The sequence below is a fragment of the Arthrobacter sp. ISL-85 genome (genome assembly GCF_018613675.1).
Lineage (GTDB): Bacteria > Actinomycetota > Actinomycetes > Actinomycetales > Micrococcaceae > Arthrobacter.
Window position 1 is genome coordinate 1 of the sequence record NZ_JAGGPQ010000010.1, and the last position, 57671, is coordinate 57671.

The 57671-nt window shown below is 65.4% G+C and carries 50 protein-coding genes and 1 pseudogene; 31 read left to right on the forward strand and 20 right to left on the reverse strand.

Annotation, left to right across the window (positions count from 1 at the left end):
- Positions 1-125 precede the first annotated feature (125 nt).
- Together J7I84_RS07825 and J7I84_RS07830 are read right to left on the reverse strand one after the other, a co-directional pair.
- Positions 126-389 carry a hypothetical protein gene (locus tag J7I84_RS07825; RefSeq protein WP_214942993.1) on the reverse strand — a complete coding sequence of 88 codons (264 nt, stop codon included), beginning with the start codon at positions 387-389 and terminating at the stop codon, positions 126-128.
- Between the two features lie 194 nt (positions 390-583).
- Positions 584-1459 (reverse strand): hypothetical protein, encoded by an 876-nt coding sequence (locus J7I84_RS07830; protein WP_251046306.1) that lies wholly within the window; start codon positions 1457-1459, stop codon positions 584-586.
- Positions 1460-1629: 170 nt separating this feature from the next.
- Here J7I84_RS07830 and J7I84_RS07835 point away from each other — a divergent pair, with 170 nt between their 5' ends.
- Both J7I84_RS07835 and J7I84_RS07840 read left to right on the forward strand, forming a co-directional pair.
- Positions 1630-2829, forward strand: a complete 1200-nt coding sequence (locus tag J7I84_RS07835; RefSeq protein WP_214942996.1) for an N-acetylglucosamine-6-phosphate deacetylase — start codon at positions 1630-1632, stop codon at positions 2827-2829.
- Between the two features lie 82 nt (positions 2830-2911).
- Positions 2912-4477 (forward strand): HNH endonuclease signature motif containing protein, encoded by a 1566-nt coding sequence (locus tag J7I84_RS07840; protein ID WP_214942999.1) that lies wholly within the window; start codon positions 2912-2914, stop codon positions 4475-4477.
- Positions 4478-4574: 97 nt separating this feature from the next.
- On the opposite strand, the gene J7I84_RS07845 is transcribed toward J7I84_RS07840, so the two are convergent.
- The 3 genes from J7I84_RS07845 to J7I84_RS07855 all read right to left on the reverse strand — a co-directional run bounded on the left by J7I84_RS07845 (position 4575) and on the right by J7I84_RS07855 (position 6878).
- On the reverse strand, positions 4575-5402 hold the full coding sequence (locus J7I84_RS07845) for an MBL fold metallo-hydrolase (protein WP_214943002.1): 828 nt from the start codon (positions 5400-5402) through the stop codon (positions 4575-4577).
- 185 nt (positions 5403-5587) lie between these two features.
- Entirely contained in the window at positions 5588-6466 is an 879-nt protein-coding gene (locus J7I84_RS07850) for a Rieske 2Fe-2S domain-containing protein (protein WP_214943005.1), read from the reverse strand.
- A 112-nt stretch (positions 6467-6578) separates the two neighbouring features.
- Positions 6579-6878 (reverse strand): putative quinol monooxygenase, encoded by a 300-nt coding sequence (locus tag J7I84_RS07855; protein ID WP_214943008.1) that lies wholly within the window; start codon positions 6876-6878, stop codon positions 6579-6581.
- A 357-nt stretch (positions 6879-7235) separates the two neighbouring features.
- Between J7I84_RS07855 and J7I84_RS07860 the strand changes: the two genes are divergently transcribed.
- Entirely contained in the window at positions 7236-7664 is a 429-nt protein-coding gene (locus J7I84_RS07860; protein WP_214943011.1) for a hypothetical protein, read from the forward strand.
- Between the two features lie 67 nt (positions 7665-7731).
- Here the strand turns inward: J7I84_RS07860 and J7I84_RS07865 are convergent, their stop codons facing one another.
- Positions 7732-8754 carry an Lrp/AsnC family transcriptional regulator gene (locus tag J7I84_RS07865; protein WP_214943014.1) on the reverse strand — a complete coding sequence of 341 codons (1023 nt, stop codon included), beginning with the start codon at positions 8752-8754 and terminating at the stop codon, positions 7732-7734.
- Positions 8755-8890: 136 nt separating this feature from the next.
- Between J7I84_RS07865 and J7I84_RS07870 the strand changes: the two genes are divergently transcribed.
- Entirely contained in the window at positions 8891-10159 is a 1269-nt protein-coding gene (locus tag J7I84_RS07870; RefSeq protein ID WP_214943017.1) for a M20 family metallopeptidase, read from the forward strand.
- Positions 10160-10247: 88 nt separating this feature from the next.
- The gene (locus tag J7I84_RS07875; protein WP_214943019.1) at positions 10248-11537 is read left to right on the forward strand and encodes an MFS transporter; all 1290 of its coding nucleotides are present in this window, start codon (positions 10248-10250) and stop codon (positions 11535-11537) included.
- A gap of 64 nt (positions 11538-11601) precedes the next feature.
- Here J7I84_RS07875 and J7I84_RS07880 read toward each other — a convergent pair whose 3' ends face one another.
- Together J7I84_RS07880 and J7I84_RS07885 are read right to left on the reverse strand one after the other, a co-directional pair.
- Positions 11602-12345, reverse strand: a complete 744-nt coding sequence (locus J7I84_RS07880) for an MBL fold metallo-hydrolase (protein WP_214943022.1) — start codon at positions 12343-12345, stop codon at positions 11602-11604.
- A gap of 130 nt (positions 12346-12475) precedes the next feature.
- On the reverse strand, positions 12476-13351 hold the full coding sequence (locus J7I84_RS07885; RefSeq protein WP_214943025.1) for a hypothetical protein: 876 nt from the start codon (positions 13349-13351) through the stop codon (positions 12476-12478).
- A 192-nt stretch (positions 13352-13543) separates the two neighbouring features.
- Here J7I84_RS07885 and J7I84_RS07890 point away from each other — a divergent pair, with 192 nt between their 5' ends.
- The 7 genes from J7I84_RS07890 (at position 13544) to bcp (ending at position 21035) form a co-directional block, all read left to right on the forward strand.
- Complete coding sequence (locus J7I84_RS07890) at positions 13544-14344, forward strand: hydroxypyruvate isomerase family protein (protein ID WP_214943028.1); 801 nt, start codon at positions 13544-13546, stop codon at positions 14342-14344.
- A gap of 88 nt (positions 14345-14432) precedes the next feature.
- The gene (locus J7I84_RS07895) at positions 14433-15311 is read left to right on the forward strand and encodes a 2-hydroxy-3-oxopropionate reductase (protein ID WP_214943031.1); all 879 of its coding nucleotides are present in this window, start codon (positions 14433-14435) and stop codon (positions 15309-15311) included.
- 163 nt (positions 15312-15474) lie between these two features.
- Positions 15475-17265: a glyoxylate carboligase gene (gene gcl / locus J7I84_RS07900; protein ID WP_214943033.1), complete on the forward strand. Its 1791-nt coding sequence runs from the start codon at positions 15475-15477 to the stop codon at positions 17263-17265.
- Positions 17266-17267: 2 nt separating this feature from the next.
- Positions 17268-18461, forward strand: coding sequence for a glycerate kinase (locus tag J7I84_RS07905; protein ID WP_214943037.1), 1194 nt, complete (start codon positions 17268-17270; stop codon positions 18459-18461).
- Positions 18454-19797, forward strand: a complete 1344-nt coding sequence (allB, locus tag J7I84_RS07910) for an allantoinase AllB (RefSeq protein ID WP_214943040.1) — start codon at positions 18454-18456, stop codon at positions 19795-19797. Before J7I84_RS07905 ends, allB begins: the two co-directional genes overlap by 8 nt.
- A 9-nt stretch (positions 19798-19806) precedes the next feature.
- Positions 19807-20475, forward strand: a complete 669-nt coding sequence (locus J7I84_RS07915; protein WP_214943044.1) for a winged helix-turn-helix domain-containing protein — start codon at positions 19807-19809, stop codon at positions 20473-20475.
- 80 nt (positions 20476-20555) lie between these two features.
- On the forward strand, positions 20556-21035 hold the full coding sequence (gene bcp, locus J7I84_RS07920; RefSeq protein WP_214943047.1) for a thioredoxin-dependent thiol peroxidase: 480 nt from the start codon (positions 20556-20558) through the stop codon (positions 21033-21035).
- A gap of 130 nt (positions 21036-21165) precedes the next feature.
- Here bcp and J7I84_RS07925 read toward each other — a convergent pair.
- The 3 genes and pseudogenes from J7I84_RS07925 to J7I84_RS07935 all read right to left on the reverse strand — a co-directional run.
- Positions 21166-21432: pseudogene (locus J7I84_RS07925) on the reverse strand (MFS transporter); the annotation flags it as partial.
- Positions 21433-21585: 153 nt separating this feature from the next.
- On the reverse strand, positions 21586-21789 hold the full coding sequence (locus J7I84_RS07930) for a hypothetical protein (protein WP_214943049.1): 204 nt from the start codon (positions 21787-21789) through the stop codon (positions 21586-21588).
- A 366-nt stretch (positions 21790-22155) separates the two neighbouring features.
- Positions 22156-22437, reverse strand: coding sequence for a hypothetical protein (locus tag J7I84_RS07935; protein ID WP_251046310.1), 282 nt, complete (start codon positions 22435-22437; stop codon positions 22156-22158).
- Positions 22438-22681: 244 nt separating this feature from the next.
- Between J7I84_RS07935 and J7I84_RS07940 the strand changes: the two genes are divergently transcribed.
- The 10 genes from J7I84_RS07940 (at position 22682) to J7I84_RS07985 (ending at position 33341) form a co-directional block, all read left to right on the forward strand.
- Positions 22682-23794 carry a PP2C family protein-serine/threonine phosphatase gene (locus tag J7I84_RS07940; RefSeq protein ID WP_214943055.1) on the forward strand — a complete coding sequence of 371 codons (1113 nt, stop codon included), beginning with the start codon at positions 22682-22684 and terminating at the stop codon, positions 23792-23794.
- On the forward strand, positions 23791-25749 hold the full coding sequence (locus J7I84_RS07945) for a glycosyltransferase family 2 protein (protein ID WP_214943058.1): 1959 nt from the start codon (positions 23791-23793) through the stop codon (positions 25747-25749). Before J7I84_RS07940 ends, J7I84_RS07945 begins: the two co-directional genes overlap by 4 nt.
- On the forward strand, positions 25749-26081 hold the full coding sequence (locus J7I84_RS07950) for an STAS domain-containing protein (protein ID WP_214943061.1): 333 nt from the start codon (positions 25749-25751) through the stop codon (positions 26079-26081). The genes J7I84_RS07945 and J7I84_RS07950 overlap by 1 nt, the downstream gene beginning before the upstream one ends.
- Positions 26074-26499, forward strand: a complete 426-nt coding sequence (locus tag J7I84_RS07955) for an ATP-binding protein (protein ID WP_214943064.1) — start codon at positions 26074-26076, stop codon at positions 26497-26499. The genes J7I84_RS07950 and J7I84_RS07955 overlap by 8 nt, the downstream gene beginning before the upstream one ends.
- 173 nt (positions 26500-26672) lie before the next feature.
- Complete coding sequence (gene uraD / locus J7I84_RS07960) at positions 26673-27170, forward strand: 2-oxo-4-hydroxy-4-carboxy-5-ureidoimidazoline decarboxylase (protein ID WP_214943153.1); 498 nt, start codon at positions 26673-26675, stop codon at positions 27168-27170.
- A complete protein-coding gene (uraH, locus tag J7I84_RS07965; protein ID WP_214943066.1) occupies positions 27167-27505 on the forward strand; it encodes a hydroxyisourate hydrolase in 339 nt (112 codons plus the stop codon). The genes uraD and uraH overlap by 4 nt, the downstream gene beginning before the upstream one ends.
- A gap of 81 nt (positions 27506-27586) precedes the next feature.
- Positions 27587-28396 (forward strand): IclR family transcriptional regulator, encoded by an 810-nt coding sequence (locus J7I84_RS07970; protein ID WP_214943069.1) that lies wholly within the window; start codon positions 27587-27589, stop codon positions 28394-28396.
- Positions 28397-29224: 828 nt separating this feature from the next.
- Entirely contained in the window at positions 29225-30259 is a 1035-nt protein-coding gene (locus J7I84_RS07975) for a glycine betaine/L-proline ABC transporter ATP-binding protein (protein ID WP_214943072.1), read from the forward strand.
- On the forward strand, positions 30259-32286 hold the full coding sequence (locus tag J7I84_RS07980; RefSeq protein ID WP_214943075.1) for a proline/glycine betaine ABC transporter permease: 2028 nt from the start codon (positions 30259-30261) through the stop codon (positions 32284-32286). Before J7I84_RS07975 ends, J7I84_RS07980 begins: the two co-directional genes overlap by 1 nt.
- Before the next feature lie 77 nt (positions 32287-32363).
- Positions 32364-33341 carry an ABC transporter substrate-binding protein gene (locus tag J7I84_RS07985; protein WP_214943078.1) on the forward strand — a complete coding sequence of 326 codons (978 nt, stop codon included), beginning with the start codon at positions 32364-32366 and terminating at the stop codon, positions 33339-33341.
- Between the two features lie 125 nt (positions 33342-33466).
- Here the strand turns inward: J7I84_RS07985 and J7I84_RS07990 are convergent, their stop codons facing one another.
- The gene (locus J7I84_RS07990; RefSeq protein WP_214943081.1) at positions 33467-34147 is read right to left on the reverse strand and encodes a GntR family transcriptional regulator; all 681 of its coding nucleotides are present in this window, start codon (positions 34145-34147) and stop codon (positions 33467-33469) included.
- A 123-nt stretch (positions 34148-34270) separates the two neighbouring features.
- Between J7I84_RS07990 and purU the strand changes: the two genes are divergently transcribed.
- The 6 genes from purU to J7I84_RS08020 all read left to right on the forward strand — a co-directional run bounded on the left by purU (position 34271) and on the right by J7I84_RS08020 (position 43999).
- On the forward strand, positions 34271-35176 hold the full coding sequence (gene purU / locus J7I84_RS07995) for a formyltetrahydrofolate deformylase (RefSeq protein WP_214943084.1): 906 nt from the start codon (positions 34271-34273) through the stop codon (positions 35174-35176).
- 61 nt (positions 35177-35237) lie between these two features.
- Positions 35238-37730: an FAD-dependent oxidoreductase gene (locus J7I84_RS08000; protein ID WP_214943088.1), complete on the forward strand. Its 2493-nt coding sequence runs from the start codon at positions 35238-35240 to the stop codon at positions 37728-37730.
- 4 nt (positions 37731-37734) lie between these two features.
- Positions 37735-38361 carry a cyclodeaminase/cyclohydrolase family protein gene (locus J7I84_RS08005; protein ID WP_214943091.1) on the forward strand — a complete coding sequence of 209 codons (627 nt, stop codon included), beginning with the start codon at positions 37735-37737 and terminating at the stop codon, positions 38359-38361.
- On the forward strand, positions 38358-39263 hold the full coding sequence (locus tag J7I84_RS08010; RefSeq protein ID WP_214943094.1) for a bifunctional 5,10-methylenetetrahydrofolate dehydrogenase/5,10-methenyltetrahydrofolate cyclohydrolase: 906 nt from the start codon (positions 38358-38360) through the stop codon (positions 39261-39263). The genes J7I84_RS08005 and J7I84_RS08010 overlap by 4 nt, the downstream gene beginning before the upstream one ends.
- A 561-nt stretch (positions 39264-39824) precedes the next feature.
- Positions 39825-41237 carry an MFS transporter gene (locus tag J7I84_RS08015; RefSeq protein WP_214943097.1) on the forward strand — a complete coding sequence of 471 codons (1413 nt, stop codon included), beginning with the start codon at positions 39825-39827 and terminating at the stop codon, positions 41235-41237.
- Between the two features lie 254 nt (positions 41238-41491).
- Positions 41492-43999 (forward strand): FAD-dependent oxidoreductase, encoded by a 2508-nt coding sequence (locus tag J7I84_RS08020; protein ID WP_214943100.1) that lies wholly within the window; start codon positions 41492-41494, stop codon positions 43997-43999.
- A 184-nt stretch (positions 44000-44183) separates the two neighbouring features.
- Here J7I84_RS08020 and fdhA read toward each other — a convergent pair whose 3' ends face one another.
- The 6 genes from fdhA to J7I84_RS08050 all read right to left on the reverse strand — a co-directional run bounded on the left by fdhA (position 44184) and on the right by J7I84_RS08050 (position 52788).
- On the reverse strand, positions 44184-45401 hold the full coding sequence (gene fdhA / locus J7I84_RS08025) for a formaldehyde dehydrogenase, glutathione-independent (RefSeq protein WP_214943103.1): 1218 nt from the start codon (positions 45399-45401) through the stop codon (positions 44184-44186).
- A 136-nt stretch (positions 45402-45537) separates the two neighbouring features.
- Positions 45538-46938, reverse strand: a complete 1401-nt coding sequence (locus tag J7I84_RS08030; protein ID WP_214943107.1) for a ferredoxin reductase — start codon at positions 46936-46938, stop codon at positions 45538-45540.
- Entirely contained in the window at positions 46935-48239 is a 1305-nt protein-coding gene (locus J7I84_RS08035) for an SRPBCC family protein (RefSeq protein WP_214943110.1), read from the reverse strand. Before J7I84_RS08035 ends, J7I84_RS08030 begins: the two co-directional genes overlap by 4 nt.
- A 354-nt stretch (positions 48240-48593) precedes the next feature.
- A complete protein-coding gene (locus J7I84_RS08040; protein ID WP_214943112.1) occupies positions 48594-50948 on the reverse strand; it encodes an FdhF/YdeP family oxidoreductase in 2355 nt (784 codons plus the stop codon).
- Positions 50949-51067: 119 nt separating this feature from the next.
- A complete protein-coding gene (locus J7I84_RS08045; protein WP_214943115.1) occupies positions 51068-51688 on the reverse strand; it encodes an MBL fold metallo-hydrolase in 621 nt (206 codons plus the stop codon).
- Positions 51688-52788 (reverse strand): S-(hydroxymethyl)mycothiol dehydrogenase, encoded by a 1101-nt coding sequence (locus J7I84_RS08050; RefSeq protein WP_214943118.1) that lies wholly within the window; start codon positions 52786-52788, stop codon positions 51688-51690. Before J7I84_RS08050 ends, J7I84_RS08045 begins: the two co-directional genes overlap by 1 nt.
- A 312-nt stretch (positions 52789-53100) precedes the next feature.
- Here J7I84_RS08050 and J7I84_RS08055 point away from each other — a divergent pair, with 312 nt between their 5' ends.
- From J7I84_RS08055 to purM, 3 genes are read left to right on the forward strand one after another with little or no spacing between them, the layout of a single operon-like run.
- The gene (locus tag J7I84_RS08055) at positions 53101-53415 is read left to right on the forward strand and encodes a hypothetical protein (RefSeq protein WP_214943121.1); all 315 of its coding nucleotides are present in this window, start codon (positions 53101-53103) and stop codon (positions 53413-53415) included.
- Positions 53416-53472: 57 nt separating this feature from the next.
- Positions 53473-55143, forward strand: a complete 1671-nt coding sequence (gene purF, locus J7I84_RS08060) for an amidophosphoribosyltransferase (RefSeq protein ID WP_214943124.1) — start codon at positions 53473-53475, stop codon at positions 55141-55143.
- Complete coding sequence (gene purM / locus J7I84_RS08065) at positions 55140-56285, forward strand: phosphoribosylformylglycinamidine cyclo-ligase (protein WP_214943127.1); 1146 nt, start codon at positions 55140-55142, stop codon at positions 56283-56285. Before purF ends, purM begins: the two co-directional genes overlap by 4 nt.
- A gap of 53 nt (positions 56286-56338) precedes the next feature.
- Here purM and J7I84_RS08070 read toward each other — a convergent pair whose 3' ends face one another.
- A complete protein-coding gene (locus tag J7I84_RS08070; protein ID WP_214943130.1) occupies positions 56339-57127 on the reverse strand; it encodes a VOC family protein in 789 nt (262 codons plus the stop codon).
- 164 nt (positions 57128-57291) lie between these two features.
- On the reverse strand, positions 57292-57525 hold the full coding sequence (locus J7I84_RS08075) for a DUF3073 domain-containing protein (protein WP_159635036.1): 234 nt from the start codon (positions 57523-57525) through the stop codon (positions 57292-57294).
- Positions 57526-57671 lie beyond the last annotated feature (146 nt).

The window sequence follows — 57671 nt, forward strand, 5'->3', positions numbered from 1 at the left end:
CGTTAGCATGGGACATTGAAGACCTCCTTGTGGATCGGACTCTTAGACAAGCCCCACTCCACTCGGAGGTCTTCTTTTTGTCACCTATCCACGCCGAGCATTCCTAACGTCCGTGGGTAATACAGCTAGGCGTCGCCGTCCCAGGTGCCCGGCTCCTCCAGCGCCTCTTCGGGCTTGTGCTCCCGCGCCGCTTCCTCGCCGCCAACGTACGACGCGGGCACGCTCCCGGCGGCATGGGCCTGCTGTTCCTCCCGGATGTTCGCCGCGCCCGGCTGTTCCGGATGCTGGCCGGACTGGGGTGCCTTTTTGACTCCCTTCCGGGCCTCGTCCGGGTCGCCCGGACCGCGGAGGTCTGCGGTGTTCTGGGGATCGTCGCTCGAAACGGTCATGGTCCTGCCTTTCACCTGGGAACTGCTGAGTCGGAAAATGCGCCTGTTCATAAACGGTCTTGCCCAGCCGGATAGCCCCGGCCCGGCCTCCAGCCTACGGTCTCGAGCCGGCCCGCGACGGAAACACGGAAAGGGACGGGCCGGGACTGCGAAGTCCCGGCCCGTCCCTTTCCGATCCCGCAGGGCAGTAGCTGCTACCGCGAGGTGGTCGGGGAGGCCGACGACGACGCCCCACTACCCGAGGACATCGTCGCTGAGGCGGTGGACAACGCCGTGGACGAGGCCGAGCTGCTCGGCGAGGACGAGCTCGTGGAACCGGACGAACTGGTGGAGGAAGGGCTGGACGTTGCGCCCCCGCCGTCGGCCTTCTTCAACACATCGTTGATAAGGCCCTCAAGTTCCTTCTGGTCCTTGTCACCCAGGTCGGTGCCGCTCTTGGTGGCGACCACCAGCAGGCGCCCCTGCGCGGCGGAGACCTGCATCAGCTTCTGCTGGTTGTCGCCGCTGCGTGTGCTGACGGTGGCGAAGGTCTTGTCCGCGTTGGTATCCGCCTGCAGCTTCTGGCTGGAGACGTCATATTTCTGCCCCAGCGCGGAGACTGAGAACTTGGCGCACTGGTCCATCTTGCCGCTGATGTCGCTCAGGGTCTTTACGGCGTCCGGGCCGCCGCTGCCGGACTGGGCAGAGAGGCTGCGCGGCTGGTTACCGTCGGAAAGCGCCACGGCCACGTCACCGTTTTCCACCTTGTCCAGCAGGCCGGCGGTGGCAATGTCCTTGCAGTCCTTAGGGTCGATGGTTGCCGTGCTCATAAGCAGTTTGGCGAGGTTTCCGCCCTGGTCAACCTGGTCCTTTGAGTAGAGCTTGAGCTCGTTGCCGTCGGCATCCTTCATACCCGAGATGAGGTCGCGGAGCTGGTCCTCCGAATACACCTTGGCCTCAGCGGTCTGGCTGGCGGAAGCCGACGCAGTCGCCGAACTGGACGGGCTTGCCGTACCGCTTCCCCCTCCCGAGCAGCTGGCCAATGCCAGCATCGCCGCAGCAACCACTCCAAGCGCAGAAACTTTTCGCATCAGGTTAACCTCCGAAATAGACAGCATGCTTAGTACTTTCACTGTAAAGGTTCCCATTCGAAGTGTGAAATAACGGCACGGGGGAAACTTCGACGGGAGCCCGCGCCGGAGTATTCCGGGCCTCCCGTGGGGCGGCCGTGGAATAATTCGTGGCGGGAGGCGAGTGAACCGTGAGCAGCGAGGTGGTCCTCCGCGGACGAATTGTCTCCGCCACGATGGACGTTCCCGACGCAGTTGTAGCGGTCGACGGCGGCCTGGTCACCTTTGCCGGGCCAGCGTCCGGATTCCCGGGGGTTCTTCCGCATGACGTCCCGGCCGGCAGGATTCTTGTGCCGGGACTGGTGGACCTGCACTGTCACGGGGCTTCCGGTTCTGATTTCTCGGAAGGTGACCTTGAGGGTGCCGCCCGTGCCGCCCGCTACCTGCACAGCCGCGGCACCACCACCCTTCTGGCCAGCCTGGTTACGGGCAAGCCCGCAGACCTGGTGCGAAGCCTTGAGGTGTTGAGGGAGCTGACGAAGCAGGGGCTGCTTGCAGGCTCGCATCTCGAAGGCCCTTTTCTCTCAAGACAGCAGTGTGGTGCCCACGATCCTGGACTGCTGCTCGAACCTGATCCTGGATTGGTGGCGCGACTGCTGGCGGCCGCGGGACCCTCCCTGGCCTCCATGACGCTGGCAGCAGAGCTTCCGGGTGCCCTGGAAGTGGCTGATCAGCTCACCGCCGGCGGCGTCATCCCATCCCTCGGGCACACTGCGGCTGAGCATACGACGGCGGCAGCTTTCCTTGAGCGCGCAGCAGCCGGCTTAGGTACTTACGGGAACCGCGCCGGGCGGCGCCGGCCCACTGTGACCCATCTGTTCAACGCGATGCCATCCCTGCACCACCGCTCCCCTGGCCCTGTCTCGGCCAGCCTCAGTGCGGCAAGGGCTGGGAAGGCAGTGGTTGAACTCATTGCCGACGGCGTTCATCTCGCACCCGAAACAGTAAAGCTGGTGTTCGACCTGGTTGGAGCGGACAACATTGCCCTGGTTACCGATGCGATGGCAGCCACTGGGTTGGACGACGGACACTATCGGTTGGGGTCGCTGCCGGTGACGGTACGCCAGGGGGTAGCGCGGGTGGATGGTACGGATGCCATCGCCGGCGGTACCGCAACGCTGCTGGACGTTGTCCGGGCCACCGTAGCCGCGGGTGTTCCACTGCGGGATGCGGTGAGGTCTGCTTCGGCCGTCCCCGCGTCCGTGCTGGGGCTTTCGGCAAAGGCCGGCGACCTGCGTCCCGGAATGCCGGCTGACGTCTTAATACTTGACCCGGACCTGAAGCTTGCTGGGGTGCTGCGCGGGGGTGCGTGGGTCCACGAGGTCGGCTGACTGCCTGGGCAGGCTCCAAGTGTCCCGCGCTTTGATTGCCGCGGCCCCTTGGAATGTCAGTGGCTCGTTGGATGATGCTGATATGGGAATCGACAGCGGTGGGGCGGCGACGGTAGAGGGTGTTCATGCCTCTGTTGCTGCCCTTGACGCGCTGGACCGTGAAGATGCTTTTCTGGCCCTCGGGCATGCCGCTGGGGCCGGTGTTGACGTGTTGCAGCGGCGGTATGAGATCCGGTTGGCACGGCTGGAACTTCGGTCCCGGCTGGCCGCACAACTGAATGCCTGCCAAGCACGGGATGCCGTCGAGGCGGTCGGGTTCCAGCAGGCCATGACCCCGCCGGACGCCTCCGTCCAGGACCGCACCTATGCCCAGATGTCCGCCGTGGAGGAGATCGCAGGGGTCCTCACCGTCAGTTCCGCGGCCGCGGGCGCGTTCCTGGAACAGTCGCGGCGGATCTGCGCCTTGCCAATCGCTTTTGAGGCGTTATCCGCTGGCGCGTTGTCTTGGCAGCACGCGAAGATCATCGCGGACGAAACCTCAGGCCTTGACCCGGCCGGTGCAGTTGCCCTGGTGGCGCACTTCTTCGACCCCGATGCGCCGAATCCGGCCCGCGGCGCAGCCCCCGGCGAACTCATTCCGTCCCGCTTCCGTTCCAAGGTCCGTACCTGGCGGGAACGGCACCACCCCGAATCCATCGAGAAACGGCACGCCAAGGGTCTGGCTGACCGGCGGATGGAATACACCCCGGACCGCGACGGCATGGCCTGGGTCTCGCTCTACCTGCCCGGGGACACCGCCTGTGCCATCTGGAACCGCACCACCGCCACCGCCCGCGGCCTCCAAAGCCCCGACGAACCCCGCACCCTCACCCAACTCCGCCCCGACATCGCCGCATCCCTGCTCCTCGGCGCAGGGAACACCGCCACAGCCGGTAGCGGAAGCAGCGAAGACATGGGCGCTGGCATCGCCACTGGCATTGGGAAGGTTCCTACGCTCAGAGCCGATGTCCTGGTGACAGTGCCGGTGTTCTCCCTGCTCGGCCTGACCGATGAGCCCGCCATGCTGGACGGTTTGGGACCGATCCCGGCCTCTATGGCACGTAAGCTCGTCGCCGACGGGGCGGGCTCGTTCTACCGGGTGCTGGTTGATCCGAGGGTCGGAGCGCCACTGGAGATCGGCCGGAAGAACTACCGACTTACGGAAACCATCAAACGCTGGATCCGGATGCGCGACGCCAAATGCACCTTCCCCGGCTGCACCAACCGCACCCCCGACAACGAAACCGACCACCTCACCGCCTGGCAAAACGGCGGAACCACCGGGGCCAGCAACCTGGCACAACTCTGCCCCAAACATCACCGGCTGAAACATCACAGCCGCTGGGCACCCGACCCGGCCACCGAGCAAGATCCACCCGGCTGGACCTCACCCACCGGCCGGCACTACAAAGCCGAATATCCCGACCCCGAACCACCACACTGGCCGGGCTGGCCCATGCCCCCTGAATGCCAGCCAGTGCCTGGATACGGGCCCCGAAGACCTCCCGCTGTGGGAACCGGACGACGACAAGTTCATCGACCTCGACGACCTGTCACCGGACGATCCGCTCTGGGCCGAGTTCTTTGCAACGCCGTTCGCCCTGTCTGAGTGACGCTCTTCCCTGCGGGCGGCATGACCCGTCACGCACGAATCCATGGCCCTCCTGGTAGACAGCAATGCGACTATCGCGCGCGGGAAGTCCTGGCTAGATAGCGTCGGCTGATCCTGCGATGCGGCGTCGAAGTGCTGGCCGTTGTGCCTGCTCCTTGGCGGTCACAGCCCGAAGCCGGGGAACAACCCCCATGGCAAGGGGCTGCCCATGGCCGGGAGCCAGCAATCGGGGACCCAGCTCAGCCAGTCGCGAAACCGTCTCCATGGAGGTCTTCCAGTTCCAGGTGGTGTACCTGGGCGGGCCGGACAGGTCGGGTGATCCTAGCAGGACTCCGCGCATCGAGTTTAAGTTCACCGTGACCACCGCATCACCGGTAAGCAGGACGCCGTCCCTGGAGCGCCAAAATGCGACATGGCCGGGGGTGTGGCCAGGGGCGGGAACCGCAACCCAATCGGGTGTACCGGGCACTTCCCCGCTGGGCGGAAGGCTTTGCACGACGTCCGTGATGTCGCCTGCTGCTTCCATGCGCCGGCGGGCACGGGTCGGCAACGACCGCAGGAACGGGGCTACCAGCCAGCGGTCCAGTGGCATCGAAAACTCTGGAATGTTGCGTCCGGCAGCCATGGGCAGCTCAGCCTGGTGGAGGTACACCGGGATGTCCCAAGAGCGCGCCAGTGCCCCGGCGGCGCCGGAGTGGTCCGGGTGGATGTGCGTCAGGAAAATGGCAGCCGGCCCGCTCCCTTGCCCCAGCATCGTCTCCACTGCCCGGCGAACGGTTTCCGCACTGCCGGCCCACCCGCAGTCAACCATCACCCATGCGGGACCGGAATGGACAAGGTAGAGGTTTGCTGCCATAGGCCCGGTACCGGCGGTGATGAGCACTACGCCGGAGGCAATCTCCCGCGGTTTAGAAACCTGCATCACCGTGACATCACACCGCTGGAAAGAAGGGGACGTGCAGAGCACAGACGTGGAAGAGATCGAGGTGCACAAGCTTCTCCAGTGCCCTGCAGCGGGGACCGGCCGGACTGTTGCACTCCACTGGACCTCGCCATGAACCAAGTTTTCCGCCGCCCTACCTCACCCAGTAGGGCCGAACGGCCTCTCTACCCGTCCGCGCCAGGCAGGCACACTTCCACGAGTTCCCCACTGACGCGCGTCTCGAAAAGGGGCTGCCGGGAAGTTGCGGGCCCGGCCTTCACCTCTCCGGTGCGCAGCGAAAAGGTGCTCCGGTGCCAGGGGCAGACGACGCACGCGTCCCCGCCAACGTCCTTGATCTTGCCTTCGTGAAGCGGCCCGGAAAGGTGGCTGCAGACGTCGGACAGTACGTTAACGGTGTCGCCCTCGCGGTGTACCAGCAGCGGGATGCCGGCGACGTCGCGCTTGTGGAGTCCGCCCTCGGGCAGTTCCGCCAACGGCGCCAACGGATGCCAACCGGAAGGGAACCGGTGCGGGATTTCCTCGCTGTGGTTCACGCCCGCGGCCTGGCGGTAGGAAAGGTGGCCGCCCAGGAAACCGCCGGCGCTGACGGTGGCAAGGCCAAGGTAGGCAAGCACCTTGCCGCTGCCCTGGCTGCCCCTGGCCCTTTGGACAAGTGACGCAATGTAAAGGCTCGTTGCCGTTATGTTGGCCGCCGCATGCACCAGCCCCACCCTCTGCTGTTGGCTGTGCAACTGCGCCCAGTCCATTAATCCGGCGAGCGCAGACGGAACCACGCTGGCGGTGCCCACTCCGATCAGCAGCCTGGCCGCTTTTTCAGCGCCTGGAACCGCATCGAGCACACCGGCCGACACCCAGGCGCCGATCGGGACCTGGACGGCAAGGGGGTGCACGGGGTGTCCGATGGGGACGCCATGCAGGATGTCGCGGGCCCACTGGGGTTTGATGACCTTCTTGACGGCTTTCCTGACGCTCTTGGCCAGGGGGTCAAGCCATTCGGCATCCTCGAGTCGGGTGACAAGCTCAAGTGCGGGCAACGGTTTCATGTGACGTCCCTTACCCCGATCAGCGCTCTCCACTCGTCGCAGAACACCCCTTTTCCACCAAGCGCACTTTTATGGGAAAGCGCACTGGTCAAGCAGGTGCCTTGACTGAAAGTCACCGCAGCGGCGACCCCAGGACAGTGAACCGATGGCCGCCCATCTCCCCGGACAGCAGCGGCATGGCCTCAGCGATCGCCGAGCGGGTGCTGTCGAGTTGCAGCGAGGCTTGGTGCGCCTCCGCGGATTCCCAGAGTTCGGAAACGAACACTGTGTCCGGCATGTCGTCGTTGATGCCCACTTCATAGAGCAAGCAACCCGCCTCCCGCATCCCCGGCTTGGGCCGAAGCAGGATGGCAACGAGGGCATCGCGCTGCCCGGGCTTGGTACCAAGGGTTCCCACATTCGCAAATGTCATGGGAATAGTGTGCGGCAAGGCCGCGACACTAGGAGGGCGGCTTCGCCTACCTACTGGAAAATCCCCACCAGCAGGGTAACCGCTCCCCTATGACGCCCCTGAGTCCGGGCGGACGATTAAACGACCGGACAACCGCATCAACACTAAGCGGAAGGATCCGGAGCCAAGCCACTCGCTTCGGCGGGCGTGCTGTCTGAAATGGGACGGGCAGGCCAGCGGCCGCCACACTGGTTTTACATGACACGTATTATCCGCGACGGTTCTTAAGGCTGCCCGCAAAGGTGAATTACACCCTTTGAGGAGCAACAAGAAATGTCCAACACTGGAACAAACCGGCCAACCAGGGCAAGGACGGCCTTGGTTCCGCTGGTTTCACTGGGTCTGCTCGGGGTTTCCCTGGCAATGGCCGCACCGGCCAACGCGGAGACAAGCCGCAACGGCTGCACAGTCAATCCTCTGGATCCAAAGGATCTACGCGGCGACGACGTCGACTTCAGGATCACAGTGGATTGCGGCGAAAAGACGGTCGAGATCCGCCAGCGGATCTTTGAAGACGAGCGCGGCCACAATGATGACCTGCTCGTCAAACGACAGTTCACGAAGGATTTTGGCCGTCATGACGACGCGAGGACTGTTCACTTCTTTGTCGATGTCCGCAACCATGACCGCCGGGGTGAAGAGGTCTACCAACTCGTATCGTTCCGGGTGGAGAACCACGGCGGCCATTGGTCGGACTGGACCCCTTGGGAGAAGAGCGCCGTAGTGGAAGTGCACAGCGGCAAATAGTCCTTTCAGGTCCACACAACGGAGAACCAGGGGTTGGTGCCCCTGGTTCCCAGTTTGTCGTCCCGTTTCAGTCTGCGGCACCAAGGTTTCCGGCATGCACGACGGCGCCACTCGCCGTCGTATCTTCCTTCAGCATCCAGCCCACCCGCTTGACCGTCCGCAGCATCACCGCGCTCTCAACGATTTCGATGCCGGGCACCTTCTGCTGCAGCGCCAATTCAGCGGACATGACGTCCGCCAGCGTGTGCAGCCACATGATGATCACAAAATTTGTGGGTCCGGTAGTGGAGGCGCTCAACCGTACATTGCTGATGGTGCGGATCCCGGCGGCGGCTGCCTCATGCTGGCCCGCCGGCACGTTCACGAACCATTGGCAGGTCACCGGGAACGATGAATAGCGTTGCGCGATTTCGCAACGGAAGGACAGGATGCCGCTGGCCAGCACCCGGTTCAACTGGCGCTGAACCGTGGCGGGATGGCGGCCCAGGGCCCGGGCAATATCGGCCGCAGTGGCCCGCCCGTCCCGGGACAGGAACGGCAGCAGGTCGAGGTGGCTCTGCGGAAGCTGCCCGGCGGCCAGCCCGGATTCCTGGCTGGCCTGGGGCGCAAGCGTCCGGAGAGTGGCCAACTGGGAACGGCTCAGGACATTGAGGCGCCAGTCGTCGCCGCTGCTGTGGAGGCGGGTGCACAGGGCCACCTGGTATTTGGTCAGCCCCTCGATGGTTTTCAGCTGTGAAACCACCTTTTCGCTAAATTCCTCCAATGAACGGGTGATGACGGTCAGCATGAGGTCCCGGTTGCTGGCCGCTTCCTCCACGGTGACTATCTCGGGTACGGCGGCAAGTTGTGCTGTGACGCTGTCCCGCCGGTTCATCTCGCAGTCAACGGCCACATAGGCCAGGAGCATCTGCTTCGGGTCCCCCGCCAGGTGCGCAGTCACCCACGCTGCGCCGTGCGAGGTCAAACGGTCCCAGCGTGCCGCAAGGGTTGTTGCATGCACGTCCAGCACTTTCGCAGCATCAGCCCAGCCAAGCCGCGGCGAGGCCTGCAGTACCTGGATCAAGGCAAGATCATCCTCGCTGAGCTCCACCGAAACCTCCCTTACATTGCATGAATCCTGCCGCCAGCATGCCGTTGCAGAATAATTCCTGCGCTTTTTCCGGATGTGAACCACGCCACTTCAGAATAGTCCCCAAGCCCTGATGCCTATTGCCAAGGAGTGCCACGTGCCCATTACCGACGACGCCAAAGACCTGCAGGATGACCTGGTCCGCCTGCGCCATGACTTTCACCGGCAGCCGGAAATCGGGCTCCACCTCCCGCGCACCCAGGAGAAGGTCCTCGAAGCACTGGACGGGCTCCCCTTCGAGATCACGCTGGGCAAAGAGACGACGTCGGTCACCGCGGTTCTGCGCGGCGGAAACCTGGGCGCGGGGCAACGCGGCGCCGGGCAACGGGACTCCGGCCAGCCGGGCGAAGAGAGCCATGCCCGGCCCGCCGTCCTCCTCCGCGCCGACATGGACGGGCTGCCCGTCCAGGAAAAGACCGGAGTGGAGTTCACTTCCCGGGCTGACGGCGCCATGCACGCGTGCGGCCACGACCTGCACACCTCCATGCTCGCCGGAGCCGCCACCCTCCTGGCTGAGAAAAGGCACCAACTGCAGGGCGACGTCGTCCTCATGTTCCAGCCGGGCGAGGAAGGCTGCGACGGCGCCGGTTACATGCTCCGCGAGGGCGTCCTGGACGCAGCCGGACGCCGCGTCCAGGCCGCATACGGCATGCACGTGTTCTCCTCCCTGGAGCCGCACGGCACCTTTTGCACCAAGCCGGGCGTCATGCTCAGCGCCTCGGACGGGCTTGAAGTCACGGTGCTCGGCGCCGGCGGCCATGGCTCGGCACCGCACTCCGCCAAGGATCCCGTCACGGTGGCCGCGGAAATGGTGACAGCCCTCCAGGTGATGGTGACCCGCCAGTTCAACATGTTCGACCCCGTGGTCCTGTCCGTCGGCGTGCTGCACGCCGGGACCAAACGGAACATCATCCCGGAGTCGGCCCGCATCGAGGCAACAATCCGGACTTTTTCGGAAGCGTCGCGCCTGAAGATGATGGACGCCGTGCCCCGCCTGCTCAAGGGGATCGCTGCCGCACATGGGGTGGAAGTCGCCGTCGACTACCTGCAGGAATACCCCCTCACCATCACCAACGAGGACGAAACACACACCGCCGAAAAGGTAATCACGGAGCTGTTCGGCGAGCGCCGCCTCGCACGCTGGGCCACCCCGCTCAGCGGATCGGAGGACTTCTCCCGCGTGCTGGCCGAGGTACCAGGCACGTTCGTCGGGCTCAGCGCCGTGGCCCCGGGCGGCGACCCGGACGCCTCGCCGTTCAACCACTCACCGTACGCAACATTTGACGACGCCGTGCTGTCGGACGGGGCCGCACTCTACGCGGAACTCGCCATCTCGCGGCTGGCCGCCCTTTCCAACGCATCCTGAACCAAGCCCTTCCACAACTAGCAACCTCCCCACCCCGGCAGCAGCGCCGCTGCCCACTCCCACAGACCAACCGACCAGGAAGAAGACCATGTCCGTTGCAGTAAGCAAGCCCCGGGCGGGGCGCATGTCCACCGCCAAGACCATCGTCGGCACCGGCATCGGCAACGCCGTTGAGTGGTACGACTGGGCCATCTACGCCACATTTACCCCGTTCATCGCCAGCCAGCTGTTCAGCAAGGAGGACCCGGCGTCGGCGGTGCTGTCCACCCTGGCGATCTTCGCCGTCGGCTTCGTGGCCCGGCCCTTCGGCGGCTTCCTCTTCGGCTGGATCGGCGACCGGGTGGGCCGGAAGACGTCGATGACCTTCGCCGTCGGCCTCGCCTCGCTGGGCAGCCTGATGATCGGCGTCGCCCCTACCTTCGCCAGCGTGGGCGCTTTCGCCTCACTGCTGCTCCTGGTGGCCCGGCTGGTACAGGGCCTGGCCCACGGCGGCGAGCTGCCGTCGTCGCAAACGTACCTCTCGGAGATGGCACCCAAGGAGCACCGCGGCTTCTGGGCCACCCTGATCTACACGTCCGGCACCGTAGGCATTCTTTTCGGCACGCTCCTGGGCGCCGTCCTGAACATGGCGCTGAGCACGGAGGCGATGAACGCGTGGGGCTGGCGCGTGCCGTTCCTGATCGGCGCGGCCATGGGCCTGTACGCGCTCATCATGCGCTCGCGCCTGCACGAAACCGAGGCGTTCCAAGGCGAGGCCGGCACCGCAAAGCGGGCCCCGATCTGGCCGCAGATCGTCCGCTACCGCAAGCAGGCCATGCAGGTGATCGGGCTGACGGTGGGCCTCACGGTGATCTACTACATCTGGGGTGTGGTGGCGCCAAGCTACGCCACTACCGCCCTGAAGATCGACCGGGGCGAGGCGCTGTGGGCAGGCGTGATCGCCAACATTGTCTTCATCGCCGCCCTGCCGGTGTGGGGAAAGCTCTCTGACCGCATCGGCCGCAAGAAGGTGCTGTGGGCCGGCGCCATCGGCTCAGCGGTGCTGCACTTCCCCATGACGTGGCTGCTGAAGGACTCCGCTTGGCAGCTGGCCGTGAGCATGTCCGTAATGCTGGTCTTCGTGGCCGCGAGCGCCGCCATTGTCCCCGCCGTGTACGCCGAGCTGTTCCCCACCTCGATCCGCACCGTGGGCGTGGGCGTCCCCTACTCCATCTGCGTGGCAGTGTTCGGCGGCACCGCACCGTACCTGCAGCAGTGGCTGGGCTCCTCACTGGGTGCGCCGCAGGTATTCAATGTGTACGCCGTGCTGCTGCTGGTGATCAGCGCGGCCTTCGTGTTCACCATTCCCGAGACCAAGGGCAAGGACCTGACGCACTAGCCTCTTTCGCTGACACGCAGGTCCCCGGCACACTTCTTCGTGCCGGGGACCTGCGTGCGTTTCCTTAGTGGGCACCGATCCTCAGTGCCTCCCGCACCGCCTCTTCCGCACCAGCTTTCCAGGGCTCGCCGTGCCCGGGCAGTAGCGTGGTGGCTCCAGTAGCGGCAATGGCGTCCAGCGATGCCAGCGCCTGCCCAGTGTCCTTGGTGGCGGCGGACGCCACGATCTGCGGGCCGGTCTTCCCGGTGTAGGGGTCCAGCGTCACCAGGGCATCGCCGGTCAGGAGGACGCCGCGGTCCGGCAGGTGCAGGATGCAGTGCCCGTCCGTGTGGCCGGGGGTATGGACGACGCCGGGACGGCCGGTGAGTGCGTCAGCCACGCCGGTGCCCAGCGGCTGGGTATCGGAAACACCTTTGACGGCCAAGGCACCGGCCGCTGCCATGCTGCCGAGCCTGGGCAGGGACCTGGGGTGGGTGAAGGGATAGAGGAAGCGGTTGCGCTGCGGCTTGTAGCGGTAGGGGTGGGCCGCCAGGCGGGCGTCCTTCGCGTGGACGAGCACCGGGATCCCCCACTGTTTGTGGGCGCGCAGCGCAAACCCGACGTGGTCGAAGTGGCCGTGGGTGAGGACCAGGGCTTTAATGTCCTGCGGCCGCCGGTTCCGTTCCTCGAGGAGCTGCGTGAGCATGGGCCACATGCTGGGCAGGCCTGCATCCACCAGGGTCACGCCGTGGTGGTCCTCGATCAGGTAGCAGTTGACGTTGGCGTGCGTTATCAGGTGAACGCCGTCTGCGACGTTGGGGATGATCATGCCGGAACTCCATTCGGGTGGGCGAAGAACTGGGTCACTGCACAGCGCTGGTCACTGAATACCAGGAAAGTACCCAGCAATGATGGGGCTGAAGCTGCGGCTTCGAGCTGTAAGAACTCCTGGAGTGACGCTAACTCCGGGCAGCGGTGGGAAGCACCAGCAGGTAGCCGGCCGCCAGGCCACTGCTCCAGCGCCGCGGCTCGCGGACCACGAACTGTATGGCCAATTGCTCCGGCGTGAGCAGTGCATTGGGCGCCGGCGATGGGCCCCACTGACCGCTCCCATAGGGGTAGAGCGGGTCGAGGACGCGGATGCCGGTCACGGAAGAATCCGGGAACTGGCGGGGATCGCCCACCGATTCGAATCCACTCATCACCCAGGCGTGGCGGCCGCTCCACATCACCAGGCCCACCGGCCGGCCCGTCTCCGTGATGGCACGGGCGGCCGTCCGGAGTGCTTCTTCATAGCCCGGGATGCTCACGACAGCGTACGGCCCCATTCCCGCCTCCGTCAGCACCTGCGCCCAGCCGAAGGGGTTGGCACCGTTGAAAGAGTCGGAGGAGCGGGCGCGGGCCATCTCCCACAGCTCATTCTGCTGCGTCCGGTCAGCCCAGGTGCCGCCGCCGGTGTCGTCAATCAGGTTGTGTGCCATCTGGATGCTGGCCGCCACGCACCAGTCGAAGGTGTACTGGGGAACGAAGTCCCCCTCCCGGTACAGATCGAGGGCGAACGGCTGGGGCGCCGGGGCGGGAGCGGGCGCAGGTGTGGGGGCCACCGTCCAGGCAGGATCCGCCGCAGGGATGGTTGCCTGCGGCGGAGCGAGGGCAGTGTCGGCCGCGCCGGGCGGGGAGCCTGCAGTACCGGCCGTGGTGGTTGCCGCTGGCGAGGTTGCTGCCGCTGGCGAAGCGGTCGGAGACTGCTCCAGGCCCGCCCCCTGCGTGCAAGCAGTAAGGAATCCGGCCAGGGCCAGGAGCCAGGCCAGAAGACGCAGACGGCCACCGGTCACGATCGCTCCAGTCCATTAGTATCGGGCGGGCTTTCCTCCTACCAGTCTCCTGCCGGCGCCTCCCCTTGACTACCCCACCCAACCTTCCTTACACTTTTCATAAAGCAGAATCTAAATTCCACAAAGCGGAAAACGGTAAAGACGCCGGCAGCAAGGGAAGATAGATCAAAGCCCTCCCCGGAAGGACCTACGATGACGTACACAGTGAACTGCTCCATCCTCCTCACGGAACTGCCCCTGCTCGAGCGCCCAGCAGCCGCAAAGGCAGCAGGCTTCGACGCCGTCGAGTTCTGGTGGCCCTTCGAGACCTCCGTTCCGTCGGACAGCGAGATCACCAAGTTCGAGAACGCCATCAAGGACGCCGGCGTCCAGCTCACGGGACTGAACTTCAACGCCGGCAACATGCCGGGCGGCGACCGGGGCCTGGTCTCCTGGAAGGGACGCTGCTCCGAGTTCAAGGACAACATTGACGTCGTAGCCGGCATCGGCGAGCGCCTGGGCTGCAAGGCCTTCAACGCCCTCTACGGCAACCGGCAGGACGACTTCACCCCGGAAGAGCAGGACGAGCTCGCCGTCAAAAACCTGGCTGCAGCGGCCGAAGGCGTCGCCCGCATCGGCGGCACCGTCCTCCTGGAACCCGTCAGCGGCGCACCCCGGTACCCGCTCCTCACCGCCGATGACGCACTCAAGGTCATCGCCCGCGTCAAGGAGGCAGCCGGCGTCGGCAACATCAAGCTCCTCGCCGACTTCTACCACCTGGCAGTCAACGGCGACGACGTCGAATCCGTCATCGAGAACCACGCCAGGGACTTCGGCCACATCCAGATCGCCGACAACCCCGGCCGCGGAGCACCCGGCACCGGCACCCTTCCCCTGGGCGAATGGATCGCCCGCAGCCGCGAACTCGGCTACGAAGGTTACATCGGCCTCGAGTACAAGGAACCGCAGGAAACGGCGTTCAGCTGGGCCATCCGAGAGCACGCCGCCAAGTAATCCCCACCCGCGACCCCGCCTCGCAAGCTCCGCCGGGGACCCCGGCGGGCGTGGGCCCATTCATTTGACTTCCAGAAAGAGAACCATCATGAGCAACGTTGCAGTCATCGGCCTCGGAATCATGGGCCTGCCCATGGCCATCAACCTGGTCAAGGCCGGCCACACCGTCACCGGTTTCAACCGCAGCCAGGACAAGATCGACAAGCTGGTCTCGGAGGGCGGCAAGGGCGCCACGAGCATCGCGGACGCAGTGAAAGAGGCCGACGTCGTCATCACCATGGTGCCGGACTCCCCCGACGTCGAAGGCGTAGTCAGCGGCAAGGACGGCGTCTTCGCCAACGCCAAGCAGGGCACCCTGTGGATCGACGCCTCCAGCATCCGCCCGGACGTCGCCAAGCGCCTGTCCGATGACGCCCGCGAGGCCGGCATCCGCCCCCTCGACGCCCCGGTCTCCGGCGGCGAACAGGGTGCCATCGACGCGGTCCTCTCCATCATGGTGGGCGGCGACAAGGCGGATTTCGATGACGCGCAGGACGTCCTGAACGCCGTCGGCAAGACCATCGTCCACGTCGGCCCCTCCGGCTCCGGCCAGACAGTCAAGGCCGCCAACCAGCTGATCGTCGCCGTCAACATCGAGGTCCTCGGCGAGGCCATCGCCTTCCTGGAGGCCTACGGCGTGGACACCGGTGCCGCCCTCAAGGTCCTCGGCGGCGGCCTGGCCGGCTCCAAGGTTTTGGACCAGAAGGGCCAGAAGATGCTGGACCGCAACTTCGACCCCGGCTTCCGCCTGGCCCTGCACCACAAGGACCTCGGCATCGTCACTGCCGCCGCCCGGGAAGCCAATGTGGCCATCCCGCTTGGCGCCGTCGCCGCCCAGCTCGTCGCCGCCACCGTCAACCAGGGTGACGGCGGACTGGACCACTCCGGACTCTTCAAGCAGGTCCTGAAGTTTTCAGGCCGGGAGTAACCCCAGGCCCGAAGCAGCCCCTCCTAAACGGGGCACTTCGACACGGAGACACCGGCCGCCGTCGTCAATGACGACGGCGGCCACCCCCAAAGTGCCCCGCGACGGTCGCGGGTTACTTCAGCACACCCAAAAACAGACTTTCCAAGCTTTCAAGGAGCACCCCATGAGCAAGATGCGTACCGTTGATGCAGCGGTGGCCATCCTGGAAAAGGAAGGCGCCATCGAGGCGTTCGGCCTGCCAGGCGCTGCCATCAACCCCTTTTACTCCGCAATGCGCGCCCACGGCGGGATCCGCCACACCCTTGCCCGCCACGTTGAAGGCGCCAGCCACATGGCCGACGGTTTCAGCCGCGCCAAGGACGGCAACATCGGCATCTGCATCGGCACCTCCGGCCCCGCCGGTACGGACATGATCACCGGCCTTTACGCCGCGTGGGCCGACTCCATCCCCATGCTCTGCATCACCGGCCAGGCCCCGGTGGCCAAGCTGCACAAGGAAGACTTCCAGGCCGTGGACATCGAGTCCATCGCCAAGCCCGTCACCAAGATGGCCATGACCATCCTCGAGCCCGGCCAGGTCCCCGGCGCCCTCCAGAAAGCCTTCCAGCTGATGCGCTCCGGCCGCCCCGGCCCCGTGCTGCTGGACCTGCCCATCGACGTGCAGATGGCCGAGATCGAATTCGACATCGACACCTACGAGCCCCTGCCCATTGAAAAGCCCAAGGCCTCCCGCAAGCAGCTCGAAAAGGCCCTGGACATGCTGCTCGCCGCAAAGCACCCGCTGATCGTGGCCGGCGGCGGCATCATCAACGCCGGCGCGTCCGCCCTGCTGGTGGAGCTGGCCGAGACCCTGAACGTTCCGGTCATCCCCACACTGATGGGCTGGGGCACCATCCCGGACGACCACCAGCTGATGGCCGGCATGGTGGGCCTGCAGACCAGCCACCGCTACGGCAACGAGAACTACCTGCAGAGCGACTTCGTGATCGGCATCGGCAACCGCTGGGCCAACCGCCACACCGGCGGCCTGGAGACCTACACCGCAGGCCGGAAGTTCGTACACATCGACATCGAGCCCACGCAGATCGGCCGCGTGTTCTCGCCGGACCTGGGCATCGCGTCCGACGCCGGCGCGGCACTGGCAGGGCTGGTTGAGCTCGCCAAGGAACGGGCTGCTGCCGGATCCCTGCCGGACTACAGCGCCTGGGTTGCCGAGTGCCAGGACCGGAAGGCCTCCCTGCACCGCAAGACGCACTTCGAGAACATCCCCATCAAGCCGCAGCGCGTGTACGAGGAGATGAACAAGTCCTTCGGCCGCGACACCACGTACGTATCCACCATCGGCCTGTCGCAAATCGCCGGCGCGCAGATGCTGCACGTCTTCGGCCCGCGCAAGTGGATCAACGCCGGCCAGGCCGGCCCGCTGGGCTGGACCGCCCCGGCCGCCCTCGGCGTCGCGCGTTCCAACCCGGACCAGACCGTGGTGGCCCTCTCCGGCGACTACGACTTCCAGTTCATGATCGAGGAACTTGCCGTGGGCGCGCAGTTCAACCTGCCGTACATCCACGTGGTGGTGAACAACTCCTACCTGGGCCTGATCCGCCAGTCCCAGCGCGGGTTCAACATGGAGCAGAACGTGTCCCTGGCGTTTGAGAACATCAACAGCTCCCACCTGTCCGAGGACACCCGCGGCTACGGCGTGGACCACCTGAAGGTGGCCGAGGGCCTGGGCTGCAAGGCCGTGCGCGTGGAGGACCCCAGCGACCTCGCCGCTGCGTTCGACAAGGCCAAGGCACTCATGGGCGAGTTCCAGGTTCCCGTGGTGGTGGAAGTGATCCTGGAAAAGATCACCAACATCTCCATGGGCGTGGAAATCAACGCCGTGAACGAGTTCGAGGAACTGGCTGAGACCGCCGCCGACGCTCCCACCGCCATCCTGGCACTGCAGGCCTAACCATGCGCATCGTGATCGCCCCGGACAAGTTCAAGGGATCGCTGTCCGCCCCGGAGGTGTGCAGCCACCTGGAAAAAGGCCTGCAGCGCGGGGCCGGCGGCAACCTGGACATCGTCCGGATTCCGGTGGCCGACGGCGGCGAGGGCACCCTCGACGCCGCCGTCGGCTCCGGCTTCACCCGCCGCACGGCAACGGTGAGCGGCCCCACCGCGCAACCGGTGGAGGCGGACTTCGCCGTCCGCGGGCATGAGGCAGTCATCGAAATGGCAACGGCGTCCGGCCTCACCCTGGTGCCCAGCGTCCGGAAGGGCGCGCGCCCGGATTCAGCGTCAGCCACCACAGCCTCGTCCCTGGGCACGGGCCAGCTCATCCGGTCAGCGCTCGACGCTGGCTGCCGGCGGATCGTCCTGGGCGTGGGCGGCAGTGCCAATACCGACGGCGGCGCGGGCCTTTTGCAGGGCCTCGGCGCCCGGTTCCTGGACAGCAGGAACAACGAGCTTCCCCCGGGCGGGGCTGCGCTGGCCAACCTGCACAGCATCGACTTCACCGATTTCGAGCCCCGTTTGGTGGACACCCGCTTCGTGCTGGCATCCGACGTGGACAACCCGCTGCTCGGCGCGCTGGGCGCCGCGGCGGTGTTCGGTCCGCAGAAGGGCGCCACACCCCAAGACGTCGGCATGCTCGACGCCGCCCTGGCCAGGTTTGTCGAAGTCCTGGCCAGGGAAATCGGATTCCGCGCTGTCAAGGCCGCCGAGGCTCCCGGAGCCGGGGCAGCCGGTGGCGTGGGCTACTCCGCCATCGCCGTCCTGGCCGCAACGCGGCGGCCAGGCATCGACGTCGTCCTTGAATTCACCGGCCTGGCGGACCGCCTGGCCGGCGCAGACCTGGTGATCACCGGTGAAGGCAGCCTGGACGAGCAAAGCCTGCTGGGCAAGACCCCCATGGGCGTTGCCCGGGCGGCATCCGCCCAGGGCGTTCCGGTCATTGCCGTCTGCGGCCGGACCACCCTGGACCATGACCAGGCCGCGGCGGCCGGATTCGACGACATTCATGCTTTGACGGCGCTCGAAACCGATGTAAACAGGTGCATAGCAGAGGCAGGACCGCTGCTGGAGCAGCTGGGCACCCAGATCAGTGCGGGGCTGGCAGCCAACAGGCCTGCCGCCGCAAGTACCAAGGAGGACCTCCGTGTCTGAAGAACGTTTTGACCTCGTCATCCGGGGCCGGCGCATCCTGACCACCGCCGGCATCGCCCCGCGCGAAGTGGGTGTGCGCAACGGCAAGATCGTCGCCATTGAGCCGCTGGGGAACGGCCTGGCCGGCACCGACGTCATCGAACTGGCCGACGACGAAACGCTGCTGCCGGGCCTGGTGGACACCCACGTCCACGTCAACGAGCCCGGCCGTACGGAATGGGAGGGTTTCGCCTCCGCCACCCGCGCCGCGGCAGCAGGCGGCGTCACCACCATCATCGACATGCCGCTGAACTCCGTCCCGCCCACCACCACGGTGGAGAACCTCAAGCTCAAGCGGGAGGTGGCCGAAGACCAGGCCTTCATCGACGTCGGGTTCTGGGGCGGCGCCATCCCGGGCAACAAGGCTGACCTCCGTCCCCTGCATGACGAAGGCGTCTTCGGCTTCAAGTGCTTCCTCCTGCACTCCGGCGTGGACGAGTTCCCGCACCTGGACGCGGACGAGATGGAAGAGGACATGGCCGAGCTGAAGTCCTTCGACTCACTCATGATCGTCCACGCCGAGGACTCCCACGCCATCGACCGCGCCCCCCACCCGGGCGGTGACCACTACGAAACCTTCCTGGCCTCCCGCCCCCGCGGCGCCGAGAACAAGGCCATCGCCGAGGTCATCGAACGGGCCCGCTGGACCGGTGCGCGCGCGCACATCCTGCACCTGTCGTCGTCGGACGCGCTGCCCATGATCGCCTCGGCAAAGCGCGACGGCGTGAAGCTCACCGTGGAAACGTGCCCGCACTACCTCACGCTGATGGCGGAGGAAATCCCGGATGGCGCCACCGCCTACAAGTGCTGCCCGCCCATCCGCGAGGCCTCCAACCGGGAACTGCTGTGGCAGGGCCTGCAGGACGGCACCATTGACTGCATCGTCTCGGACCACTCTCCCTCCACCCTGGACCTGAAGGACCTGGAGAACGGCGACTTCGCCGTCGCGTGGGGCGGCGTCTCGTCGCTCCAGCTGGGCCTGTCTCTGATCTGGACCGAAGCACGCCATCGCGGCATCCCTTTGGAACAGGTGGTGTCCTGGATGGCGGAGAAGCCGGCCAACCTGGCCAGGCTCACCACCAAGGGCCAGCTGGCCCTGGGCTACGACGCCGACTTTTCCGTCTTCGCCCCGGACGAGGCCTTCGTGGTGGATGTGTCCAAGCTCAAGCACAAGAATCCCATCACCCCGTACGACGGCAAGGCCTTGTCCGGTGTGGTCCGCAAAACCTTCCTCCGCGGCGGCGTAGTGGACGGCCAGACCCCCACGGGCAAGCTGATCCGCCGCGGCGGCGTATAAGGACGCGCCATGGCAGTGGAAGCCCACCATCCACGGACGTCGGTCCCGCATCCGGTTCCGCACCTGCTTCGGGCCAGGCGTGCCACCGCCCACGGGCTGGCCCTGTGGGTGGTTCCGGCCGAGGGAACCAGCTCCGACATCCTGCGCTACGCCGCCCAAATGGTCCTTGCCAGGGCCCTCGAAACTGCTCCGGAGGCGGAAGTCCACTGGCCTGCCGCCGGAGCTCCCACGTCCGGGGTCTCCGCCAGCGCGGAAGGAGCCGCAGCCGACTCCTCTCGCGTTCCTTCCGCGGCGGAGAACCCCGGCGCAACCGGTGACGGCGGCGGCACCCGCCTGCCGCCGTCGACCGGCCCTGTCAGCAGGGTCGCCGTGGACCTCGCCGCCGATTCCGTCCTGCTGGACGGCAGGCCGGTGGCGCTGACCGGCGTCGAATACAAGGTGCTGCGCTACCTGGTGACCCACCTGTCCCGCACGGTGGGCCGCGAGGAACTGCAGGAGTTCCTGGAATCGCTGGATTTCCCCGGCGCCACCGCCCGTTCCATCGACGTCTACGTGGGCAGGATCCGCAAGAAACTGGGCAATGCCCGCCATGCAGTGGCCACCGTCCGCGGCGGCGGGTACCAGTTTGTGCCGGGTCCGCACGCGGCCGTTCGGGGTCCGGCGGAATACTGCATATGACGCGCTGGTTTGTATCAGTAAGCGGCAACCCGCTTCACTGGATGTTTGGCCACACTGACCGAGTCTTACAAAGGAACGCCATGAGCCCCACCCTGACCACCAAGCTTCAGCCCGGCACCCCGGCTCCTGATTTCACCCTCCGGGACGCCGAGGGCCGCGAGACCTCCCTGGCCGATTACCGTGGCAAGAACGTCATTGTCTACTTCTACCCGAAAGCGGCAACTCCCGGCTGCACCACCGAAGCCTGCGACTTCCGCGACAGCCTGGCCTCCCTGCAGGGCAAGGGCTACGAGGTAGTGGGGATCTCCCCCGACGCCCAGGAAGCCCTGGCCGGCTTCAGCGGCGACTTCTCCCTCACCTTCCCGCTGCTCTCCGACCCCGACCACACGGTTGCCCTGGCCTATGGTGCCTGGGGCGAAAAACTGGTCCACGGCGAAATCCACGAGGGCATCGTCCGCTCCACGGTTGTGGTGGACCCCGAAGGCAACGTCACCCTGGCCCAGTACCAGGTGCAGGCCGACGGCCACGTCGCCCGCCTCAAGGAAGCCCTGGGAGTCTAGGACCCTCCATCACTTCCTGCAGCTTTTCCCCGGACGCCCCAGCACATACTGCTTGGGCGTCCGGCATTTAACCTGCCGCCGTCGCCTCTGCCGCTGTCTGGGCATAAGAAGCCGGGACCCGGCGGTACACCGGGGTGAGGAAGGCCAGCAGCGCTGCCGCGATCATGATGATCCCGGCCACCAGTGTGAAGCCGGCAGCGAACCGCATCACGGACAGCTTCCGGTAACGGTCCACGAAGGTGCCGAAGCTGATGCTGGACCGGGCAATCAGCGGCATGTACGCGCCGCCCACCACGCCGGTCGCGATTACGTTGCGCGTCTGCAGGTAGAGCCAAAACGTCAGCGCGAACCACAGGTAGCTGGTGGTGATGTTGGCCAGGGCGGTGTTGATAAGGATTCCGGCGAACGTCCGGGAGCGCTCAGCCGGCGTTCACAGGGAGGCGGCGACGGTATCCGGAGCCGCGGCAGCACTGTCCGGTTCCTGCCCGGTCATGCGTTCCAGTGTAATGACAGCCCGGACGCAGCGGCACGGCCGGAACCAGTGAATGCGTCAGCGCTTGTCGCGGTCCTGGAATTCCTCATCCAGCTCGTAGTGGCGGAATTCCGTTTCCCGGCTGGATTCGCCGTCGACCACCATTTCGTGGTCAAGCTGGCGTTGGATCCGGCTGTCCAGGACCTGTAACTCGTTGTCCGATACGGACACCAGGTCCTCCGGGAACTGGTCTTCCGGGGTGAGATACAGTTTTTCGCCCATTGAACCTGCCGTGCCTTCCTGCCGTTGATTGGTTGCCCAGTCTACCGCTGCTCCTTCGCCACCGTGCCATTCTGCAACAAGCCGTGAGAGCGGAAACTGCCGTGCGGCGTCGGCGATCGGGGGCTGTCCCGTGGACAACGGCGGGAGCTGGGCTAGGAGCTGCTGCGGTGGCGGCCCCAGGCAGGGGGCGCCCTTCCCTTTATTTCCGGCGCCAGTATTTGCCCCAATCAACTTCCATCGCCCACAACGCGAGGAGCATCGCGTCCATGGTCATGAGTCCCGCCATCAGGTACGACCAGCCCAGCAACAAACTCACAGCAATCTCCTGACTATCCCCAGCCAATCGATTGCTGCTAAGTGTGGCACCTACAGCGCCGCTACGGAATGCCCTCCACCCGCAGTCTTTAAAAGGGCCGCAAGCCTGTGGTGCGCCTCGGTCTCCAGCTTGAGCCGGCGTGTGAGCCTTTCCACCTGCGTGGACATGTCCTCCCCGACCTGCAGGCGGTCCCCGGGCCAACTGGATACCTCCCGCGATTCGGCCAGCGCATGCTCAAGTTCCCTGGCAGCGGCACGCACCTTCCGGGAGTGGAAGAGGACGCGCAGTAGCGCCCTGGCTTTGTCCATACCGGTCTTCTTAACGTGTTCCATTGGCTTCCCCGCCTTCCGCAAGCCGTACAGCCTCCGCGCGGATCGTCGTCGTACCCGGTTCCTGGAAAGCTGCTGCGTTCCTTCGAGTCTGACCGGCGTTCCTCAACGTCCCGGCAAGCGGATGCCAAGATTTCCGCAAGATCTGCTGTGTGCGGCTTCCCGCAAGGGCGTTGTCAGCGAAGCCACCGGAAACTGTGAAGCCTATGACATGCCCCGTGCGCCTTAATACGGTAGAAGTAGAGCTATGCTCTCTCCCTCCGAATCCCGCCGTGCGGTGGTCATCGAAGATGACCCGGACATCCGCGGACTGCTGGTCCGCGTCCTGGTCAAGCAGGGCTTCGACGTCACCCAGGCGGGCGCAGGCCTGCCGGGTGTGGAGGAAGTCCGGCGGACCAAGCCGGACCTGGTGACACTGGACTTGAACCTGCCGGACCTTGATGGGCTGGAGGTCTGCAAGCTCCTGCGGGAGTTCTCGGACGCGTTCATCGTGATGCTCACCGCCCGCGCAGACGAACTGGACAAGCTCACGGGCCTGGACAACGGCGCCGACGAATACATCAGCAAGCCTTTCAGCCCCAGGGAGCTCCAGTCCCGGATCAATGCCCTGTTCCGGCGCCGGCCCTCCGCCGCGGCGGAATCGGCTGCCCGGGGCGAGCTGGAACGTGCCACCGAGGTGCAGCAAAGCCTCCTGCCCAAGGAGGACATCCGGGTGGACGGCTACGACGTCGCCGGCCTCTTCCGGCCCTCCCGCAACGTGGGCGGCGACTTCTACGACTGGTACCAGACCCCTGACGGGCTCCACCTGACCTTCGCCGACGCCATGGGCAAGGGCATGGGCGCAGCACTGATCGCGGCAACGGTCCGCGCGGTCATGCGTTCCACCGGCCGCCGGCAGGACCTCGACGCCGGATTCGCCACCGCCAGCAAGGCAATCGCCGCGGATCTGGACTCCTCTAATTCCTTCGTCACCCTGTTCCACGCCCGGCTGGACGCGGCGTCCGGCAAGGTCAGCTATGTCGACGCCGGACACGGCCTTGCGCTGCACGTCCAACCCCGGGGGGCGGCGGACCGCCTCCCTTCCGGTGGGCCCCCGGTGGGCGCGTGGCCGGGCAGCCAGTGGCCGCAGGCGGAGCTTGAGCTGGAACCGGGTGATTCGCTGGTGGTGGTCAGCGACGGTGTGCTGGATGTTTTCGGGTCCGTGGAAGACTTCACCGACGCCGTCCAGCAGGCGACACAGGCGGCAGGCTCGGCGCAGGAAGCCACCAACTCCATCCTGGCCCTCGCCCCCGCAGAGACCGCCGAAGACGACGTCACGGTGGTCGTGGTCCGCCGGCTTCCCCAGGAGCTGGCCGCGTGACCCGCTTCTGGACCCGCGTGGTAGTTGTGCTCACCGTCCTGACCGGCCTGAACTACATCGCCTGGCGCTGGGCGGCGTCCCTCAACTGGGACGCGTGGTGGATCGCCCTCCCCTTGGTAGTGGCTGAAACCTACAGCCTCATCGACGTCATGCTCTTCGGCATGACGGTGTGGAAACTGAAGATCCGCGCAGGTGCACCACAGCCTCCGCACGACGCCACCGTAGACGTCTTCATCACCACCTACAACGAGGACCTGGACATGGTCCTCACCACGGCGCTGGCGGCGCAGAAGATCAGGCACCCGCACAGCACGTGGATCCTGGACGATGGTGCGCGGCCCGAACTCCAGGCCCTGGCCGAGCAGCACGGCCTGGGCTACGTCACCCGCAGCGGGGACTGGACCAAGGAACTTCCCCGGCATGCCAAGGCCGGCAACCTCAACAACGCCCTCATGGTCACCCACGGCGAGTTCCTGCTGATCCTGGACGCGGACCAGATCCCGGAGCCGGACATCCTGGAGAAGACCCTGGGCTACTTCAACAACCGCCGGGTGGCCCTGGTCCAGACGCCCCAGTACTTCAGCAACGTGCCCGCTTCAGATCCCCTCGGCAGCCAGGCCCCGCTGTTCTACGGCCCCATCCAGCAGGGCAAGGACGGCTGGAATGCTGCCTTCTTCTGCGGCTCCAACGCCATCCTGCGCCGCGAGGCCCTGATGCAGCTGGGCCTGGTGGGCTACGTCAAGGAAACCGGGAAGAGCATCCGCCGCGCGCTGGCCGCATCCAGGGCAGCAATAAGGCAGGCCCGCAAGTCGGCGGATGTGGAGTCACCCCTGGTGGCTGAGGTCCTGGACGAGGTGGAGGCCGCCACCCGCGAAGCCCAGGAGGAAGTGGATGCCGGCCGGCCCCTCAGCGAGGTCACCTACCGGGTCCGCCGCCGCGTTGATGCCGCCGTACAGACGCTGGTGGAGGCCGACGTCGCGGCCCTGCAGGCAGACCTCGAGGAAATCGCCGCCATGGAACTGGCCCACGTTGGCGAGTCCGGCGTCCCGGTGGTCGCCGATGGCGCCGTCCAGCGCATGTCCGCCCGTGACTGGTCCCCGCTGGGGGCCCTGGAATCCGTCCAGGCCGTCCTTGATGCGCTGACCGTGGAGCGCAGCAACGAGGCCCAACCGGTGATGCCACTGGCCACCATCTCCGTCACCGAGGACATGGCCACCGCCATGCGCATGCACGCCATGGGCTGGGAGAGCGTGTACCACCACGAGATCCTGGCCTATGGCCTTGCCCCCGAGGACCTTAAGACCATGCTCACCCAGCGCCTCCGCTGGGCGCAGGGCACCATCCAGGTGCTGCTCCGGGAGAACCCCCTGGTGCAGAAGGGCCTCAAGCTCGGCCAGCGCCTGATGTACTTCGCCACCATGTGGACCTACCTCAGCGGCTTCGCCGCGGTCATCTACTTCGCCGCCCCCATCATCTACCTGCTGCTGGGCATCCTGCCGGTCAGCAGCCTGAGCTGGGACTTCTTCATCCGGTTCATCCCGTTCATGGTGGTCAACCAGTTGCTGTTCGCCGTGGCCGGCCGCGGCATTCCCACCTGGCGCGGCCAGCAGTACAGCCTGGCGCTGTTCCCCACCTGGATCAAGGCATGCACGACGGCGGCCCGCAACGTCTGGTTCGGCCGCCCCCTCGGGTTTGCCGTCACCCCCAAGGCGCGCCAAAGCGGCGGACCCAGCTGGAGCCTCATCCGGCCCCAGATCGTGGTGTCCGTCCTGCTGGCCGTGGCCGCCGTCGTCGGAATCATGCGCCTGGCCACCGGGTTGGCCGAACCGCTGGGCACCCTGGTCAACGTCTTTTGGGTGGCCTTTGACCTGGTGGTCTTGAGCATCCTGGTCCGCGCCGTGCTCTACAAGGGGTACGAACCGGCCGCAGAACCAGCAAACAGAGAGGAATCCTGATGGAGTTCAGTTACGAAGTCAAAGATACGTACGCCGAGGTCAAAGCGGACGGGCGGCTCAACATGGTCTCCGCGCCCAAGCTGCGCGAGTTCGTCACGGACGTCATCGCCGGCGGATCCAACCGGATCGTGGTCAACCTGGAGCACACTGCGTTCATGGACTCCTCCGGGCTCGGCGCGCTGATCGGCTGCCTCAAGGCCGCCCGCCAGGCCGGGGGCGACCTGCGCATCGCCGCCGTGCAGCCGCAGGTGAACATGGTCCTGAAGCTGACCAGCATGGACAAGGTCCTCACCGCCTACCCCACGGCCGGGGAGGCGTTCAGCAATGACTGAGGTGCTCGCTTCACGCAGCTTCCGGGGACCGGCTGCCGAATACGCCATCGAAGCGGTCCACAACGACCTGGACAGCCTGTGGCTGGACGTCCCGTTCGTGAACGACATCGACCAGATGACGTTCACCACCGCGGTCATCGAGTCCGCCTCCAACATCGTCCAGCACGCACAGCCGGCCGGTGAGCGCGAAGTGGAGCTGGGCGTGGAGACTACTGTGCAGCCCGCACTGCTGCAGGCCCGCGTCAGCGCGTACCACGCGAAGCCCCCATTCGGCCCCATGGAAGCGGCCCTGCCCCGTGAGGACGCCGAATCCGGGCGCGGCCTGGCGCTGATCGAGGCACTGGTGACCACGGTGACCTTCGAACGCCAGGACGGAACCAACACGTGGGTCCTGTCGCGGACGTCCTCGGAGGATTAGGGTCTGCCGGGACCGCTTGACACCGCCCCGCGGCTGCTCTTCAATATTACGTATGCTGAAATAACAGTTCCATGATGCGGAAGCCTGCAATTGGGTTTGCAGGTGCCGGGCTCTCCGGCGACCGCATAGCCGTCACCATGGATGCCAGCATGACCCCAAGGATTACGACCAGCATGAAGCTTGCCGAATTCAACAGCGCGGATCCCGCCGCGGCCCAGGCCACCCTCCGGCCCTGCATCAGCGTCAACCGCTGGGTGGAGGCAGTGGCCGGAGCCCGGCCCTTCGCCGGGCGGGAGGAGCTCCTCGCGTTCGCCGCCCAGGCGGCCAACCCCTTCACACCGGCCGAGGTTGAAGCCGCCATGGCCCATCATCCCCGGATCGGGGAACGCCCGACGGCGGCCAGCACCGAGGCGTCCCTGTCCCGTTCCGAGCAGGCAGGGGTGGATCCGGCTGATGCCGATGCCGCCGAAGCCCTGGCGCGGGGGAACCGCGAGTATGAGGAGAAGTTCGGCCGCGTCTTCCTGATCCGGGCCGCCGGCCGCACTGCCCGGGAAATCCTGGCAGCGCTGAACCAGCGGCTTACCAACTCCCCCGAAGAAGAAGACAGCATCGTGGCGCAGCAGCTGCGCGAAATCGCCGTACTGCGGCTCGAAGGACTGATCAGCGAATGAGTGTTTCCCACGTGACAACCCATATCCTCGACACCGGGGCCGGGCGCCCGGCGGCGGGTGTCGCCGTCGTCCTTTCACGGAACGACGCCGGCACCTGGCGTGAGCTGGCAACCTCCAGCACCGACGCGGACGGCCGCGCCAAGGACCTGGGGCCGGAGCAGTTGGAACCCGGCCACTACAAACTGAACTTCGCCACGGGCGCCTACTACGCGGGCCTGCAGACGCAGACGTTCTTCCCGGAAGTGGACCTGGTCTTCGAGGTCACCGGCCCCGAGCACTACCACGTTCCGCTGCTCCTGAGCCCCTTCGCGTACTCCACCTACCGCGGCAGCTAGTTGGATTTCCGGGTGCCGCAGCGTCAGGCGCGTTAACCCAATGTCACGGCCGTCACAGTTTCCGGCATAGGATCAGGAAGTATGGCTTCGAATAGAGATCCTGAATCCGATACCGATGCCGAAGGCGGCCAGTCAGGCGGGGTCCAGTCCGTTGAGCGAGCCCTGACTGTCCTGGAGATCCTCGCCAGGGAAGGGCATGCGGGCGTGAGCGAAATAGCGGAGGAAATGGGGATCCACAAGTCCACCGTCTCCCGATTGATGGGTTCGCTGGTGACACGTGAAATGGTGCACCAGAACAGCGAGCGGGGCAAGTACCAACTCGGGTTTGGGATCCTGCGCCTGGCCAGTTCCATTCCCGGCCGGCTGAGCCTGGTCCGCGAGGCACGGCCGGTCCTGGAAAGCCTGGCCGAGGAATTCAAGGAAACCGTCAACCTTGCCGTCCTGCGCTCCAACTACGCCGTGAACGTGGACCAGGCCATGGGCCCCTCCACCCTGGCCACCTACGACTGGGTGGGAAGTCTGACCCCGCTGCACGCCACCTCCAGCGGCAAGGTCCTCCTGGCGGCGCTGCCCGCCGAGGAGCGGGACCGCATCCTGAAGGAGACAGGCCTCGCGGCGCGTACATCACGCACGGTCACCAGCCGGAAGGAACTGGACGCGCAGCTCCTCGACGCCGCGGCCAAGGGGTACGCCGTGGTGCGCGAGGAATTCGAGATCGGCCTGAATGCCGTGGCAGTGCCCGTCTACAACCACCAGGGCGCCGTGATTGGGGCCGTCAGCATTTCCGGGCCGGCCTTCCGGTTCGACCCTGAGAAGATTCCGGGGCTGCTGGATACGCTCAAGGAAGCCGGGCTGAAGGTCAGCACCAACATGGGTTACCACAGCCGCTAGGAACAACAATGGCCCCGAATCCAAAAGGGCTTGGGGGCCATTGCCTGTTTGCACGCCGTTGCCCGTATGCAGGCGCACCACCGCGACACCCCTCCACGTGGCGCCGTGGCCAAGCTGCGCGCCCTCCAGTTGCATCCAGCCCGACGGCAGACACACCTAGGGTCCATTCCGCCGGCGGCCCGTCGTCGGCTGTTTCCAGGAACAGATCCTGGGCGCGGACGGTGCGCAGGAGGAATTCTTTGGACAGCGGTCCGGTCGTATGAGCGGTGCTGCTCATCGCCGATGATGACCAGCCGTCCCACCAAGCCCTGGGCGCGGGCGGGCCGGGGGGCCGAAGGGCTTGCCCGCGGGGCCCACTATGGCAAGGGGCTACCTAGCGCACCCCCAAAAAGACGCCTCTCGCGCAACATGAATCGCTGGATGCAACATGCTCAGCCATGGTGTTTCCCGTGTCAAGACCCGTCCGCAGTTGTTATCTGCCGCTCCGTAACATCGCGGCGTTATCCGGAAAGCCTTGACAATAAGAGTGGCATAAATCACTCTGTTGCGTAATACGAAGTTCGTTGCGTCCGCCACCTGGGAAACCAGTTCCGAAAGAAGAACCCCCTTTACCGGGTATGCCGCCCTCCAGCGTCACCCCATGGCAGGTAAGGCACACAGGAGCCGTGCCTCTCCTGCCACAGATCCCCTACTGACAAGCACGGCCCGAATACCTCCCCAACGTCGGTACCAGTGCCAGCTCCGGATTCGCGAAGCATCAACACCTTGCACAGCTCTGCCTTCGGCCCAGCCATTGATTACAGCCTCCACACACGCAGGAGTACAGCAATGAACAACCCCGCCATATCCGTCCGCAACCTTTGGAAGGTCTTCGGGCCAGGGGGAGAGAAGATCCCGGCCAACCGTGAACTCTCGGCCCTCAGCTCTGCCGAACTCCTCGAACGCACCAGATGTGTGGCGGCGGTCCGCAACCTGAGCTTCGACGTTGCCAAGGGTGAGGTGTTTGTGGTCATGGGGCTCTCCGGATCGGGCAAATCCACCCTGGTCCGCTGCCTCACCAGGCTGATCGAACCCACCTCAGGGCAGGTCCTGGTTGACGGGAACGACGTCCTGCAGGCGGGCACCGCCGAACTCCGGGAGCTCCGCCGGCGCAAGGTGTCCATGGTCTTCCAGCACTTTGGGCTGCTCCCGCACCGCACGGTTCTGGACAACGTGTCCTATGGCCTGCAGATACGCGGGGCGGGCAAGAGCGAACGCCATGCCAGGGCCCGGGAGATCATCGAACTCGTGGGCCTCAAGGGCTACGAGCAGCACTACCCTGACCAGCTGTCCGGCGGCATGCAGCAGCGCGTCGGCCTGGGGCGCGCCCTTTCCGGAGATCCGGACACCATCCTCTTCGACGAGCCCTTCTCCGCACTGGACCCGCTCATCCGGCGGGACATGCAGGCGGAAGTCATCCGGTTGCACAAGGAAATGGGCAAGACGATGGTGTTCGTAACGCACGACCTCTCCGAAGCGCTGAAACTCGGTGACCGGATCCTGATCATGCGTAACGGAGAGCCTGTCCAGTGCGGCACGGGCGACGACCTGGTGGGATCCCCGGCGGACAAGTACATTGAGGACTTCGTCTCCGAGGTCCCCCGCGCCGACGTCTTGACCCTCAAGTGGATTACGCGTCCCCTTGCGGACACCACGCCACGGGATGCCGCGGTGCTCAACTCCCGGCTCATCATTCGGGACGCCATCCCGGCGGTGATGCACTCCTCCTGCCCGGTCCTTGTCGAAGAGGGCGGCCGGATCACCGGCCAGATCGACCGCGACAGCATTCTTTCGGTGCTGCAAGCGGCAGAAGCGGCGGCCTGATGTCTGTCCTCCTCCAGGTACGTAAAACTGCACAGCCCGCCCCTGCCACTGTCTCCGAACCCCGCCGGAGGCCCAGCCGGAGGGCCATCCTGCTGCTCAGCGCCGCCGCCATCTGGATCCTGGGATTCCTTGTCCTCAACGGCACGGCAACCCTGGCGTTGCCTGCGTCAGAGCTGACGGACCTGCACCGTTCGCTCAACCAGTTCAATGCCTGGGTGGCGGCAAACCGGGCGGACAATCCCCTCTTCCTCTATGTCTTCACGCCCCTGCGCTCCGCCGTGGACGCAGTGGCCAGCCTCTTCACCACCACTTTCGCCGCCACTGCGACAGGCCTGCGCCTTCCGGAGATCGGCTGGCTGGGTACCGTGGGCCTGCTGACCTGGATCGCGCTGGCCGTTGGCAATGTGAGGGTGGCGCTCTTAACGGCGGCGGTCTTCGTCTTTTTCGGTATCCAGGGCTTGTTCGTAGAGGCCACGTACACCTTCGCCCTGGTCCTGACCGCTGTGCTGCTCACGCTGCTGGTGGGCATCCCCCTGGGCATCCTTGCAGGCATCTACGGCCGGGTGGCCCGGGTGATAACCCCTGTACTGGATTTCATGCAGACGCTGCCGACGTTCGTGTATCTCGCTCCGCTGGCCCTGGTCTTCCTTATCGGGCCGGCCTCCGCGGTGATTGCAACGGTGATCTACGCGGCCCCACCGGTCATCCGGCTGACTGCCCATGGCATCCGCCGCATCCCGGACAACACCCGCGAAGCGTCCGACTCCCTTGGTACAACCGGACTGCAACGGCTGCTCACTTTGCAGCTGCCCATGGCACGCCGGACCATTGTGATGGGGATCAACCAGGGCACGATGGCCGCCCTCTCCATGGTGACAATCGCAGCCTTGATTGCGGCTCCCGGCCTCGGCCAAACGGTAGTGCGGGCACTGCAGTCCCTGGACGTGGGCACAGCCGTCAATGCGGGCCTCTCCATCGTCCTGTTGGCCATTGTGCTGGACCGGGTGACCACCGCAGCGAGCCGCCGCGCGGAGCCCGGTTCAGCCCGCAGGCGCCGGCTGAGCCGCAGGACCCGCACCGTCCTCCTGGGGATTTCTTTCGCCGTAGTCCTGGTCATGGTGCAGTTGTCCAGGACCGTGCTGTGGGCAGCTGCCTTTCCGGCGGACCTCAACCTTGGTCCGCAGATTGTCCAGGCAGTTAACTCGGCGAGCCACTGGCTGCAATCAAACCTGTCCCTCTTCACGGTATCCCTGCGGGAAGGGGTTACGGGCGCAGTCCTCAACCCGTTCCAGTCGTTGCTCACGGACACGCCTTTCTACGTCCTCGTCACGGTGATCGCCATCGTGGCTTATGCACTGGGCGGATGGAAGCTCGCCACCCTGGCCACCGCGTGCCTGGGTGTCATCATCTACCTGGGCCTCTGGAGCGACTCCATGGTCACCCTCGCAGGAACCCTGGTTGCCACAGCAGTGGTAATGGTCCTGGGAATCGTCTTTGGCGTGGCCATGGGCCGGTCCAGCCGGGTCGACCAGTTCCTGCGTCCACTGCTGGACGCGGGCCAGACTATGCCTTCCTTCGTCTACCTGGTGCCCTTCCTCGGTCTCTTCGGGGCTACCCGGTTCACGGCAATCGTCGCCGGCATCATCTACGCCGCCCCTGTGGCCATCAAGATCACTGCTGATGGCATCAGCGGCATTTCCCCAACAGTTGTCGAATCCGCTGTCGCCAGCGGTTCCACACCCTGGCAGGTCATTACCAAGGTGCAGCTTCCCATGGCCAGGCAATCCCTCGCACTCGCGGCCAACCAAGGACTGATCTACGTCCTGGCCATGGTGGTGGTGGGAGCGCTCGTAGGCGCCGGCGGCCTTGGATACGACGTCGTCGCGGGCTTCGTCCAGAGCTCGATCTTTGGCAAGGGCCTCGCCGCCGGACTGGCCATCGTGTTCCTCGGAATCATGATGGACCGGATGACCCAGGCCGCAGCAGCCGCTCCGGCGCGCAGAATCCCCTCCAAATCCACCACGTAATGAACCCCTGCAGGCACCGGGCGCCGGATAGCGTGCCCCGGCTCGAAGACCCTTACACCCCAACAAGGAGAACCAACATGATGAAAGCTGAAAGGCTGATAAAACGCACCCTGCCGGCAATGGCCGGAGCTGCTGCAGCCGCCCTTTTGCTCGCAGGCTGCGGAGGTGCGTCGGTAAACCAGACGGCCGCGGCCGCCGGTGCCACCGGAACCCCGTGCGGCACCGTAAACGTGGCAATGAACGCGTGGGTGGGCTACACGGCAGATGCTGCGGTCTACAGTTACGTGGCCAAGAACAAGCTTGGCTGCTCCATCGTCCAGAAGGACCTCAATGAGCAGGTTTCGTGGCAGGGGCTCGCGTCCGGCGAAGTAGACCTCATCATCGAAAACTGGGGCCACGCCGACTTGACCAAGCAGTACATCACTGACCAAAAGGTGGCTGTTGATGCCGGCCCCACTGGTAATGAGGGGCACATCGGTTGGTACGTCCCGCCATGGATGGCAGAGAAGTACCCGGACATCACAGACGGCCAGAACCTCAATAAGTACGCTTCGCTGTTCACCACCTCGGAATCCGGCGGAAAGGGACAGGTCCTTGACGGCGACCCCGCCTTCGTCACCAACGATGAGGCTCTGGTAAAAAACCTGAACCTGGACTACAAGGTGGTCTTCGCGGGCTCGGAAGCGGCGCTTATCCAGTCATTCCGCACTGCACAGCAGAACAAGACACCCCTCCTCGGTTACTTCTACGAACCGCAATGGTTCCTCTCCGAGGTTCCTTTGAAGAAGGTAAACCTGCCGGCATGGACCGAGGGCTGCGATGCCAACCCGGAAAAAGTGGCTTGCGACTATCCCACGTACAAGCTGAACAAGATCATTTCCAAAAAGCTCGACGACAGCGGTTCGCCGGCGGCAAAGCTGGCCAAGGGCTTCACGTGGACCAACGAGGACCAGAACTCTGTTGCCACTGACATCCAGGGCGGCATGACCCCTGAGGCAGCGGCCAAAAAGTGGGTGGACGCGCACCAGTCGGTGGTTGACAAGTGGCTTAGCTGAGAAACGTTCCGCCTGCCACACCAAGGGAAGCAGCCCGAAGGATTTCAGCGCGGACTGCTTCCCTTGGTTTTGCCCGAGTGCACGTCCAGGTCACACGCTGTGTCAACGCCCATGAAGCCCAGGGGCTACGCCTTGAAGAGCGCTTCCCGCACGGCATTTTCGAATCCGCTCACGTGGACCGTGGCGAGTTCCGCCGCCCGTTCCTCGTCGCCGTCTATGACAGCCCTCAGCAGGTCGAGGTGTTCGCGGACATGGTGGGACAGGTCCGGCAACCGGTCGATCACCATGCACCAGATCCTGGTGGCAAGGTTGTCATAGCGGATGAGGATGTCCTCCAAGTGGGGGTTCGCTGCCGCAGCGTAAATGCCCTGATGCACCCGGGCATCCAGCTGCAGCGTCTCCGTCATCGTCGCCGCAGCCACATCAAACGCTTCGACCTGCTCAAGGGTGGCACGGAGCCCGGCCCGGACCGCCGGCGAGGCTACCCGGGCGGCTCGGGCAGCGGCAAGGGGCTCCAGTTGGGCCCTGATCTCCGAGATGAATGAAAGGTCGGTAACGTCCACGCGGGTGGCAAAGGTCCCGCGCCGCGGGTAAGTCTTCACCAGGCGGTCCAGCTCCAGACGCTTCAGGGCCTCGCGCACCGGCGTCCGCCCGACCCCCAAGTTCTTGGCGAGGAGTTCATCGTTGAGCAACTCTCCGGGCTTGATTTCCAGCGTAAGGAGCCAGTCCCGGATGCTTTCATAGGCGACGTCAGCCAGCGATTTCCTCGCGGCGTCGTCCGTAACCGCCAAAGCTTCAAAAGCCACGATGAGTTCCCCTCGTCTTGATTCCAGAAAAACCATTGACCTCGCCTGGAGACCAGTATACGCTGACATCCAATCTAATATATCAGTCCACAGCTTTTGAATATATCTAGAAGGAGGAGGGGCATGACCCTCATCGAAGCAGCCTCAGCAACAGCCACCCTGCCCGCGCTCAAGGAAGAGCAGGCGCAGAAGTTCGTCCTGACCCTGTCCTGCCGTGAACAGGCCGGAATCATGCAGGCAGTCACCACGTTCCTCTTCGAGCGTGGCTTCAACATCGACGAGCACCAGCAGTTCGACGACAGCCTGCGCGAAACCCTGCACCTGCGCACCGCGTTCTCCGGCACCCCCAACTACACCCCGGCCATGCTCGAAGAAGAGTTCGCCGGCATTGCCAGCCGTTTCGACATGAAGTCAAGCTTCCACGACGAGACCCCCAAGCGCGTCCTGGTCATGGTGTCCAAGTTTGGCCACTGCCTCAATGACCTCATCTTCCGCTGGCGGGGCGGCACCCTTGGCGGAGATCTTGTCGCGGTGGTGTCCAACCACGAGACCCACCGCGCCATGGCAGAGGCCGCCGGGCTGCCTTTCATCCACGTTCCGGTGACGCCAGACACCAAAGCCGACGCTGAGCGCCGCCTCCTGGAACTGGTGGACGAATACAACGCCGACCTGGTGGTCCTGGCCCGGTACATGCAGGTGCTCTCCAACGATCTCTGCCGGGCGCTGGAGGGGCGGGCCATCAATATCCACCACTCCTTCCTCCCCGGGTTCAAGGGCGCACGCCCCTACCACCAGGCCTACGACCGCGGCGTGAAGCTGGTGGGCGCCACCGCGCACTATGTCACGGCCGACCTTGACGAGGGACCGATCATCGAGCAGGAAGTCATCCGCGTGGACCACAGCTACGGCCCCGCCCAGCTGTCCACGGTGGGCCAGGACGCCGAGGCACTCGCCCTTTCCCGCGCCGTCCGCTGGCACTGCCAGCACCGCGTCCTGCTCGACCAAACCAGCACCGTGGTGTTCCGCTAGCCGGCGCCGCACCCAGCACACAGCACACAGCACACCAATGACTTTTCAGCAGGAGAACCACATGGAATCGACGCCACGCATTGTCATCATCGGAGCTGGCATTGTCGGCACGAACCTGGCCGATGAACTGGTCACCAGGGGTTGGAACAACATCACCGTCCTGGATCAGGGCCCGCTCAACATGCCGGGCGGCTCAACGTCCCACGCCCCCGGCCTGGTCTTCCAGACCAACCCCTCCAAGTCCATGGCACTGTTCGCCAAGTACACGGTGGAAAAGCTCCTCTCCCTCACCGAGGACGGCGTCAGCTGCTTCAACCAGGTGGGCGGCCTGGAAGTTGCCACCACCGAAACCCGCCTGGCCGACCTCAAGCGCAAGCTCGGGTACGCCTCTTCATGGGGCATCGAGGGCTCCATCCTCTCCGCCGCCGAATGCAAGGCGCTCTATCCCCTTATTAATGAGGACGACATCCTGGGCGGCCTCCACGTTCCCAGCGACGGCCTCGCATTGGCCGCCCGCGCCGTGCAACTGCTCATCAAACGCACCGAGGCCGCCGGCGTGAAGTACCTGGGCAACACCACAGTCACCGGCATCGAGCAGTCCGGCCGCCGCGTCACAGGCGCGGAGACGCCCGACGGCGTGATCCCGGCAGACATCGTGGTCTCCTGTGCCGGATTCTGGGGGGCAAAGGTCGGCGAGCTGATCGGCATGTCCGTGCCGCTGCTTCCGCTGGCCCACCAGTATGTCAAGACCACCCCGGTTCCCGCGCAGCAGGGCAAGAACGAACTGCCCAACGGCGCACAGCTTCCCATCCTCCGCCACCAGGACCAGGACCTCTACTACCGCGAGCACGGCGACCGCTACGGCATCGGCTCCTACGCCCACAAGCCCATGCCCGTGGACCTCGATGAACTGGGCAGCTTCAAGCCGGACGAGATCAGCGAGCACAACATGCCGTCCCGCCTCGACTTCACCCTGGAAGACTTCCTCCCGGCCTGGGAAGCCACCAAGCAGCTGCTGCCCGCCCTGCGCGAAAGCGAGATCGAGGACGGCTTCAACGGTATCTTTTCCTTCACCCCTGACGGCGGGTCGCTGGTAGGCGAGTCCAAGGAACTGGACGGCTTCTTCGTGGCCGAAGCCGTCTGGGTCACCCACTCGGCAGGCATCGCCCGCGCCATGGCCGAACTCCTGGTCGACGGCAAGTCCTCCATCGACCTGGGTGACTGCGACATCCACCGCTTCGAGGACGTCCAGCTGACCCCCGAATACGTCAGCGAAACATCGCAGCAGAACTTCGTGGAAATCTACGACGTCCTGCACCCGCTCCAGCCGAAACTGTCCCCGCGCAACCTGCGCGTGTCCCCCTTCCACGCCCGGCACAGGGAACTGGGCGGCTACTTCCTCGAAGGCGCTGGCTGGGAACGGCCCTACTGGTTCGAGGCCAACGCCGAACTGCTCAAGGAAATGCCTGCCGAATGGCAGCCGCCGGCCCGCGACTCCTGGTCCGGCATGTTCAGCTTCCCCATTGCCGCGGCCGAGGCATGGAAGACGCGCACCGCCGTCGCCATGTACGACATGACCCCGCTCAAGCGCCTTGAGGTCTCCGGACCGGGTGCCCTGAAGCTGCTGCAGGAACTGACCACCGCGGACCTGAACAAGAAGCCGGGCGCCGTCACCTATACGCTCCTGCTGGACGAACAGGGCGGCGTCCGCAGCGACATCACTGTGGCCCGCCTGGACGAGCAGACCTTCCAGCTCGGCGCCAACGGCAACATCGACACCGCCTACTTTGATCGGGCAGCCCGGCAACAGACCGAAAGCGGAAACGCCGGGGACTGGGTCCAGGTCCGCGACACCACCGGCGGCACCTGCTGCATCGGCCTCTGGGGCCCACTGGCCCGAGAGGTTGTCGGCGCGGTCAGCAGCGATGACTTCTCCAACGACGGCCTGAAATACTTCCGGTCCAAGAAAGTCGTCATCGGTGGCGTCCCCGTTACGGCCATGCGCCTGTCCTACGTCGGTGAGCTGGGCTGGGAACTGTACACCAGCGCCGACAACGGCCAGCGCCTCTGGGACGCGCTGTGGAAGGCCGGCCAGCCGTTCGGCATCATCGCCGCGGGCCGCGCCGCCTTCAGCTCGCTCCGCCTGGAAAAGGGCTACCGCTCCTGGGGCACGGACATGACCACCGAGCACGACCCCTTCGAGGCCGGACTGGGCTTCGCGGTGAAGATGGCCAAGGACAACTTCGTCGGAAAGGCGGCCCTGGAAGGCCGCGCCGAGGAAAACTCCGCGCGCCGCCTGCGCTGCCTGACGGTCGACGACGGACGCAGCCTGGTGCTGGGCAAGGAACCAGTGTTCTACAAGGACCAGGCGGTGGGTTACGTCACCAGCGCCGCCTACGGTTACACCGTCCGCAAGCCCATTGCCTACTCCTACCTGCCCGCGGAGGTTTCGGTCGGCGATTCGGTGGAAGTCGAGTACTTCGGGCGCCGGATCGTGGCCACCGTGACCCAGGATCCGCTGTACGACCCCACCATGTCCCGGCTGCGCGGCTAGCACCATGATCGCTTCAGAGACAGTCAGCGGCTACCTCACCCGGTTGGCCGCAAAGCAACCGACGCCGGGCGGCGGCGCTGCCGCGGCCCTGCACGCGGCCCAGGGCGCCGCCCTGGTGGCCATGGTGGCGCGCTACACCACCGGCGCCAAATACGAGCAGCACGCACCGCTGGTGCAGCGCATCACTCAGGTTGCCGACGACCTTGTCGCCGAGGCACTGCACCTGGCTGAAGCGGATGAACAGGCCTTCCAGGCAGTCATCGACTCCTACAAGCTCCCGTCCGGGACTGATGACCTCAAGGCCGCCCGGGCGGCCGGGATCCAGTCCGCACTCATCCAGGCGGCACAGACCCCTGCCCGGCTCATCAAGCTGTCGGGGGGCATCGTGGACCTTGCCACCGAACTGTTCGACGTCGCCAATGCCAACGTCATCAGCGACGTTGCCGCGGCCGCTGACGCCGCCCGCGCAGCTGCCACCACAGCGCGCGTCAACATCGACATCAACGTTGTGGCGGTCAAGGACCCGGAGGCACGCGCGCTGCTGGCCCAGCAGACGGACGGCATTGAAGAGAAGGTGGTCCTGGCGGCAGATGCCCTCTCGACCCGCGTGCGGGAAAGGATCCTGGGTTGAGTACCTCAATACTTTCCGGAAAGCCTTTGGCCGCGTTGTTCCAGCGGGAGGTCCAGGACCAGGTCCGGTCGCTTGAACTGGACGGCGTCCGCCCGGTCGTGGCGGTGGTCATGGCGACCGCCGATGAGTCCACGCGCTGGTACGTCCGCTCCATCGAGCGGGCAGCGGAGCGCGCCGGAGTCGGCTGCCGGATCATCGACCTGGGCCATGATGCAACGGAACCGGTGCTGGCCAGAGTCCTGCGGGACCTGAGCGCCGAACCGTCCGTGAACGGCATCATCCTGCAAACCCCGCTGCCGGCGGGGGTCCGGACCGACAACCTGGTGGGCCTCATCACCCCGGAAAAGGACATCGACGGCGCCAATCCATTGAGCCTGGGACGCCTGGCCGTCGGTCAGCCGGCCTTTGCTCCCGCCACCGCCCGCTCCGTCGTCGAAATCCTTGACCACTACCAGATTCCCCTGGCGGGCAAGGACGTGGTGGTGGTGGGCCGGTCTGCCGTCGTGGGCAAGCCGCTGTCCCTCCTGCTGCTGGCACGCGATGCCGCCGTGACGGTCTGCCATTCCAGGTCGGGCCCGCTGGAACGCTACACGAAGGATGCCGATGTCGTGGTGGTCGCCGCCGGCCGCGCCGGGCTGCTGACCGGCAGCCACGTCTCCTCCCGGACCGTAGTGGTCGACGTCGGCACGAACGTCCTTGCCGACGGCTCGCTGGTGGGTGATGTGGACGAAGCCAGCGTCACCGGGACCGCAGCGGGGCTCACCCCTGTTCCCGGCGGCGTCGGCTCCGTGACCACCGCGCTGCTGCTCCTGCACACCGTGGAGGCCGCACGCCGGCAATCGTCCTCCGCGCCGCCGCCGGCCGAAGCCGTGGAGGCCCAGGTCCTGGAGGCCGCGGGCTAGGAAAGGCACAGCGTCGGCAACGGGTGTCCCGTTTTTCGTAAAAGGTGCTTCGGTGGGCCTAAGACCTGGGGAGGTATTCCTCATCGAAGCACCGTTTTCGGAAAACGGGGCCCCGTAGCGCGAAGCAAGAAACCCTTGCATACTCTGTCTTTCACAAGTCATTCTCTTGACATTGAGTGTGAGCTAGCGCACCATCTTGTTGCATAAAGCGAACGTTGTTGATCATCACGGAACGATATTCGCCCGGACATGCTCCCGTCCCCCGGACTCCCCCGGGCTCCACCCGTGATGGCCTTGGAAACAGACGAAACGAATTCATGATGGCCGATCCGAAAGGGGCCCTGGCCCGCGCATCAGCCGCACTACGTTGTCAGCATCCATGCGGCAACGCTAATTCACTAAAGGAACTGTTTATGACTATCAAAGGTGGCAGCACCATCGATCAAAGCAGCGCGGAGCGCCGGAACCTGGGGACGAGGCCGAAGTCTGTCCGTGCGTCCAGGAAACAGCGTTCTGGTGCCTTCAGCGGTTTGCGCTGAAGCCGGAAGGGAACGAATCTCAATGATCAATCCGACCAAGACGACGACCTCCGTCGACACCTCCGTATCAAAAGAGACCAGCTCCACGTTCAAACGCCGCTTCATGGTGCGGCTCGTCGCTGTCTTCATCGGCGGGATGTTCCTCGACGGTTACATCCTCGGAATCATCGGCCCCGTCACCGGACCCATGCGGTCCGAGCTCCACCTCGACGCACTGTCTCTGGGCATGATCGCTGCAGGCCCGCTGGCTGGTATCTTCGTCGGCTCCCCGCTCGCCGGCTGGGCTACTGACAAGTTCGGACGCAAGCCCATGTTCCTCGTGGACATGGGCCTGTTCCTGGTCGCCTCAGCGGCCCAGTTCTTCGTAACCTCCGGAGACGGCGCCGTGATCCAGCTGGCGCTCATCCGATTCGTGATGGGCGTCGCGATCGGCGGCGAGTACTCAATCGGCGGCCCGCTGCTGTCAGAGTTCTCCCCTCCCAAGCTCCGCGGGCGGTTGCTCGGGCTGACCCTGATCGCCTGGTACGTCGGCTTCATGATGGCGTTCATCATTGGCACCCTCCTGCACGACGCCGGCACCCCCTGGCGCCTTGTCATCGGCACGAGCACGATACTGGCATTCGTTCTGTTCATCGCACGCATAGGCCTCCCCGAATCGCCGAGCTGGCTCATCACGAAGGGACGGCGTGAGGAAGCACTCGCGATCGCCCACAAGTACGTCGAATCGCCACAGATGCACAACAGCATCACCGAGGAGATCGATCTGAGGATGATCCAAGAGGCCCAAGCCGCGAAGGGCAGGACCAAAATCAAGAACGCCTCCTTCGGAATGTTGTTCTCGAAGGAGCACTGGCGCACCACCCTCTTCACCGCGGGTTTCTGGTTCTGCGCGGTCACTCCGTACTTTGCGATCGCGACCTTCGCCGACGACGTGCTCAGCCAATTCGGCTTCGGCGGCGGCTGGGCTGGTGGAGTCGGCCTGTCCGCACTTGCGGCCGCGGGTGTTGTCACCACCGTGCTTCTGATTGACAAGCTGGGCCGCCGGATTCTCACCGTGCCCGGACAGTGGCTCTGCGCAGGCATCCTGCTGGTCATCGGCGTCTGGGCGGACGCACCAGCGATCCTCGTGCTCGCCCTGTTCCTCGCGTTCTCCTTCTTCAATGCCGGCTACACCACGTTGACCCAGGTCTATCCGGCCGAGGTATTCCCCGCCCCCCTGCGCGGAATCGGCATGGGCTTCGCCGCGGCTTTCAGCCGCATCGGAGCCGCACTAGGCACCTTCGCCCTACCGTGGGCAATCAGCAACATCGGCTTGGGCCCAAGCATGGTCGTGGCCGCCATCGTTGCATTGCTCGGCGCAGTCCTTTCGCAATGGCTCGCGCCTGAGACGAAGGGGCGCACCCTCGCCGAGATCTCAGCAGACGTGTCCCACTGACACCGGGACCGGACGGCCTCGCGCCGCCGGATAACCGGAGCTGCCCAAAGAGGCCTTCGCCGCACCAGCGGCGGGGGCCTCTTTGCCGCCTGTGGACACACCGCTGCCCATCCCCGCAACAAAGCAGGAAACCCTTGACATACCATGTGAGCTGAGACACCCTGTTGCATATAGTGATGCGCGTTGCTCATAGCGAAGCAAATTCCATCACCCGGTCAGGCGGATTCCAGCACCAACCAGGAGAACCAAAAATCATGAGCGCATCACCCCGCGTCGTCATCATCGGAGCCGGCATCGTCGGCACCAACCTCGCCGACGAGCTGGCAAGCCGCGGTTGGAACAACATCACCGTCGTCGAGCAAGGCCCGCTGGAGCTCGCAGGCGGCTCCACGTCGCACGCACCGGGCCTCGTGTTCCAGAACAATCCGTCCAGGACCATGACGGAATTCGCCACGTACACCGTCAACAAGCTCCTCGCCCTGACCAAGGACGGCGAATCCTGCTTCAACCAGGTGGGCGGCCTGGAGCTGGCCACCACGCCGGAGCGCCTGGCCGACCTCAAGCGCAAGATGGGCGTGATGACCTCGTGGGGTGTCGAAAGCCGGATCATCGACGCCGACGAATGCGAAAAGATCTACCCGCTGTTGAACACCGGCAAGCTTTCCGGCGGCCGCGAGGTCCTGGGCGGCCTGCTCATCCCCACCGACGGGCTCGCCCTGGCGGCCCGTGCCGTGCAGCTGCTGATCGCGCGCACGAGCGAACGCGGCGTCACCTACCGCGGCTCCACCACGGTCACCGGCATCGCCCAGGAAGGCGGCAAGGTCACCGGCGTCGAAACCTCCTCCGGTGTGATCCCTGCCGACATCGTGGTGTCCTGCGCAGGGTTTTGGGGCCGTGAACTCGGCCGGATGGTGGGCCTGGAAGTGCCTCTGCTGCCGCTGGCCCACCAGTACGCCGTCACCACACCCCTTGCCGAACTCAAGAACGCCAACGAGCTTCCAACAGGCGCCAGCAAGCCCATCCTGCGCTACCAGGACCGGGACCTCTACTTCCGGGAGCACGGCGACCGCGTCGGCATCGGAAGCTACGCCCACCGCCCTATGCCCGTGGACATGTCGGCACTGCCGAAGGTCTCCGCCGGGGACATGTCCGACCACCGGATGCCCTCCCGCCTGGACTTCACCCTCGAAGACTTCGTGCCCGCATGGGAGGACAGCCAGGACCTGCTGCCGGCACTGCGCAGCACCGAAATCCAGGACGGTTTCAACGGCATCTTTTCCTTCACCCCGGACGGCGGCCCGCTCATGGGCGAGGCACCGGACCTCGAGGGCTTCTTCGTGGCCGAGGCCGTCTGGGTCACGCACTCGGCCGGCGTTGCCAAGGCCATGGCAGAGCTGATCATCGACGGCCAGCCGCAGACCGACCTGCACGGCTGCGAGCTGACCCGTTTCGAGAAGGTGCAGACCTCCGACGCGTACGTCAGCGAGACCTCACAGCAGAACTTCGTGGAGATCTACGATGTCATGCACCCGCTGCAGCCCCGCGAATCGCCGCGCGACCTGCGCGTCAGCCCGTTCAACGTCCGCCAGAAGGAACTCGGGGCTTTTTTCCTGGAGTCCGCCGCCTGGGAACGCCCGCACTGGTTCGAGGCCAACCGCGGACTCCTGGCCGAACTGCCGGAAGAATGGCAGGCGCCCGAGCGCGACGACTGGTCCGCGATGTTCCACTCCCCCATCTCCGCCGCCGAAGCATGGAAGACGCGTACCGCCGTCGGACTTTTCGACATGACGCCGCTGAAGCGCCTCTCCGTCACCGGACCCGGCGCCCAGGCACTGCTGCACCGGCTCAGCACGGGCAACATCGCCAAGAAGCCCGGTGCCGTGACGTACTGCCTGCTGCTGGCGGAGGACGGCGGCATCCGCAGCGACGTGACCGTGGCCAGGCTCGCTGAGGAGGAATTCCAGCTGGGCGTGAACAGCAACGTGGACTTCGACTACCTCCGGGTGGAGGCCCGCCGGCAGTCAGCGGCCGATTCCGCCCAGTGGGTGCATGTCACCGACATCACCGCCAGCACCTGCTGCATCGGCCTGTGGGGCCCGCTGGCCCGGGAGGTCATCGGCAAGGTGTGCCTGGACGACCTGACCAACGAGGGCCTGAAGTATTTCCGGACCAAGGAGATCTCGGTGGGCGGCATCCCTGTAACGGCGATGCGGCTCTCCTACGTAGGCGAACTCGGCTGGGAGCTCTACACCACCGCCGAATACGGGCTGAAGCTGTGGGACCTGCTGTTCGAGGCCGGCCAGGAGCAGGGCATCATCGCTGCAGGACGCGGCGCCTTCAACAGCATGCGCCTGGAGAAGGGCTACCGGCTGTGGGGAACGGACATGACGTCCGAGCACCACCCGTACCAGGCCGGCCTGGGCTTCTCCGTGGCCAAGGACAAGACCGGGTTCGTAGGCGCCGAGGCACTTGCCGGACTCAAGGATCAGCCGGCCGCCAAGACGCTGCGCTGCCTGACGGTTGACGACGGCACGTCAGTGGTGCTGGGCAAGGAACCGGTGTTCGTGGCCGGGGAAGCCGTTGGGTACGTCACCAGCGCGGCCTACGGCTACACCGTCCGCAAGCCCATCGCCTACGCCTGGCTGCCCTCCGCCGTCGAGATCGGTGACTCCGTGGAGATTGAGTACTTTGGGCGCCGCGTGGCGGCCACCGTTTCCGCCGAGCCGCTGGTGGACCCGGGCATGGATCGCCTCCGCGGCTGACCTGCCCCAACCACACCAGGTGGTTGGGCCTGCTTGAGACCGGCAGGCCCAACCACCTTTTTGTTGCCCGCGAACACCCCTGTTCCGAACCGCCTTACTGGCCCCGGCATGACAACGGCGGCACCCTGGTTGAGCGGGGTGCCGCCGTTGGACCTTGCCGTTCTTCACATACGGGAACCAGGCATCAGTTGTTGTTGAGGTAGCCGTTCGGGTCCAGGACATACTTTGTGGCGGCTCCGGCGTCGAACTCCGCGTACCCGTGCGGGGCATCGTCGAGCGAAATGGCCGTAGCGTTGACCGCCTTGGCGATCTGGATCCTGTCATGCAAAATCGCCATCATCAGCTGCCGGTTGTACTTCATCACCGGGCACTGGCCTGTGGTGAAGGACAGGGACTTGGCCCAGCCGGTACCCAGCGACAGGGAGAGGCTTCCCTTCCGGGCGGCCTCGTCCGCAGCTCCCGGGTCGCCCGTGACGTAGAGGCCGGGAATGCCCACGGAGCCGCCGGCAGTCGTGAGGTCCATCAGCGAGTTAAGCACCGTGGCCGGTGCTTCCTGGGCGCCGTGGCCGTGTCCGCGGGCCTCGAAACCGACGGCGTCGATGCCGGAGTCCACTTCCCGGACGCCGAGGATCTGCTCGATCTGGTCAGCAGGGTCGCCGTTGGCCACATTGACGGTTTCACAGCCAAAGGACCGGGCCCGTGCCAGGCGGTCCTCGTTCAGGTCGCCCACGATAACCACCGCGGCTCCCAGCAGCTGGGCGCTGGCGGCCGCGGCAAGGCCCACGGGACCGGCTCCGGCCACATACACGGTGGATCCAACACCGACACCTGCCGTCACGGCACCGTGGAAGCCGGTGGGGAGGATGTCGGAGAGCATGGTCAGGTCCATGATCTTCTCCAGTGCCTGGTCCCGGTCGGGGAAGCGCAGCAGGTTCCAGTCGGCGTATGGAACCAGGACGTACTCCGCCTGCCCACCCACCCAGCCGCCCATGTCGACATAGCCGTAGGCAGAGCCGGGACGGTCCGGGTTCACGTTCAGGCAGATCCCGGTCTTGCCCTCTTTGCAGTTCCGGCAGCGCCCGCAGGAGATGTTAAAGGGGACCGAGACGATGTCCCCGACCTTGATGAACTCGACGTCGGGCCCGGTCTCGATGACTTCGCCTGTGATCTCGTGTCCCAGGACGAGCCCGGCAGGGGCGGTCGTCCGGCCGCGGACCATGTGCTGGTCGGACCCGCAGATGTTGGTGCTCACGGTGCGCAGGATGACGCCGTGGGGGACCTTCCGGCCGACATTGGCAGGATTGACGCCGGGGCCGGCTTTCAGTTCAAACGAGGGATACGGGGTGTCGATGACCTCGACGACTCCGGGCTCCTTGTACGCAACGGCTTTGTTACCTGACATGGGCATGGCTCCTATGGTTGGCGTTCGGTTGCCACGGAAGGCCTGACGCTGGGTGCCTCAGGCCTTCCGTGTGGTCTTACTTTTCACTTGCGGTGAATCTGTGGGGGGGTGCGCACGGCTCCCGCCGTTCCACGGGCTAGGCGTCGATCACCATGTCGGTGCGCGCAGTGGAACAGCAGGGAAGGAACTTACCGGCATCAATTTCCCGTTTGCGGATTCCGCCCTGGTGGTTCATGTCGATCTCCCCGGACAGCTTGACCACCTTGCAGGAGCCGCACATGCCCTCCTTGCAGTTGGCGCCGATCCGGACACCGGCGCGCTGTGCCACCTCAAGGATGTGCTGCTCGGGGTCGATCCGCACATTGATTCCGGTGCGCATGAAGGACAGGGTAAGGCTGCCGGTTCCCACGGTGTCGAAGCGTGAGGCGTCGGGGGTCTCCGCCTTCGGGGCCGCAGCCGGGGCGCCGGCGGCGGTTTCCGGGGTGGCGGCTTCCAGCGCGAGTCCCGTGGCCTGCAGGGTTCCATCTTGGTCGTAGCCGGGCTCGTACATCCCGAACGCCGCGGGCTGGCTTTCATAGTAGTCCTCGGCGGACTCGGCAATGTCCTCGGCGATCTCCCCTGCGATGTCCGCCGCCAGGGCGAGTTCGGCCTGGTATTCAAGGAGGGTCTGCCGGTCCCCGGAGAAGAACTCCATGTAGGTGGAGGTGTCGTCGACGCCCACGCTCCCGAGCAGTTCAGTGGCGGTGTTCAGGTACCCCTCGGGTCCGCAGGCGTACACCTGGCGGCCGTTGGCGTCGGGTGCCACCTCATCGATCATGGCTGAGGTCAGCCGCCCACTGAAGCCTTCCCAGTTCTCGGGCCTGCCGCGGTCGCCCAGGGCGTAGAAGACCTTGATGCGCGAGTCCACGGAAGCGATGTAGGCCAGCTCCCGGTGGAAGGCAAAGCCGCCGGCCTCCGCGCCGTGGTACAGCACCACAACGTCGGCCGTTCCCGGCAGGGAGTGGATGGTCCGCACCATCGACATGATGGGCGTGATGCCGGCGCCGGCGGCCAGGAACAGGTACCGGGCGCGCCGGTCGGCATCGGGCAGGTGGAATGCCCCTACGGGTCCCAGCATGTCCAGGACGGTGCCGGGCCGGACATTCTGGTGTACCCAGGGTGAAACCAGTCCGCCGGCGTCGCGCTTGACGGTGACGCTGAAGGTCCACGGTTCCGTGGGCGAACTGGACAGCGAGTAGCTGCGGTCCACCGGTTCCTGGTCCTCGCCGTTTACGGGGAAGGCGATGTTCACGTACTGGCCTGGACGGAACGCCAGCGGGGCGCCGTCGCAGCGGCGGAACACGAACGTCATCATGCCGCCCGCTTCGGGAACGGTCTCGACGCATTCGGCCATGAACTCCTGCGGATGCCACGGGCCCAGCGCCTTGGCTGCGCTGGCCGGTCCTTCGATGCTGCCCATCACCCGGTTCCACGGCATTTCAAGGCCGCGGATGCGTTGTGGTTCCTGGACGGGCGTCTCAGTGAGGACTTCAATCATGCCAAGTGCTCCTGCACGCGGTGGACGTACCAGTTGATAAAGGCCTCCACCTGGTATTCGCTCTTCATGTAGGGGCCGGGTTCGTAGGCGGGGCTGGCGGCACCCTGCTGGCACAGCTCAACGAATGCCTTGTCCTGGATGTTGGTCTGCTTCCAGGTGTAGGTGAGCTTGTCGAGGTCGTAGTCGACGCCTTCCTCGGCGTCGTCGGCCACCAGCCAGGTGGTGCGGACCAGGGACTGGTGCTCGTTGATGGGGAAAACGCCGAACGTGATGACGTGGTCGCCCAGGAAGTGGAACCAGCTGTTGGGCTGCAGGTGCATGGAGCAGCGGCCCAGGCGGAAGTCCCGCAGGTCCCCGAGCAGCTTCTTGGAAAGCCTGCGGCCGTCGGCCGAGAACGATTCGCCTTCTCCGTCAAGGGATTCCCGGGAGATCCGGATGCCGGCGATGCGCGTGTCCAGTTCCTCGACCACCTCATACGGGAGGCCGTAGCGGCGGCAACGCTCCTCGAGCGAGGACTGGGCTTCCTTGTTGCGGTCCCACACCTCTTCGAGGTGGGTGGGGATCAGGCCTTCCGTCAGGCCCCAGGTGGGGAAAAGGGAGCAGGCGAGTTCCGGGTGCCCGTCACAGTGGTAGCACTCCCGGTTGTTCTCCATGACGAGCTTCCAGTTGCCCTCTTCGATGATGTTCTGCTGGTAGGCAATCTTCGTCTTGGACAGGTCGTGGGGTGCGAGGTAGGGCTCGAAGATCTTGGCGGTCTCGTCGAAGTCTGCGGGCGGAACGTCTGCGATGCAGACGAAGATGAGCCCTGCAACCTCGCGGCTGTGGGCGCGCTTGAGGGCAAAGCAGTTCTTGTCGAACTTGGCTTCGCCGGGAGCGGAGGCGTGGATCAGGTTGCCCTCGGGCGAGTAGGTCCAGGAGTGGTAGCCGCAGACCAGGTTTCCGGTGGAACCGGCAGCCTCGGTCAGGACACGCGCACCGCGGTGGCGGCAGACGTTGTGCAGGACGTTGACCTCGCCCTCGTCGGTGCGGAGCACGATCAGGGAGTAGGGGCCATAGTCGACCGTAATGTAGTCGCCCGGCTCCGGAAGCTCGGCAACGCTGCCGGCAAAGATCCAGTGCTGGCCGAAGATGGCCTCCATGTCGAGCTTGAAGATTGTCGGATCGGTGTAGAAGGGGGCGTCGAGGGAGTAGCCCGTGCGCCGCAAGGCGAACAGCCTGGTAATTTCAGCCAGCTGCTCGGCAGGCATTGTTGAGGCGAGCTTTCCGCGTGCGCTGAGGGGCGCGTTCACTGAGGTAGTCATGTGTTTCCTCCCGATAGGGCTGGGTAGTGAGCGATTTGCGGTGATTACGAAGCAGGTGGGGCACCAGGAGGTGTCCAGGACGTTCTGTTCATGAATGTGGGGAGGTCCATCAGCAACAGAAGCGACGACTCCAGAAGAAAACTGGAAGCATCTAACGCAACACCGATCACCATATGCAACAGTGTGACTCCTGCCACGCCGGGTGTCAATGAATTTCGGATATGACGAAAAGGCACCGGGTTAGTGGCGCCCCAACCCACAAACAGCGGCCACGCACCAGCATCAAAACGGCGGCACACCGGGCTACCGGTGTGCCGCCGTCGCGGGCCTGTTGTCGTGGATGTAATTGCGCGGCTAAGCCGCCGTCCCTGCCAGCTCCCCTGCAGACGCCTGGACCGCCGCCACCTCTCCCTGGTGCGGCTCGAAGCGCACGAACATGGCCTTGAAGCCGGGGGTATTGGACACGCGGGCCACGTTCTCCTTGTGCACCAGGGCGTTGGCCTCGGGGAAGTACGCGGCAGCGCAGCCCTGTGCGGTCGGGTACGCCACCAGGCGGAACTTGTCCGCCCTGCGGTCCACGCCCCTGAAGGTGCTCACGACATCCACGAGCTCCCGGTCCTGGAAGCCGGATTCAGCGAGATCGTCCGGGTGGATCAGGATCACGCGCCGGCCGTCCGAGATGCCCCGGTAGCGGTCGTCCAGGCCGTAGAACGTGGTGTTGTACTGGTCGTGGCTGCGGATGGTTTGCAGCACCAAATGCCCCGGCGGCGGGGTGAGATACTCCAGCGGGCTGACCGTGAACCGACCACGGCCGATGTCCGTGGCGAAGGAGCGCGTGTCCCGCGGTGGGTTGGGCAGCACGAAACCGTTCCTGGTCCGGACCCGGGCATTGAAGTCCTCGAAGCCCGGCAGGACTCGGGCAATGTGGTCCCTGATCACGTCGTAGTCCTCGGCCATTTCGCGCCAGTCCACGGAGTGGTCCGGACCAAAGGTGGCCTCCGCCATCCGGGCCACGATTACGGGCTCGGCGAGCAGGTGCTCGGAGACCGGAGTGAGGCGGCCCCGGGTGGAGTGGACCACGGACATGGAGTCCTCCACGGACAGGAACTGGGCGCCCTTGGGGTGCTTGTCGTCCTTGTCCGTGCGGCCCAGCGTGGGCAGGATCAACGAAGTACGGCCGTGCACAATGTGCGAGCGGTTGGGCTTGGTAGAGATGTGCACGGTCAGCCCGATCCGCTTCATCCCCGCTTCAAGGGCTTCGGTGTCCGAGCAGGCCAGCGAGAAGTTGCCGCCCATCGAGACGAACACGTCCACGTCGTCGCGCTCGAAGGCCTCCATCGACTCGACGGCGTCGTAGCCGTGGTGCCGCGGAGATGAGATACCGAACTCTGAATCGAGTGCCGTGAGGAGCCATTCCTTCGGCTTTTCCCAGATGCCCATGGTCCGGTCGCCCTGCACGTTGGAATGGCCGCGGACAGGGCAGGCGCCGGCGCCGGGCTTGCCGAAGTTGCCTTGCAGCAGCAGGACGTTCACCATCTCCTTGATCGTGTCCACCGAGTGCGGCTGCTGCGTGACGCCCAAGGCCCAGCAGAAGATGGAGGCTTTGGATGCCACCAGCATCGCAGCCACCTTTTCGATCTGTTCCCGGGACAGGCCGGTGGCCTTCTGGGTCTCGTCCCAATCCAGGGCGCGGCGGGCGTCGCGGTAGGCGTCATACCCGTCCGTCCGGGCAGCAATGAAGGAATGGTCGACGACGGTGCCCGGGTTTTGTTCCTCGGCTTCCAGCAGCAGGTGGCCCAGCGCCTGGAACAGCGCCAGGTCGCCGCCCACCTTGATCTGCAGGTACTCGTCAGCCAACGGTGTGCCGCCACCAACCACGCCCGAGATGGTCTGGGGGTCCTTGAAGTTGAACAAGCCGGCCTCGGGCAGCGGGTTCACGGCTACCACCTTGCCGCCCTTGTCCTTACATTCCTTCAGCGCGGAGAGCATGCGCGGGTGGTTGGTGCCGGGGTTCTGGCCCACCACGAAGATGAGTTCGGCGTCATGGATGTCGTCGAGGGTTACGGTGCCCTTGCCGATGCCGATGGTCGGGTTCAGCGCCGATCCGGACGACTCGTGGCACATGTTGGAGCAATCCGGCAGGTTGTTGGTGCCCAGGGACCGTGCGAACAACTGGTACAGGAACGCGGTCTCGTTCGCGGTGCGGCCGGAGGTGTAGAAGACGCTGCGGTCCGGGGACGTCGCCCGGAGGTGCTCTCCGATCAGCTCGAAGGCGTCAGCCCAGGAGATCGGCGAATAGTGGGTGCCGCCCTCCCGGATCACCATTGGTTCGGACAGCCGGCCCTGGTTCCCCAGCCAGTACTCGGTCTTCCCTGACAGCTCGGCAATGGAGTGCTTGGCCCAGAACTCCGCGCCCACGGTCCGCAGGGTGTTCTCCTCGGCCACCGCCTTGGCACCGTTCTCGCAGAACTCGGCAGCCTTGCGCTTCTTGTCCGATTCCGGCCAGGCGCAGCCCGGGCAGTCGAACCCGCCGCGCTGGTTCAGCCGGAGCAGGGACTGTGCCGTGCGGGTCACGCCGGCCTGTGCCACCGCGCGCTCCAGGGCCACCATGACGGCCTTGACGCCGGCTGCCTCAGTCTTGGGCTTGTGGACTTTGAGGTTGTCCTCATTAATGTCGACGACGGGGGCAGGCTGCTTGCCGAACTTCATTGTTCCAACTTCCTCGCCGTCACCCGGGAGCTCCCGTGCCGGCCTCTATTGTCCATTTGCCGTGGAGGCGCGCCGGGAACTCCCGGCGCGCCTCCAAGGCACTCTTCGCTGAACTCCCGCTACTGCGGAACCTTGGCCAGCGTTTCCTGCTCCGCCGCGATGGTGGTGTTGTCGCCGTGGCCGGTGCGGACCACGGTGTCGGCCGGCAGCGTCAGCAGCCGTTCGCGGATCGAGGCCAGGATGGTCGGGTAGTCGCTGTAGGACCTGCCGGTGGCGCCCGGGCCGCCGTTGAACAGCGTGTCCCCGGTAAACACCGTCCCTTCGCTTTCGAGGTAGAAGCAGGTGGACCCTGGCGAGTGGCCGGGCGTGTGGATGGCCTTCAGCGTTGCCCCGCCAACTTCGAACACGTCACCATCGGAGTGATAGCTGTCCGGCTTGGCGTCCGGATAAACCTGCTCCCACAACACCAAATCCTCGGCGTTCAGGATGATGGGGGCGCCCAGGGCGTCGGCGGCCTCCCGGGCGGCGCCGATATGGTCGTTGTGCGCGTGGGTGAGCAGGATGGCCTTGACCTTCCGGCTGCGGACCTGGTTGATGATCGCGGCAGCGTCGTGGGGCGCATCGATGATGACGCATTCCTCGTCGTTGCCCACGATCCAGACGTTGTTGTCCACGTCCCAGGTGCCGCCGTCGAGCGAGAACGTGCCCGAGGTGACCAGGTTCTCGATGGTCACGGCCATCAGATCTCCACCGGGCTGACTTCAACAACGGAACGCAGCACTTTGCCCTCGTGCATCTTGCCGAAGGCCTCCTCCACCTGGTCGATGGTGATGCGCTCGGACACGAACGCGTCCAGGTCCAGGTTGCCCTGCTTGTAGTGGGACACCAGCATGGGGAAGTCCCGGGACGGCAGGCAGTCGCCGTACCAGGAGGACTTCAGCGACCCGCCGCGGCCAAAGACGTCCAGCAGCGGCAGTTCCAGAGTCATCTCCGGGGTAGGCACGCCCACCAGGACCACGCGGCCGGCAAGGTCGCGGGCGTAGAAGGCCTGCTTGTATGTTTCGGGACGGCCGACGGCGTCGATCACCACGTCGGCCCCGTTGCCTCCGGTGAGGGTCCGGATGGCTTCCACCGCGTCCTCCTGCCTGGAGTTCACGCCGTGGGTGGCGCCGAGGGACTTGGCCATCTCAATCTTGTTGTCGTCGATGTCAACGGCGATGATCGTCGTCGCGCCCGCCAACCTCGCCCCGGCGATCGCGGCGATGCCCACACCGCCGCAGCCGATCACTGCCACGGACTCGCCGCGCTTGACCTCGCCGGTGTTGATCGCGGCACCGATGCCGGCCATGATGCCGCAGCCCAGCAGGCCCACCGCGGCTGCGTCCACGTCTGGATCAACCTTGGTGCACTGCCCGGCAGCGACAAGCGTCTTCTCCGCGAAGGCCCCGATGCCCAGGGCGGGAGAAAGGACCGTGCCGTCCTCGAGGGTCATCTTCTGCGTGGCGTTGTGGGTGTTGAAGCAGTACTGCGGCTGGCCCTTTGCGCAGGCGCGGCACTCGCCGCAGACGGCGCGCCAGTTAAGGATGACCCGGTCCCCCGGCGCCACAGACGTCACGTCGGGGCCCACAGCGCTGACCACACCGGTGGCCTCGTGGCCCAGCAGGTACGGGAAGTCATCACCGATGCCGCCCTGCTTGTAGTGCAGGTCCGTGTGGCAGACGCCGCAGGTGAGGATGTCCACCAGGGCCTCTCCCGGGCCCGGATCCGGTACCAGGATGGTCTCCAGCGACACCGGGGCGTTCTTCTCCCGGACAATGACGGCTTGTACTTTGTGGACCATGGTTCTTGTGTTCCTTTCCTGGATCCGGCCGGATCCGGTGAGTCGGCACCAAGTGCCAATCTAGCTGACCTGCCAGGTCCGGGGGCCACGTCACGCGGTTACTCTCAACGCCCGCAATTGCGCAATGCACAACACGCCGCACATAGCGCTTACAGGAGAATATGACAGTGGCCACACCCTGTGTCAATAGATATATCAGTTGCTGCGTCCGCGGCTATCATGCTCCCGTGGGGTCCACGGCCGTTTTCCGGTGCCTGGAGGGCCCTTCTTCCCGTTACACGCACGGTTTAGTGCGGCAGTAGGCTGGATGGCATGGCTTTTGAAGAGACCCCTGCCGAGCGGCGCGAAGTAACCGTCCGCCGGGCACCCAAGTACGTTCCCTTCCTGATCCTGGGTGCCATGGTGGGAATTGTCGCTGCCGCAGTGGTTGCTTATGCAGTTCCGGGTGACGCCACGTTCGACCCCGGGTCCGTGTTCGGGTTCTTCCTGATCATGTTCGCCGCCATCGGCGCCATCCTTGGCGCCGCGCTGGCGCTCGTCCTGGACCGCCTCAGCGTGCGGCGGCAGCAGCGGGCCGTCGTGGAAGCGGTCCCGGATTCGGAACCGGATACCGATCCCCAGGGTTAGCAGGTCACAAACTGAAGCGGGCCAAAGGCATACCCCATATCGTGCGATAATCGATCAGTGGCACGCGGCGATGGAAAACTTTCCCATGATCTTCTCCCCGGCGAAAAAGGCCCCCAGGACGCTTGCGGCGTCTTCGGCGTCTGGGCACCCGGTGAAGAAGTAGCAAAACTTACCTATTACGGGCTGTATGCACTACAGCACCGCGGTCAGGAGTCGGCTGGCATAGCCACCAGCGACGGCAAGCGGATCAACGTCTACAAGGACATGGGCCTCGTGTCCCAGGTCTTCGACGAGACCACCCTGAACACCCTGACCGGGCACTTGGCCGTTGGCCACTGCCGCTACTCCACTACCGGCGCCAGCCACTGGGCCAACGCGCAGCCCACCCTCGGAGCCACGTCAACCGGCACGGTTGCCCTGGCGCACAACGGCAACCTGACCAACACCGCCGAGCTCAACGCCATGATCACTGAACGCAACGGCGGGCAGCTCACCGGCGAAATGAAGCAGGGCAACACCTCGGACACCGCACTGGTCACCGCCCTGTTGGAGGGCGAGCCGGGCAAGAGCCTGGAAGACACCGCCACCGAACTCCTGCCCAAAATCAAGGGCGGCTTCTGCTTTGTCTTCATGGACGAGGGAACCCTTTACGCGGCACGGGACACCTTCGGCATCCGCCCGCTGGTCCTGGGCCGGCTGGAGCGCGGCTGGGTGGTCGCCTCCGAACAGTCCGCCCTGGCTACCGTGGGCGCCAGCTTCATCCGTGAGATCGAGCCGGGCGAGTTCATCGCCATCGATGAGGATGGCGTGCGGTCCAAAAGGTTTGCAGAGCCGACGCCGGCCGGTTGCGTTTTTGAATACGTGTACCTGGCCCGCCCGGACGCCGCGATCGCCGGCCGTTCCGTCTACGAGTCCCGCGTGGAGATGGGCCGCCAGCTGGCCCGCGAAAACACCCACGAGGCGGACATCGTCATCCCCGTCCCGGAGTCAGGCACTCCGGCCGCCGTGGGTTATGCCGAGGAATCCGGCATTCCTTTTGCGCACGGCTTCGTCAAGAACTCCTACGTGGGCCGAACCTTCATCCAGCCCTCCCAGACCCTCCGCCAGCTGGGCATCCGGCTTAAGCTCAACGCCCTTGAGTCCGTAATCCGCGGCAAGCGCGTTGTGGTGGTGGATGATTCAATCGTCCGCGGCAACACGCAGCGGGCCATCGTGCGGATGCTCCGTGAGGCCGGCGCCGCCACCGTCCACGTCAAGATTTCCTCCCCGCCGGTGCAGTGGCCCTGCTTCTACGGCATCGACTTTGCCTCCCGCGCGGAACTCATCGCCAACGGTGCAACCATCGAAGAGATCTCCCAGGCCATCGGCGCAGACTCGCTTGCCTACATCTCAGAGGACGGCATGATCGGGGCCACCCGGCAGCCGCGCGAACGGCTCTGCACCGCCTGCTTCACGGGCAAGTACCCCATCAAGCTCCCGGACGCGGACAAGCTGGGCAAGAACCTGCTTGAGCGCACCGACCTGGGCGGCCTGAAGCCTTCCCCGTCAGCGCTTCCCGGCGAAACGGCCGCCCTTGCCGTTGACGCCACCGAGGACCCGGCAGAGAAAGCCGGCGCCACCGGCTGCGATCCCGGACCCGACTCCGAATTCGAAAACCTGCTGACCGAAGCCGACCTCGTGCCCGACGTACACGCCGCCACCAGCGCCGACAAGAAGGACTCCGTATGACTTCCGCCAACACCGCCGCAGAGAACTCCGGCATCACCTACGCCTCTGCAGGCGTGGACGTTGAAGCCGGGGACCGCGCCGTCGAGCTCATGAAGGATGCCGTGAAGGCAACCCACAACTCTTCGGTGATCGGCGGGGTGGGCGGCTTCGCCGGCCTCTACGATGTCTCCAGGCTGCTGACCTACAAGAAGCCGCTGCTCGCCACCTCCACGGACGGTGTGGGCACCAAGGTTGCCATCGCCCAGGCCATGGACATCCACGACACCATCGGTTTCGACCTGGTGGGCATGGTGGTGGACGACATCGTGGTGGTGGGCGCCGAGCCGCTGTACATGACCGACTACATCGCCTGCGGCAAGGTGGTCCCCGAGCGCATTGCCGGCATCGTCCGTGGCATCGCGGCCGCCTGCTCCGTGGCCGGCACCGCCCTGGTGGGCGGCGAGACCGCAGAGCACCCCGGCCTGCTGGGCGAGCACGAATACGACGTCGCCGGCGCAGCCACGGGTGTCGTGGAAGCCGACGCGCTGCTGGGCCCGGACCGCGTCCGCGCCGGGGACGTGGTGATCGGCATGGCCTCCTCCGGGCTGCATTCCAACGGCTACTCCCTGGTCCGCCGTGTCATCAACCACGCTGGCTGGGCCCTGGACCGCCAGGTCTCCGAACTTGGCCGCACCCTGGGCGAGGAACTCCTGGAACCCACCCGCGTCTACGCGGCCGACTGCCTGGACCTCGCCCGCGCCTTCCCGGTCAGCGCCGGTGCGGCCGTCCATGGCTTCAGCCACGTCACCGGTGGCGGCCTTGCTGCCAACCTGGCCCGCGTCCTGCCGCAGGGCCTGGTGGCCATGGTGGACCGCGCCACCTGGGAACTGCCCGCCATCTTCAAGCTGGTGTCAGAGCTGGGCAACGTACCACTGGCAGACCTGGAGCGCACGCTTAACCTCGGCGTGGGCATGGTTGCCATTGTGTCCCCCCAAGCCGCCGATGCCGCCGTCGCGCGCCTGAACGATCGCGGCCTGCCGTCCTGGATCATGGGCACGGTCACCGAGGATTCAGACTCCATCCTTAAATCCGGACCGGACTATGTCCAGGGCGCCAAGGGCGTGGACGGCGGCGCTGTCCGCCTGGTTAACGCCTACGCCTAAAGCCTGAACTGACATACAGCGAGTCCCCGCCTGCTGGTGGGGACTCGCTGTATTTAAGGGACCTGTGCCTCAGTGACCTGGATGAGGTTCAGCACGCCGCCGTGTGGGTCCTTGATGGTGGCCAGTGATCCGTCGGCGGGATGCTCGTCCGGCTCGACGAGGACGTGGCCTCCTGCCGCCGGGGCGGCAGCTGCCGCCCCGGCAACATCCGCCACGCCATAGTAGATCTGCCAGTCCGCCTCGTCGCCTTCATCGGCAGGAACGACGCCGGCCACCTCGTTGCCGTCGATGAGCAGCGTGCTGTAGCTGCCGCCGTCGTCCTGGGGATACTCGGTGACCTCATGCCCGAATAGCTGCTGGAAGAAGCCGACGGCGGCCTGGGGCTGGGGCGTAAAGAGTTCCGCCCAGGCCAGTGCCCCCGGTTCGTTGAACAGGTGGCTGCCGTAGTGGCTTCCCGGCTGCCAGATGCCTGTGGTTCCGCCGCCGGGTGGGGCAAGGAAGCCCAGTACACCGGCATCGCCCACCTTCTCCGGCCCGAACTGGGCGGTACCCCCTGCGTGGCCCGCTTCCTCAAGCAGGTCCGCGGCGTCTCCGGCAGCGAGATACACGTTCCACTTGGCAGCGGTCCCGGCCTGCAGCTGTAAGGGGCTTTGCGGTGCAATGGTTGCCACCAACTGCCCGCGGACAAAGGCCTGCGCGTAGCTGCGGCCGTCGGGGGTGGGAAAGTCCTGGTACGTCCAGCCGAAGATCCGGTTGTAGAAGTCCTTGGCGGCCGCAACATCGGGGGTCTGCAGATCCGCCCAGCAAGGCTCGCCGGGGGCATACATGGTCCGAACACTCATTCGGTCAGGTTACCAACCCGTGCCTCGAAGAAACACGAAAGCCCGTCGCCGCACCGGTAATCCGGCACGGCAACGGGCTCCGTGATGTAAGCGGTCCCCCGAAAACGGGTTACAAAGAGGAGATCACAGCAGCCGGGCCAGGGGCCACGGCAGGCTTGCGACAACTACCCGATGCGACGGTTGTCAACCTCGTCGTCATCGTCATCCAAATCATCCGCGTACTTGTCCACATAAGCCGAATAGTCCGGTTCAACCGGCTCATTCGAGTAACGGCTCGTCGAACGACTGCCCGGACCCGTCAGCTCACGCTGGAGTGCCGAGTAGTCAGTGTTCGGGGAATAGTACTTAATATCCCGAGCCTGCTTGGTAGCTTTTGCCTTTTGACGGCCGCGCCCCATGGCGTGACCCCCTTTTGTACTTGGACCGGAGGTGGTCACCTTGGCGATCGGTGAGGCCCCGGAATGTTTGGTCAATTTGTCGTACACCTAGATTACATGCTTTCGGCGGGCCCCGCTTGCCGCCGAGTGGCCCTGGCGGCCGCCTG

Bases quoted from the DNA above. Each gene is read 5' to 3' on its own strand.
- J7I84_RS07825 (WP_214942993.1), bottom strand. From the start codon at position 389: ATGACCGTTTCGAGCGACGATCCCCAGAACACCGCAGACCTCCGCGGT.
- J7I84_RS07830 (WP_251046306.1), bottom strand. From the start codon at position 1,459: ATGCGAAAAGTTTCTGCGCTTGGAGTGGTTGCTGCGGCGATGCTGGCA.
- J7I84_RS07840 (WP_214942999.1), top strand. From the start codon at position 2,912: ATGGGAATCGACAGCGGTGGGGCGGCGACGGTAGAGGGTGTTCATGCC.
- J7I84_RS07845 (WP_214943002.1), bottom strand. From the start codon at position 5,402: ATGCAGGTTTCTAAACCGCGGGAGATTGCCTCCGGCGTAGTGCTCATC.
- J7I84_RS07850 (WP_214943005.1), bottom strand. From the start codon at position 6,466: ATGAAACCGTTGCCCGCACTTGAGCTTGTCACCCGACTCGAGGATGCC.
- J7I84_RS07855 (WP_214943008.1), bottom strand. From the start codon at position 6,878: ATGACATTTGCGAATGTGGGAACCCTTGGTACCAAGCCCGGGCAGCGC.
- J7I84_RS07875 (WP_214943019.1), top strand. From the start codon at position 10,248: ATGTCCGTTGCAGTAAGCAAGCCCCGGGCGGGGCGCATGTCCACCGCC.
- J7I84_RS07880 (WP_214943022.1), bottom strand. From the start codon at position 12,345: ATGATCATCCCCAACGTCGCAGACGGCGTTCACCTGATAACGCACGCC.
- J7I84_RS07890 (WP_214943028.1), top strand. From the start codon at position 13,544: ATGACGTACACAGTGAACTGCTCCATCCTCCTCACGGAACTGCCCCTG.
- J7I84_RS07895 (WP_214943031.1), top strand. From the start codon at position 14,433: ATGAGCAACGTTGCAGTCATCGGCCTCGGAATCATGGGCCTGCCCATG.
- gcl (WP_214943033.1), top strand. From the start codon at position 15,475: ATGAGCAAGATGCGTACCGTTGATGCAGCGGTGGCCATCCTGGAAAAG.
- J7I84_RS07905 (WP_214943037.1), top strand. From the start codon at position 17,268: ATGCGCATCGTGATCGCCCCGGACAAGTTCAAGGGATCGCTGTCCGCC.
- J7I84_RS07915 (WP_214943044.1), top strand. From the start codon at position 19,807: ATGGCAGTGGAAGCCCACCATCCACGGACGTCGGTCCCGCATCCGGTT.
- bcp (WP_214943047.1), top strand. From the start codon at position 20,556: ATGAGCCCCACCCTGACCACCAAGCTTCAGCCCGGCACCCCGGCTCCT.
- J7I84_RS07930 (WP_214943049.1), bottom strand. From the start codon at position 21,789: ATGGGCGAAAAACTGTATCTCACCCCGGAAGACCAGTTCCCGGAGGAC.
- J7I84_RS07935 (WP_251046310.1), bottom strand. From the start codon at position 22,437: ATGGAACACGTTAAGAAGACCGGTATGGACAAAGCCAGGGCGCTACTG.
- J7I84_RS07940 (WP_214943055.1), top strand. From the start codon at position 22,682: ATGCTCTCTCCCTCCGAATCCCGCCGTGCGGTGGTCATCGAAGATGAC.
- J7I84_RS07950 (WP_214943061.1), top strand. From the start codon at position 25,749: ATGGAGTTCAGTTACGAAGTCAAAGATACGTACGCCGAGGTCAAAGCG.
- J7I84_RS07955 (WP_214943064.1), top strand. From the start codon at position 26,074: ATGACTGAGGTGCTCGCTTCACGCAGCTTCCGGGGACCGGCTGCCGAA.
- uraD (WP_214943153.1), top strand. From the start codon at position 26,673: ATGAAGCTTGCCGAATTCAACAGCGCGGATCCCGCCGCGGCCCAGGCC.
- uraH (WP_214943066.1), top strand. From the start codon at position 27,167: ATGAGTGTTTCCCACGTGACAACCCATATCCTCGACACCGGGGCCGGG.
- J7I84_RS07970 (WP_214943069.1), top strand. From the start codon at position 27,587: ATGGCTTCGAATAGAGATCCTGAATCCGATACCGATGCCGAAGGCGGC.
- J7I84_RS07975 (WP_214943072.1), top strand. From the start codon at position 29,225: ATGAACAACCCCGCCATATCCGTCCGCAACCTTTGGAAGGTCTTCGGG.
- J7I84_RS07980 (WP_214943075.1), top strand. From the start codon at position 30,259: ATGTCTGTCCTCCTCCAGGTACGTAAAACTGCACAGCCCGCCCCTGCC.
- J7I84_RS07985 (WP_214943078.1), top strand. From the start codon at position 32,364: ATGATGAAAGCTGAAAGGCTGATAAAACGCACCCTGCCGGCAATGGCC.
- purU (WP_214943084.1), top strand. From the start codon at position 34,271: ATGACCCTCATCGAAGCAGCCTCAGCAACAGCCACCCTGCCCGCGCTC.
- J7I84_RS08000 (WP_214943088.1), top strand. From the start codon at position 35,238: ATGGAATCGACGCCACGCATTGTCATCATCGGAGCTGGCATTGTCGGC.
- J7I84_RS08005 (WP_214943091.1), top strand. From the start codon at position 37,735: ATGATCGCTTCAGAGACAGTCAGCGGCTACCTCACCCGGTTGGCCGCA.
- J7I84_RS08015 (WP_214943097.1), top strand. From the start codon at position 39,825: ATGATCAATCCGACCAAGACGACGACCTCCGTCGACACCTCCGTATCA.
- J7I84_RS08020 (WP_214943100.1), top strand. From the start codon at position 41,492: ATGAGCGCATCACCCCGCGTCGTCATCATCGGAGCCGGCATCGTCGGC.
- fdhA (WP_214943103.1), bottom strand. From the start codon at position 45,401: ATGTCAGGTAACAAAGCCGTTGCGTACAAGGAGCCCGGAGTCGTCGAG.
- J7I84_RS08030 (WP_214943107.1), bottom strand. From the start codon at position 46,938: ATGATTGAAGTCCTCACTGAGACGCCCGTCCAGGAACCACAACGCATC.
- J7I84_RS08035 (WP_214943110.1), bottom strand. From the start codon at position 48,239: ATGACTACCTCAGTGAACGCGCCCCTCAGCGCACGCGGAAAGCTCGCC.
- J7I84_RS08040 (WP_214943112.1), bottom strand. From the start codon at position 50,948: ATGAAGTTCGGCAAGCAGCCTGCCCCCGTCGTCGACATTAATGAGGAC.
- J7I84_RS08045 (WP_214943115.1), bottom strand. From the start codon at position 51,688: ATGGCCGTGACCATCGAGAACCTGGTCACCTCGGGCACGTTCTCGCTC.
- J7I84_RS08050 (WP_214943118.1), bottom strand. From the start codon at position 52,788: ATGGTCCACAAAGTACAAGCCGTCATTGTCCGGGAGAAGAACGCCCCG.
- J7I84_RS08055 (WP_214943121.1), top strand. From the start codon at position 53,101: ATGGCTTTTGAAGAGACCCCTGCCGAGCGGCGCGAAGTAACCGTCCGC.
- purM (WP_214943127.1), top strand. From the start codon at position 55,140: ATGACTTCCGCCAACACCGCCGCAGAGAACTCCGGCATCACCTACGCC.
- J7I84_RS08070 (WP_214943130.1), bottom strand. From the start codon at position 57,127: ATGAGTGTTCGGACCATGTATGCCCCCGGCGAGCCTTGCTGGGCGGAT.
- J7I84_RS08075 (WP_159635036.1), bottom strand. From the start codon at position 57,525: ATGGGGCGCGGCCGTCAAAAGGCAAAAGCTACCAAGCAGGCTCGGGAT.